Genomic DNA, 50,894 nt, shown 5'->3' on the forward strand with positions numbered 1-50,894 from the left:
TCACAAGTGCGTCACGTATTAAGTGTTGGTGAGCCATTAAATCCAGAAGTAATTCGCTGGGGTATGAGCGCATTTGGACTTCGTATTCATGATACGTGGTGGATGACAGAAACAGGTGGACAAGTTATTTGTAACTATCCTTGTATGGAAATCCGTCCAGGTTCAATGGGGAAACCAATTCCAGGTGTGAAAGCAGCGATTGTTGATAATGAAGGAAATGAAGTGCCTCCATACACAATGGGGAACTTAGCGATTGGTAAAGGTTGGCCAGCTATGATGCGTGGAATCTGGAATAACCCACAAAAATATGATTCTTACTTCATGCCGGGAGATTGGTACGTATCAGGTGATTCAGCTTATATGGATGAAGACGGATACTTCTGGTTCCAAGGGCGCATTGATGATGTAATTATGACGTCAGGTGAGCGCGTTGGTCCATTTGAAGTAGAAAGTAAATTAATCGAGCACGCTGCTGTAGCAGAAGCCGGTGTAATTGGTATTCCTGATCCAGTACGCGGGGAAATCATTAAAGCATTTATCGCGCTTCGCGTGGGATACGAACCATCTGATGAATTAAAAGAAGAGATTCGTCAATTTGTGAAAAAAGGCCTAGCAGCTCATGCAGCGCCAAGACAAATTGAATTTAGAGATAAATTACCGAAAACGAGAAGTGGTAAAATTATGCGCCGTGTATTAAAAGCGTGGGAATTAAACTTACCAACAGGTGACTTATCAACGATGGAAGATTAAGAAGGAAGGGTCTGAACAAGTAATATGTTCAGACCTTTCTTTTTTTATGGTATCATAAACTTATACATACGAGTTAAAGGGGAGAAGGAAATGAAAACAGAAAAAGAAAAGATGATACTTGGGGAAATGTACATACCAGCTGATCCTGTTTTGATTCAAGAGAGGGAGCAAGCTCGTATATTAACGAGAAAATTAAATGAAACACCAGAAGTAAAACTAGAAGAACGTAGTGCAATCGTAAAAGAACTATTCGGAACGACTGGAGATAACATTCATCTTGAATCTTCTTTTAGATGTGATTACGGTTATAACATTCACGTTGGTGAAAACTTTTACGCAAACTTTGACTGTACGATTTTAGACGTATGCCCAGTTACAATCGGAGTGAACTGTATGTTAGCTCCAGGTGTTCACATTTATACAGCAACGCACCCGCTTGATCCAGTAGAGCGCATAAGCGGATCAGAATACGGAAAACCAGTTACAATTGGCGATAACGTATGGATTGGCGGAAGAGCTATCATTAATCCGGGCGTAACAATTGGAGACAATGCAGTCATCGCATCTGGCGCTGTTGTAACGAAAGATGTGCCAGGTAATGTAGTAGTTGGCGGGAATCCTGCAAGAATCATAAAAAAAATAAAATAATATTTGAACGAAGCGCCTTCCTCGTCTGTATACATTTATGAAAGAATAGATGAGGGAGGCTTTTTTATGTCTAATAAATTGATGCTGACTTTTGCTTTAATTGGAATTATAGTTGTGTTTTCTTGTGGTATGTTATTACCTATGCCAATTGGATTTAAAATTTCAATGATTACATTTGGGATTATTATGATTGTTATTTTTTCAATCCTTATTCCGTTGGATAAGAAGTATATTGTACGAAAAAATGGAAATAAAATTGATTTTACAAAAACAAAAATATATTTTCGGTGGAATGTATTTGATACAATTTCGGTCTGTCTTGCAGTGTATGCATGTATATGTGTGCTGGCGTTAAATATTTTAGTTTCAACCGGCCATACGATTCAAAACCCATATGTTCAATTTTTTACGAATCAGTCACAAGCATGGGTCATTGTCGCAAGTGTATATTTAATTTCCCGTATTTCATTAACGTTAAAAGGAATAAAGGAGATCAAAAAAAATGGCGCAGATTGGGATTGAGGAGGAGCTCATGCTTGCGTACCAAAATGGAGATAAGCAAGCTGGAGAAAAACTATATGTTTTAATCAAACCAGCCCTATATACATTTTTGTATCGATTTAATCGTGATGAACAACTGAGTATAGATCTCGTTCAAGATACGTTTTTGACTCTAGAGCGTAAGAAACATATGTATGAAACCCGAAAAGGAAAAATTAAAACGTATTTATTTCAAATCGGTTACCGTCTTATGATTAATAAATTAAATAGAAGAAAAAAGTGGCGTTCGCTCTTACCGTTTTTAGTACCAATGCAAGAGGTAGAGTTTTCCCACGAAGACCGGCTTACGGTAAGAGAAGCAATTTTGAAAGTTCCTGAAGAACAGCGAGCGGTCCTGATTCTTTCTTATTATCATGATATGCAGCAAAAAGAAATTGCAGAGGTACTAGATATTCCTGTTGGAACAGTGAAGTCGAGACTTCATAACGGGATAAAGAAATTGAAACAATTGCTGGAGGTGGATGAAATTGAGCGAAAATCCTTTTAAGAATGAATATAAATTAAAGCAGCATTTAGATAGCGATCATGTAGAAATACCGGATTTTCCAAAAACGGTAAGCCGCTTCGAGCGATTACTTGGATTTCTTGCTTCTCCAGCGAAAGATCCTGTGGAAGCGACGATTGGGAATAATTTATCGGTTGTGTTTCATGTGTCGTTATTAGTTGGTGTTCCAGTTATTTCTCTTATTACGATATTCCTTGCGACTTTATAAAGGATTGGTGGGGAAAGAACTAATACCTCTATTTGACACGCCTATATAAATGATGGTATAAAGAAAAGTATATGAATAATTGAGCGTGGAAAGGGAGAAGTAGTGATCATTTCCCTGTTTTAGAGAGCTGATGGTCGGTGGAAATCAGCACATAGATGATCGCGAATTACGCCCCTAGAGCATCTTTTTTCGATTGAGTTATATTCAAAAGGGAAAAGACGGTGCTAAGCCGTTATGTAAATAAGGTGGTAGGCTTTTTTTGTCTGCAACTAGGGTGGTAACGCGATGATCAAAATCGTCCCTTATTTAAAGGGGCGATTTTTTTATGTTTTCAACCTTCACGCCAGTAATGAACTTAAAGGAGAGTATGTAGGATATGGGTATTTTACAAGATCTTGAATTTCGCGGTCTAATTAACCAGCAAACAGATGCTGAGGGCCTTGAGCAATTATTAGAAAAAGAAAGCGTTAAATTATACTGTGGTTTCGATCCGACAGCGGATAGCTTACACATCGGTCATATGTTACCAGTATTAATGTTACGTCGTTTCCAATTAGCTGGTCACCAACCAATCGCACTTGTTGGCGGTGGTACTGGTATGATCGGTGACCCAAGTGGTAAAAAAGCAGAGCGTACATTAAATACGAAAGATACAGTTGCTTACTACACAGAAAGCATTAAAAACCAACTTTCAAACTTCTTAGAGTTCGAAAACGTGGACAACCCAGCAACGATGGCTAACAACTATGACTGGCTTGGTAACTTAGATGTAATTTCATTCTTACGCGATATCGGTAAAAACTTCGGTTTAAACTATATGTTAGCAAAAGATACAGTAGCATCTCGTTTAGATACTGGTATTTCATTCACTGAGTTTAGTTATATGATTTTACAATCATACGACTTCTTAAACTTATACCAAAACCATAATTGCCGTCTACAAATCGGTGGTAGTGACCAATGGGGTAACATTACAGCGGGTCTTGAATTAATCCGTAAATCAGAAGAAGATGCGAAAGCATTCGGTTTAACAATTCCGCTAGTTACAAAATCTGATGGTACGAAGTTTGGTAAAACAGAGGGCGGCGCAATTTGGTTAGACCCAGAGAAAACAACTCCTTACGAGTTCTACCAATTCTGGATCAATACAGATGACCGCGATGTAGTTAAATACTTAAAATACTTCACATTCTTATCTCATGAAGAAATTCTTGAGCTTGAGAAGCAAGTAACTGAAGCACCAGAAAAACGTGCAGCACAAAAATCATTAGGATCTGAAATGACAAAACTTGTTCACGGCGAAGAAGCGTTAGAGCAAGCAATTAAAATTTCAGCTGCATTATTCAGTGGCTCTGTAGCAGAACTTACTGCAAGCGAAATCGAGCAAGGATTCAAAGACGTACCATCTGTAGAACGTACTGCAGAAGATACAGTATTAATCGACTTACTTGTAGAAAGCAAAATTTCACCATCTAAACGTCAAGCACGTGAAGATGTAACGAACGGTGCAATCTACGTAAACGGTGAGCGTACACAAGCGTTAGACTACGTTGTAACAGAAAACGACCGCATCGAAGGTAAATTCACAATCATTCGCCGCGGTAAAAAGAAATATTTCTTAATTCGTTACTAATCAGAAACGAATGTAAAACAAATATTACCCCGAATGGTAGGCTGAAAAGTCTATCGTTCGGGGTTTTTATGTATGCATTTAAATTGCCTCATGATTTCTTTTAAATAGAATATGAAGAATTAATATGAGCATGTAAAGTAAGCTAATTAGCATAACGACAAATGCTGTGGGATAAAATTTTGCCGCATATATAAAGAAATCGATTTGATAAATATCGTCATAATGTGAAACGTACCCTTTAAAATAATTCGTAAACTTAGCGCTATATTTCCATTCATCAGGATAATCTATTAAATTACTCCCTTGATACCAACTCATAAGTGCTGAAGTAATAAACAGCATAAATGCACTGCCTAACTGAACCATTTGGTCTATTGTCAAAATGAAACAATCTCCTATTTAATGGTTATTATAGCGTGCATTCGTATTCCTGTAACCTTTTTGTTGTAATCTCCTTTTCGAGTTCATACGGAAATCACATGTAAGCGGTATGATAAATGTATAACAAATAGAAAGGAGTGGTAAAACAAAATGTCACTAGAAGCGCTCATTATTTTTTCTTTGCTAAACGCTGGTCAGCTTGCAGAGCATTCGAAGGTTGATGTACATAAAGAGCAGAAAGATGCTTATGTATATGTTCAAAAAGAGGAAAAAAAATAATTTTAATATATAAATAAAAGCTACCAGAGAGAAAGTTTTAGTTTCTTTGGTAGCTTTTTCTATTGAGATATAATTTGGAAGTAATGAAAAAAGGAGTAGTCTGAAAACGAAATGATTATATGTTTAAGGGAATAAGTATAACAGCATGTAATGAAGATGGATTATAAAATTTTGCACAATAAACGGAGCTAGTATTAAAGAGAATCCAATCGTTGGAATGAATAAAAGAGAAGTAAGGACGATTATCCATAACTCATGAAAAAACTTCCTTGAAGTATCTTACTATACATACGACATTTATATAAATAAAAAAAGCCCAGGCCCCTTGATAAACAAGGTTCCTAAGGCTTTTAATAATACTCTTTGCAGAGTACCGAGATTAACGAGAGTAGAACTCTACGATTAATGCTTCGGTGATTTCAGCTGCTAACTCAGAACGCTCAGCGTGACGAGTGTAAGTAGCTTCTAACTTATCAGCATCGAAAGTTAAGTATTCTGGTACGAAGTTGTTAACTTCGATCGCTTCTTTAACAACAACAAGGCTGTTAGATTTTTCGCGAACGCTGATAGTTTGGTTAGGTTTAACGCGGTAAGATGGGATATCTACGCGAGCGCCATCAACCATGATGTGACCGTGGTTTACTAATTGGCGAGCTGCACGACGAGTGCGAGCTAAGCCCATACGGTAAACTAAGTTGTCAAGACGAGCTTCAAGAAGGATCATGAAGTTTTCGCCGTGCTTACCAGGCATTTTACCTGCTTGGTCAAATGTGCGACGGAATTGACGTTCAGTCATGCCGTACATGTGACGAAGTTTTTGTTTCTCTTGTAATTGTAAACCGTATTCTGAAAGTTTCTTACGTTGGTTAGGACCGTGAGGACCTGGTGCGTAAGGGCGTTTTTCTAATTCTTTTCCTGTGCCGCTTAGAGAGATTCCAAGACGACGAGACAGTTTCCATGCTGGACCTGTATAACGAGCCATAGTTGACTCCTCCTTTAAAAATGTTTTTATTTTCGTAAAATAAAAACAGACGTAATCGATATTTACGGGTATTTTGTTTTCATGTACCTTCGCTCCAGCAGCAGGGAGTTACGAGATACACCTCCGCAGAGGAACAAAATACAAACGATAAACTCACATTACAAGGCTGCCTTTTTATTTTACACAAACGCTATTATATCTTTTACTTACAGTTTCGTCAAGAGACTCCCTTTTTGTTTTATGCAGATAAATTTTGGAAATTAACAAGAAGGAATTTAAAACAATATAAAAGAAAAGATAGAAACACAAATAAAACGCTTACATAAAATGTAGTAAAGACGTTCATCAGATTTTTCCTGGTGGATATGTGGAAATAAAGACATAAGGGGGATGTTTTTATGAAAAAGAAACATATAGAGACAGCATTAATTCATCACGGATATGAATCAAATGAAAATAAAGGGAGTTTAACACCACCTTTATTTCAAACTTCTACATTTACGTTTGAGACAGCACAGCAAGGAGAAGCGAGTTTTGCGGGAGAAGATCCATCTTATATTTATTCAAGGCTTGGGAATCCAACTGTGAAATTATTTGAAGAACGTATGGCTGTTTTAGAAGGTGGAGAGGAAGCGCTGGCGTTCGGTTCAGGTATGGCAGCCATTTCAGCAACGTTAATCGGTTTTCTAAAGGCTGGAGATCATATTATTTGTTCAAATGGATTATATGGATGTACTTACGGTTTTTTAGAAGTATTAGAAGAGAAATTTATGATTACTCATTCGTTTTGTGATATGGAGACAGAGACTGATATTGAAAATAAAATTCGTCCAAATACAAAGCTCATTTTCGTTGAAACACCGATTAATCCAACGATGAAATTAATTGATTTAGAAAAGGTGATCGGGGTAGCGAAGCGAAATGACTTGCTTGTTATTGTCGATAATACGTTTTGTTCACCTTATTTACAAAGACCTCTTGAGCTTGGTTGTGACGCCGTCGTTCACAGTGCGACAAAATATATTGGTGGTCACGGGGATGTTGTAGCGGGTGTAACAATTTGTAGAACGAAAACGTTAGCTGACAAAATCCGTCCGATGCGAAAAGATATCGGAGGTATTATGGCACCGTTTGACGCGTGGTTATTGTTACGTGGATTAAAAACATTAGCAGTAAGAATGGATCGTCATTGTGATAATGCAGAAAAAATTGTATCGTTTTTGAAAAATCATGAAGCAGTAGAAGGTGTTTGGTATCCGGAGGGAGAACTAGCATCTCGGCAAATGAAACGAGGTGGGGGCGTTATTTCTTTTTCAATTAAAGGCGTGAAAGAGGAAACACAGTCGTTTATCAATGACCTGCATTTTATTACAATTGCCGTAAGTTTAGGTGATACAGAAACGTTAATTCAGCATCCGGCAACGATGACGCACGCTGCGATTCCAGCTGAGCTAAGACAAGAAATGGGTATTTACGATAATTTAATACGTTTATCTGTCGGTTTAGAATCATGGGAGGATATCGTTTCTGATTTAGAGCAGGCACTAAAGAAAATATCTACTGTTAGTAATCAATAAAAAAGAGTGAACTATCGGTTTCGTACGTGATGTACTCAATCGATAACTCGCTCTTTTCTTTTTTAAATATGTTTTAGGAGTGTTTCCACAAACTTTTCTAAATAGCGCTGATCTACTTCATCAAAACGATTTTTTTCAGGGCTATCAATATCAAGTACACCAATGACAGTTCCTTCTTTCACGATCGGTACAACGATTTCTGAATTCGAAGCACTATCGCAAGCGATATGTCCTGGGAATTGGTGAACGTCTGCTACAAGCTGCGTCGTTTTTGTTTCAGCTGCAACGCCGCAAACGCCTCGTCCGAACGGAATACGCACGCAAGCGGGCATTCCTTGGAAAGGTCCAAGAACAAGCTGATTTCCTTCTGTTACATAAAAGCCAACCCAATTAACGTGATCTAAAAATTGATTTAATAGTGCGGACGCATTTGATAAGTTTGCGACTAAGTTCGGTTCGCCAGTTAATAATGCATCCAGTTGTTTAATTACTGTCTCGTATTGCTGCACGCGAGAACCTGCATAACTTTCTTTTGTAAACATGGAAACAACTCCCTTTTTATCGAGATGTGTAAAATATTAGCAAAATACGATGTATTTCACATGACTTTGTCGATAGAAAATTAAAGGAATTTGTCTTAAAAGTCAAGAAATTTAGACTATAGCTGTTCATTGAGAGGAAGTGAGCGCATGAAACAGACGAAACAAAAAGTAATTGATGCGGCAATATCGTTGTTTAATACGAAAGGTTATGATGGAACGTCGGTGCGAGAAATTGCAAAGCGAGCGGATGTGAATGTAGCGAATATTTCATATTATTTTGCTGGAAAGCAAGGGTTATTAGAACAGCTTATTACTGATTTTTTAGAAGGATATATTCACGTAATTGAAACGTCATTTGAACAGAGAGAATATTTATCGGCTAAAGATGTGATGGTGCAAATGGTGCGCGGGATTTTACGATATCAATTTGATAATAGAGAACTGACACGTTTTTTTTATAGAGAGCTTTCGCTTGATACGACATTAATTCGTGAAGTGATGACCGTTTATTTTTCTAGAGAAAGATATTATATAGAGCAAATCATTAAACAAGGACAAATGAATCAAGAATTTAAAAAGGTATCTTTTACAATGTTTATGACACAATTAAAAGGCATGATGAATATGCCGTTTTTATATCCACAATATATATCTGAGGTGCTACACTCATTTCCGTCTGAGACGTTTTTCTTAGAAATGTATACGAAGGAAATTGAGCAATGGATGGAACGAACATTATATAAAGCGAGTATGTATTATGAACTACCAAGAGCTGTTCATATGTGAAAAATCCCCACCTAACGAACTGAGGTGGGGATTTTTATATGTTGTTTTCTTTGCCATAAATTGTTGCATACTAGCGCAATAATTGTTAATGAACAGCTAATTGTATACCTAGAAATATGTGATGTAAGGAAAATGATTATGAATGTGTTTCAATGTATGGGCGCGAAACCAATAATTGCGGTTGAAACATCTTATGCAGAACCGATGATTGCGATGGTAGGAGCTGGACTTGGTATAACCTTGCTTCCGGAAACCGCTTTACAGTAACCCGTAATGCAAGGTAACGTACGTGCGATTTCTGTAGAACCACCACTAATGCGAAAGATTTATTTCGTCTCTCATATGAAAGAGAGCTCGTTATCCTGCATTAACTGCCCGTAAAAGCCTTACCTTTATTGCATTCGTTTGAGGACGGATAATGGAAAAAGTGGAATATTAAGAAATATTACAATCACATGTAAAGAAACATGAAATTTTTAAAAAAACTAGGTCAAAAACACGTCATTACATGGTATGATTAGAACATTGTTAGTTGTTAAATATAGGGGAATTCCCTTTTTATACATAATGCCTTCCATTTCATAAACGGAACGGACAAAAAAAGAGATATAACTAGGAGGCTTTTTTGCATGGATTCTATCCTGACGATCGTTATCATTGTAGTAAGCTCTATTCTAGTGCTGCTCATGATAGAGCTTGTGATAAGAAATCGTTCATATAAAGATATTGAAGCACTGGAGCAGTGGAAGCAAGAGATAAAAGATAAACCTGTGGCAGATGAACTAAAGCGGGTAAAAGATTTAAATATGACAGGTCAAACAGAAGAGCTGTTTGGTAAATGGCGTGAAGAGTGGGATGAAATTGTATCAACAACTCTTCCGAAAGCTGAAAAAGATTTAGGGCAAGCGCGAAAATTCGCCTCGCAATTCTCCTTCCGCAAAGCAAAGCATGCGATGAAAGAATCCATAAGTGGTCTAGATGACGCTGATAATCGTATTACAGACATTTTAAATGAATTACAGCAACTGTTAGAAAGCCATGAGAAAAATAGCGCGGAAATTGAAGGGTTACGTGATACATATCGTAGTATGAAAAAGAGCGTTCTTGCTCATCGACACATGTATGGAGCAGCTGAGCAAAAAATTGAAGAGATGTTAGATGTTGAATCCGAGAAGTTCAAAACTTTTGAAGAGGCAACAGATAATGGTGATTATTTAAAAGCGAGAGAAATTGTTATTAGTTTAGAAGAAGGTTTAGCAAGTTTAGAAATCGTTATTCATCAAATTCCGGATTTATTGGTAGAGTGTCAAGCGACATTACCAGTTCAGCTGGAAGATTTATTACAAGGTCATGATGATATGATAAGACAAGGCTATGTATTAGAGTATTTGGAAATCCCTAAAGAAGTCCGCGATATGACGACACAACTACACACATGTTTAATGGATATACAGGAACTTCATATAACAGAAGCTGCAGAAAAAGTAGAGAACTTAAAAACTCGTTTAGACAGTTTTTATGATCAACTTGAACAAGAAGTGCATGCGAAACATTATGTGGAGCAAAAAACACTGTCTGTTTATGAAGATTTAGAAGAAATTCGTACAGAAACAATTGAAACGAAAATAGAAACACAACTTGTGAAACAAAGTTATCAATTACAAGACAAAGATATTGAGTCACAAAAAGTAATTGAAAAGCAAATGCATATTTTAATGAAACGTTTTGAAGTGTTACAAATACGCGTTGCTGAACAAGATATTGCATTCTCTATCATTCGTGAGGAACTAGAAGAGGTTTATGAGCAATGTGAAACTTTAAAAGTACTTCATGCAGAATATAAAGAAATGCTGCAAACGATGCGCAAAGAAGAATTTGAAGCACGTGAGAAGTTACAAGAAATGCGAAATACAATTTTTGAGACGAAACGTTTTATGCAAAAGTCGAATTTACCAGGTCTTCCAGAGAGTATTATGGAAGATTTACAAAAAGGGCAAATGGCGATGCAAGCTGTATATGAGCAATTAGAAGTAAAGCCGTTAAATATGAATACTGTAAATAGCAGTTTAGAAGAAGCATACACAGTTGTGAATGGTGTATCTGAAATGACAGAAGAATTAATTGGACAAGCTTATTTAGTTGAAAAACTAATTCAATACGGTAACCGATACCGCAGTCATGATGAGAATCTTGCAGAAAGCTTAAATTATGCGGAGAAATTATTCCGTGAATATCAATACGATGCAGCTTTAGAACAAGCGGCTTCTATATTAGAGCAACTTGAACCTGGTGTTGTTCAAAAAATAGCTGAATATGTAGACAATGAGCAAACCCTTTAATAAAGGGTTTGTTTTTTTGTGTAATTTTGAAGTCGATGTTGCTATAATGAATAGCGGAATACAGTAAGGTTGTTCGTTTCAAAATAAAGTGAAACCATAAGTGATGGGGTTTCATCCACCACTGATTATTAATCTTCACCACTCAGTATGCCTGCAAATGGCCGGGGAAAATGTACACTTTTATATAAAAACGGAACCTTTGAGTAGTCTTAGCGTAATTACACGTATTTGTGATATGATTATATGATGTGATAGCGCTGAAAGGGGAAGAACGATGATCTATTTTGATAATAGTGCGACGACGAAGCCATATCCAGAAGCGCTTCAATCGTACGTAACGGTTGCAGGGAAATATTTTGGTAATCCTTCTTCTATTCATTCGCTTGGAGGAGAGGCAGAGCGTCTATTAACACAATCGAGAACGATTGTGGCACAGCTCCTTCACGTTAAACCTGCTGAAATTATTTTCACATCAGGTGGAACGGAAGGGAATAACCTTGCGATTAAAGGGATAGCGATGAGGAATCGTTCGCGCGGCAAACATATCATTACAACAAATATTGAACACGCGTCTGTGTTTGAAGCATATAAACAATTAGAAGATCTCGGTTTTGATGTAACGTATTTACCGGTTAACGAGCACGGTGTTGGATCGGTAGAAGATGTAAAACGAGCACTTCGTGAAGATACGATTCTTGTGTCAATTATTCACGTGAACAACGAGACTGGAGCGATTCAGCCCGTTGCTGAAATTGGAACATTATTAACGAACTATCCGAAAATAAGATTCCACGTGGACCATGTACAAGGGATAGGAAAAGTACCACTTGATTTATACGCTTCTCATATTGACCTTTGTTCAATATCTGGACATAAATTTCATAGCGTAAAGGGGACAGGTCTTCTTTACGTACGTGATGGTGTAAGATTAGATCCAATCTTATCAGGTGGTCAACAAGAGCTCAAGTATCGTTCAGGTACAGAAAATTTACCTGGTATTGTAGCGATGGTGAAAGCACTTCGTATGACGATGGAACAAGTGAAAGAAAAGATAGTTCATTTGCAAAATTTACAAACAGAGCTGGTCCGTTTCTTTAAAGAGATGGAAACTGTAACGATTAATACATCACTTGAATATGCGGCACCGCACATTTTAAATGTATCATTTGTCGGTTTAAAACCAGAAGTAGTCGTTCATGCTTTAGAAGAGCATGGTGTATATGTATCGACGAAGTCTGCTTGTTCTTCAAAAGCAAATGAAGTGAGCAGAGTACTAGTGGCAATGGGAGTACCGCACGCCGCAGCTACAAGTGCGATTCGCATTAGTCTAGCACCAGACAACACGATGGAAGAAGTAAAACAATTTGAAGGTATTGTTAAAGAGACGATGCCAAAATTATATGAAGTGATGAGGTAAAGAAATATGATGACATATGAATATATTTTAGTTCGTTATGGAGAAATGACGACAAAAGGAAAGAACCGTTCTAAGTTTGTAAGTACGTTAAAAGATAATGTGAAATTCAAATTAAAAAAATTCCCAAACATTAAAATTGATGCAACACATGATCGTATGTACATTCAGTTAAATGGTGAAGACCATGAAGCAATTTCTGAAAGATTGAAAGATGTATTTGGTATTCATAAGTTTAACTTAGCAATGAAAGTACCATCAGAATTAGAAGATATTAAAAAAGGTGCATTAGCAGCTTTCTTACAAGTAAAAGGTGATGTGAAAACATTTAAAATTACAGTGCACCGCTCTGATAAGCGCTTCCCAATGAAGACGATGGAGTTACTTCCAGAAATCGGTGGGCACATTTTAGAAAATACAGAGGATATCACAGTAGATGTTCATAATCCAGATGTGAATGTACGTATAGAAATTCGCAGTGGTTACAGCTATATTATGTGTGGTGAGCACATGGGAGCTGGCGGTTTACCAGTTGGCGTTGGCGGAAAAGTAATGGTACTTCTTTCTGGTGGTATCGATAGCCCGGTAGCAACGTACTTAACGATGAAACGCGGCGTATCTGTGGAAGTAGTTCACTTCCATAGTCCACCTTTTACAAGCGAGCGCGCGAAACAAAAAGTAATCGATTTAGCACAAGAGTTAACGCAATACTGTAAACGTGTAACACTTCATCTTGTTCCATTTACTGAAGTGCAAAAAACGATTAATAAAGAAATTCCATCTAGCTATTCTATGACAGTTATGCGTCGTATGATGATGCGTATTACAGAGCGTATTGCAGAGGAGCGTAATGCACTTGCAATTACGACTGGTGAAAGTCTTGGACAAGTAGCGAGCCAAACGTTAGATAGTATGCATACGATTAACGAAGTGACAAACTATCCTGTTATTCGTCCGCTTATTACGATGGATAAATTAGAAATTATTAAAATTGCAAAAGAAATTGGAACGTATGATATTTCAATTCGTCCATATGAAGACTGCTGTACAGTGTTTACACCAGCAAGTCCATCGACGAAACCGAAGCGTGAGAAAGCAAATCGTTTTGAAGCGAAGTACGATTTCGCGCCGTTAATTGAAGAGGCTGTAGCGAACAAAGAAACAATGGTATTACAAACAGTAGAAGTAGTGGCTGAAGAAGAAAAATTCGAAGAACTTTTCTAAACCCATAAATTACCACATTCAAATGTGCATGAAGTCATGTTGTTTATCACACTCTATACTCACAAGGAGGTGATACAACATGGCAAGCACAAATAAATTAGCAGTATCTGGTGCTCAAGCAGCATTAGATCAAATGAAATACGAAATCGCTCAAGAGTTTGGTGTTCAACTTGGAGCTGATGCAACATCTCGCGCTAACGGATCTGTTGGTGGCGAAATTACTAAACGTCTAGTTTCACTAGCTGAGCAACAATTAGGCGGTTACCAAAAATAATCCCATATACGATGGCTTAGAAAGAGCGGGTTCTCCCGCTCTTTCTTTTTGTCGTTTTCGTCGTTATTTGCCGATGAATTGTTATGTTAAAAACATCGTCGCTATACATTCATACATCAATTCGACATAAATATAAAAAAATTGTCAAAAGAAGAGGGTTCAAAATTTACTGAAAATTCTTTATTATATAAGGGAGGCATAGAAATAAAGGAGGATGTTATATGAAGAGAGAGGAATTGTTAGCGCCGCCGTCTTATAATTTAGTTTCGGAAATAGAGAAATATACGAGTGATAAAGAGAAGCTTGCTTTAATTTGGCAAGATGATAAAGGGAATAGACGAGAGATTACATATTTTGAATTAATGCAAGGTGCGAATAGAATTGGAAACGCTTTTATAAAAAGTGGCTTACAAAAAGGGGACAAGCTCCTTATTATGATGCCGCGCTTAATTGAAGCTTACATGACGTATATTGCTGCGATTAAAGCAGGATTTGTCGTTATTCCAAGCTCAGAAATGTTGCGTAAAAAAGATATCGAGTATCGTATTGGGCACGGAGAAGTAAAGGCTATCGTAAGTTACGAACCGTATATTGGACAATTTGACGGCGTAGAAGCGGTGGAATCTCTTCAAAAATTCGTCCTGAGCGAGCGATCAGTAGATGGATGGACGAATTTAAAAACAGCATTAGAAACGGAAAGTGATACGTTAGAAATGGCGAAGACGGATAAAGAAGATATGGTCTTTTTATCTTATACGTCAGGGACGACAGGAAATCCAAAAGGAGTTGTTCATACGCATGCCTGGGCATACGCTCATTTACGTACAAGCGCCCCGAACTGGCTCGGAATCGAAGAAGAAGATGTTGTATGGGCAACGGCTAGTCCAGGTTGGCAAAAATGGATTTGGAGCCCGTTTGTAGCGACTCTCGGTTCAGGTGCAACAGGATTTGTATATAACGGCAAATTTGAACCAAAAACATATTTAAATTTATTAGGTGATAATAAGGTGAATGTACTTTGTTGTACACCGACTGAGTATAGATTAATGGCAAAGGTAGAAAACTTAAGTGAGTACAATTTAGAAGCGTTACATAGCGCTGTATCGGCAGGTGAGCCGTTAAACAGGGAAGTCATTGAAACGTTCCAAAGGTATTTCGATATTACAGTAAGAGACGGCTATGGGCAAACGGAAAACACATTACTCGTTGGGATAATGAAAGGGATGGACATTAGACCAGGATCAATGGGAAAACCGACGCCAGGCAACCATGTTGATATCGTAAATGAAGAAGGAACTCCTGTACAGGTAGGAGAAGTTGGTGATATTGCAGTTCACATTGAAACACCAGCACTCTTTAAACAATATTATAAAGACGATGAGCGCACAGCGATGCAATTCCGCGGTGATTATTATATTACCGGTGATAAAGCGAAAAAAGATGAAGAAGGCTATTTCTGGTTTGAAGGGCGCGGTGATGATATTATTATTAGCTCTGGCTATACAATCGGCCCGTTTGAAGTAGAAGATGCGCTTGTAAAACATCCTTACGTAAGAGAATGTGCGGTTGTTGCAAGCCCTGATGAAATTCGTGGAAGTGTCGTGAAGGCATTTATCGTATTAAGAGAGAATATAGACAAGAACGAAAAAACATTAATTCCAGTGCTCCAACAACACGTCAAAGAATTGACTGCACCATATAAATACCCTCGCAAAATTGAATTTGTAGATGAACTACCAAAAACGATTTCCGGAAAAATTCGCCGTATTGAACTTAGAAAACAAGAAATGGAGCTTCCTTCAAAATAATTTTGAAAATAGGGAAGTAAATAGTTGAATGAAATGTAAAACGATGATATTATAAAAACGAACACAAGTTCGATTTTATAAATTAAAAAAAGAGGTGTCCGTATGATTTTAGGTATTAATCCGTACTTAGTTTTAGATGGTAGTGGGCAAGAAGCTGTACAGTTTTACAAAGAGGCGTTAGACGCAAAAGTAGAAGTAATGCAAACTTTTGGTGACATGCCTGAAAATCCAGAATACCCAATTCTTTACTAAGTCAATCATATCAATAATTCCTGTGTTGATGGTAACGATTTGGTATCTATAATTTAAAATCTTCTTCCATAAATGCAACCGCTTCTACTTGTTTAGATGGATACAAATGACTATATGTATTAAGTGTTGTTGATACATCCGAATGACCTAGGCGTTGGGCGACTACAAGTGGACTAACGCCTTTGTTTATTAAGTAAGATGCATGAGAATGCCTAAATTCATGAATTAAGATGCGTTTAACTCCAGATATAGATACATACTCATTGTAGTTTTTATAAAGAGTTGACTTAATACTTTTGTAAAATTCTCCGAATACAACATAATCATTTTTTAAAGGCGCTTTTACTGTAGCATGATTTTTTAATTCTTTCAATAAATCGATGGCATACGTAGGTAATAAGATAATTCGATTAGAAGATTTAGTTTTTGGTTTTGTAATTTGTCTTTCATATTCGGTTTTGTTAATGCTCATCGTATTTTCCTCAAAATTAATATCTTCCCAAGTTAGGGCTAATAGTTCACCTTTCCTAGCTCCGCTATAATAAAGTACAGAGAAAAATGCTTTATATATCGGATCATTCACTACTTCAATAAACTTCTTAAACTCACCAAATTCCCAAAAATTTAACCGTTTATTCGATTCTTTTTCAAAGTTGCCAACAATTCTCGCAGGATTACTTGTGAGACCATAAAATTTTATTGCGAAATTAAAAATGGAGGATAGTACAGTGTGTATTTTTTTTAAATGTTTGGCGGAATACGTACTAATAATTTTATTTTGATAAAGCATTATATGCTTAGTTGTAATAGAATCAACCTTTATCTTTTCAAACTCTGGTATTAAGTGATTGTAGATAACATTTTTAATTGTATCAATCGAAGACTGTTTCCTCCGCTGACAATACCAATCAAAATAGCTATCAGCAACTTGAGCAAATGTTAAACTGGAATTTGTTTCTTTTTCAACTAACATTTTGGCTTCGGCTTCACGTGCTTCCTTTTTAGTTTTAAATCCACGGCGTTTTACTTGCTTCTGTGTACCGTCAAACTGACGAACTCTGATAACGAAGAAATATGTTCCGCGTTCTTTATCTTTGTAGACCACCATAGGAATCCCTCCAGTATATATAAAGATTGATAATTCAATTTATTGAGTAGATTATAACTGGTTTGTTACCAAAAGAAAAGACTCTCAAAATAAATTGAGAGCCTCTCTTTGACTTTAACCACTTTAATTTTAATAACATATTACCTACATGAAAATAAAATTCCCCACTAGGATTAATGGGGAGATTGGTTAGGGACACCAATCAGGATGGAACAAGTAAGGATAAAATCATATTACCATAATAATGTTGTGACGCATGTTGAGAAAGTTAGACATTTGTTTCTTATAATATTGTAATGTGTTTTCAAATTGGTTGGGTGTAATCCTTGGGGATTGGCTGGTTTCTACATTGATTTGAGTGGAATATAATGAAAAATGAACCAATGTTCATTACGAATATAAAATATGTGAAACTGTATTCAAATATTTTCAACATTTTTCTCGGAAATTATATTGAGAAATAAGTTTTAGGGTGGAATAGAATGTGAGCCCGTGCTAAGATTGGCTCTGTATACAGTATGTGGGTTTCTGTCAGGTTAATAGACAGAATAATCGTAAAAAACAAAATAAATAAAAACATAAAAACTCGCAGAGCGTGTGTAAGAGGTGCCTCCAACAAAACCCCTCACACCGTTCATCCTAGCTACCTTAGGACAAACACTTGCATCATACGAGTTCCTCCTTAGTTTAACAGACATTCATCATTCGTAGTGCAGTTTAGAGGCTGAGAAAATGGGATGATGAATTTTTATGTTTTAGGGAGGGGGAAATATTTTTATGCGCTTTAATCAAAGAATATGTGATTTGATTGAAGATAGAGAGGATTTAACATTAACAACTGTAGCTGAAAAAATTGATGTTCCTCTACATTATATGTCAAAATTCAAAAAACAAGGAACAATTAGTTTTTGCAATTTACTTAAATTATCACATGTTATGTCATTAGATACAGTTGAATCAAAAGATTTGATGTATAACTGGTGTCTAGAATTAAATTCTACAGAATTAATTAAGCAGAGCTTCGAATATGCAGCTATTATCAGAGATACCGAATTATTAAATGAACTTATTAATAAGTACTTAATTGAAGAAACATCTATAAGAGAATATGTAGGTGTATATAAAATTTTGTACGATTATATGAAAGATACGTTGCCAGGGAATGATATTGAGGTAGAATTAGATAGATATGGAAAAATCCAAGATCCAGTTTTACGTGTTTTATCGGAAATTATGAAATGTTATAATTATTATTTTGATAAAAATTTCGAACGTATGCTTACAATTGGAAATGAAATTGAAAATTCTATTTTAGCTGTGAGTGAAAATAGAAAATTGTTTATAAGGAATTGTTATATTCACAGAGTTGCAGAGCTATTTTGCACCGTATGTTTGCAACTTAATGATTTAAAGGCTACTAGGCATTACGCGCGTATTATAATTAATGCAAACATCTGTAACAAAACTGTTGCTGATGCATATTATCGACTAGGTATGTCTTATTTAACAGAGGAGAAAAGACTGTGTTTACAGTATCTTGAACAAAGTCATGAAGTTGCTAAAAAATCGGGGATATTTGAATTAGAACAAGAGACAAAACATAATCTAATATTGGCAAAAATATATTACGAAGATAGAGTATTAAGTTTTGAAGAGATTGATCGAATAAAGAAGGCTTTTTATCAGAAAGACGATGATGATTTTATTATCTTCTTTAAAGCTATTGCAAGTAAGGATTATGGAATTATGCATGAAGTTCTTGAACACTTTTTTACGCAATCCAATTATTTTTTTGCTGGTTTAATTGCAAGGAAGTTATATAATGAAGGTGATAATCATCCAACATTAAAATGGATTATGGGGTACAAAAAAGAGAAAAGAGGGATTAATTTTGAAGAAAATTGTATTAGTAATTTGTGCAATGACATTCATTATACCAATAACAGACAAGGTAATCGAAACAAAGAGTTATCAAATTAATAAAATACAAAAAATGGAACAAGGTACAAAACCTGGAGGCTGAAACTTAAAAAAGACAACTGCAAAAGTTGTCTTTTTTAATTGTATTAGATTTTATTTGGAATATTTAGTAGCTAAAAATTTATTTTTAAAAGTTTTGCGAGTAGGATATTTAATAAATTACAAGATGATAGAATGTATGTGAGAGATGGAAATGAAAAAACATAGGAGGAATGGAAATGACGAAAGAAGAGATTGTAGAATTATTTTTGAACACAGTAGATGAAACTAAACCTGAGTTAGTTGAAGAGTACATAGAAGAAAGTTTTAGAATTTAAAAATAGCCATCTCCAATTTGAGGGGCTATTTTTTTTCGTTATTATGATACTCTTCCAATGTTTTGGTTATTGCGAGCATTTGTTGTAGTACAATTTCCTGTTTGTCTTCAGGAAGCGTATCTAATCGTTCCATAATTTCCTTGAATTTTGTGTGTTTCTTTATATCTAATTCGTTACCACGTCCTAGTAGGAAATCAGTTGTTACTTCTAATGTATCAGATAATTTTGCAATGGTATCTGGTGAAGGAAAACGTTCTTCGGATTCATAATAACCAATTACACGAGACGAAGCGCCTACCTTTTTCCCTAGCATTTCTTGCGTCCAGTTACGTTGTTTTCTTAGTTTTTTTATTCTAGCTCCTATGCCTGTCACTTTAATCACCTCATAAAGTTGATTGTTTGAACAACTTGTTCTCTTTGGGATTAATCATAGCACATTATGTTCGAAAAGTCATTGACAATGTATAAAATGTTCGATATGATTGTAATCGAACAAAACGTTCTTGTGGGAGGTAGACATGAAACAATCAATAATTTATCATAAAATTGCAAAACATTGTGGTGTTACTGAAAGATATATAAGAATGCTGGATAAAAAAGAGCGTAGCCCATCCATGGAAGTCGCTAAAAAAATAGCTGAATTTTTAGATGAATCAATAGAGGAGATTTTTTTTAACTCTGATACGAACGAAACGTTCGTTTTTGAACGATTTTATCCAAAGCTAATTGAAGGGAATACTTCAATCAGGAGTTGATGTAAATTATACAGGGAGTGATATCTATGCACAAAAACTTATACATCGCCAGAAAAGAACGACGCATGACACAAGAGAAGGCGGCAAATTTGATTCACATTTCACCCAGAACATATTTTGCTAAGGAACACGGTAAAAGTGATTTCACCCTAAAAGAAGCTCAGAAACTAGCAAAATACTTCAAAACAACAGTGGACGAGCTGTTTGAGAAATAGAGGGAGAGAAAACAAGTGAAAAACGGTAAACGACCAACGAAGCGAGAGAAGATACATATTAACCCGTATAAGTTAGATCCAAAAAATTGGCTGATCTATAAGAAGGGGGATGGACGACTACATTTGATTCAACGTCGTACGAACTCAATACGGGTCATTCCGACTGCGTATAGGATGTGTAAATGTGAAAAAGCCCTATAAAGGGCTCTCTGACACTAAATGGGTGTTGTAGGTAATAAGAATTTGGTGCCAATTCAATAAAATATAAGTTGAATGAGTGTCAAAGTATTCTATTTATTCTTAAAATATCATGAATCAATCTTAAAAAATACTGGTAAATGTGTCCAAATGAGCGCTATTGCATGTAAAGAAGAGAGGGAATTCAACATGACCAAATCAGTTCTAACAAAAGACTTACAAAAGAAACAAATACTCGATGAATTCTTAAACCATTGTGAACAAAAACAAGTAGAAGCACTCAAGAAGAATGATCCCTATCAGTTTTGCATCTGGATTAAAGAAGCTCGATTAGCCCGAAGGGAATTGGCGGCACTCTATCGTGCGAAAGAGAAGTATGATGAAGAATGTACACATATTAAAGGAATTGTTCACCGCTTGAAAAGTATTGGTGTGAATGCGGATGTTGTGAAGAGGGTGCATTATATTACGCTTTCTGAGGAGGGTAGCTGAATGCTAGAAAACCCAAACACCATAGGCAATCTACACGATTCCCCAAGACAAGATTTTGAACATTACTGTAGTGATTGTGACGGCGAATTGTATTTCGGCATGACGTATTACGAATTTGAAGGAAACCTCATTTGCGAGGAATGCAATGAGAGGTTTCTAGAGCGACATGGCACACGTTTTGTGGCAGGAGAATAAAAAAAGAACCCACGGGAATGAGTTCTCAATAAAATTTAAGGTGAAGCCAGTATAACACAGAAGGCGAGTGAAAGGAATATGCAGGCGAAAGTATTGGCAAATACATTACATATGGATCGTAAAACATGGCTAGAGGCGCGTAAACAAGGGTTAGGCGGTTCAGATGTGGCAGCTATTGCTGGCTTAAGTAAATGGAAGTCGCAAGTACAAGTTTTTCTTGAGAAAACACAAGCTATCGAGCAAGAGGATGTACAAAGTGAAGCTGCATACTTCGGAAATGTATTGGAAGAAGTAGTTGCCCAGGAGTTTGCTAAACGCACGGGCTTAAAAGTACAGCGTAGAAATGCCATCCTACAACACCCCGAGTATCCCTGGATGCTGGCAAACGTGGACAGGCTCATTGTGGGAGAAAGACTTGGATTAGAATGCAAATCAGCTTCAGAATATTTGAAAAAGGACTGGGAAGGTGAAGAGATACCAGTTGCTTACTTACTTCAGTGTCAGCACTATATGGCTGTGACAGGCTATGAAGCATGGTGGATTGCCGTATTAATTGGTGGCAACAAATTCGTGTACAAAAAGATCAAACGGGATGAGGATATAATCCAGTATCTTATCAATATGGAACGGGACTTTTGGCTGAATCACGTCGAAAAGGACGAGCCACCTATGTTTGACGGTTCTGAGGCATCTACGCAGCTACTAAAGCAAATGTATCCAGAATCTATTGAAGACAGTTCTATCAGCTTAGGAAAGCAAGAAGAGCTACTTATTGAAGCGCGAGACCAAGTAGAGAGAGAAATGAAGGTACTACAAGAACAAAAGGCAGAGTATGAGAACAAGCTGAAAGCGAAACTAGGCTCTCATGAGAAAGGGACAACGGAGAATTACACTATTTATTGGAAGTCCTATACAAGTAATCGTCTTGATAGCAAACGATTCAAAACAGAACATCCTGATTTACATAAAGAATATACAAACGAAACTATATCAAGAAAGTTTTCAGTGAAATAAAAAATAGGGAGTGGATTAGATATGGCTACAAATGAAAAGTTGAAAAACCAGTTAACAAATCGAAAAGAAAGTGTGCCAGTTACACCGGAACAAACAGTAGAAGCATACATGAAGAAAATGGCGCCAAGAATGGCAGAAGTATTACCGAAGCATATGGATATGAACCGTATGAGTCGCATTGCCTTAACAACAATTCGGACAAATCCAAAGCTTCTCGAATGCGCGGTTCCTTCTCTTATGGGGGCTGTGATGCAAGCCGTACAGCTAGGATTGGAACCAGGATTATTAGGACACTGTTATATCTTACCGTATAAGCGTGAAGCGACATTTATCATAGGGTATAAGGGGATGATTGACCTCGCAAGACGGTCTGGTCATATTCAAAGTATTTATGCCCATGCAGTACATGAAAATGACGAATTCGAATATGAGTTGGGATTACATCCAAAATTGGAGCATAAGCCGTCACATGGAGATCGTGGCGCATTTATTGGAGCGTATGCAGTTGCTCATTTTAAAGACGGTGGGTATCAAATGGAGTTTATGCCGAAAAGTGAAATTGAGAAGCGTCGTAAACGTTCTGCATCCGCTAATTCTAGCTATAGTCCTTGGAGTAGCGACTATGAAGAAATGGCGAAGAAAACAGTGGTCCGTTACATGTTTAAATACTTACCGATTAGCATTGAAGTTCAGTCGCAAGCGCAGCAAGACGAAGTGGTACGAAAAGATATTACGGAAGAGCCGGAGTTTATTGAAGTGGATCCAATCGAAGGAGAACAGGTAATAACAGGAGATGCTGGACAACAAGAATTCCCGATTGAAGGATGAGTAAATCAAAGGTGCTCCTCTCCCGTAAATTATGGGAGAGAGCGCAATCCAAAGAAGAACTAAAGCGTTCTATTGCAAGATATATACAGACTGGGTATCCAAACTATCGAATTGAAAAAAGTTATTGTGGAAAACCAATCATGCATCGCAATTTATAGAAGGGGATGAACCTTGTGGATTTTCAAAGTGAAGTGTTTGACATCATTCATACGTTTAGTGGACAAGCAAATAAAATCGTTGTCAATACAGTGTTTATTGATTTTGTAGAGGATTTAGAAACAGGTTTGTTTTTATCACAACTGGTATATTGGTCAGATCGTACAACAAGAGAAGACGGTTATTTTTATAAAACGGATAGTGAGTGGCATGAAGAAATCCGAATTAGTAAATACGGTGTTCGAAAAGCAAGAAAAAAACTAGAGGAAATGAGCGTTCTGAAAACGTATGTGAAAAAAGCAAATGGTGTTCCCACTGTACACTACAAACTAGATAAAAACCGTTTTTCCGAAATGATCATTTCCTTTTTGCGAAATCGAAAAAAGGAAAGTTCGAAATCGAAAGATGGAAATTGCGAAAACGAACTTTCTTTAACAGATATTACTACAGATATTACTACAAATATAGATGATGATGTAGATAAGCACCCCTTGATTGATGAAGCATTTCAGAAAAGTTATCAGTATTTACTGCAGAACAATATTCCGCTAAGTGAAACAGCTTTGCAAGATTTGGGAGAGTTTTGTGATGTGCTAGGAAGTGAAATGGTGGTAGAAGCTGTGGATCGAGCAATTGACCAAAATGCAAAACGCTGGAAGTATATTAGCAGTATTTTATCTAATTGGCAGAAGAGCCATGTCAAAACAATGGCGGATGTCATGCAACTGGATGAAACGTATAAAAATCAAAAAGGTGGTGAAGAACATGCAACACGTTGGAGACGCAATGGTGGAAATTATCAAGCGGGCAGAAGCTATGAGGAAGAAGTTGCAAGTCGAGAACGAAACATGCCAAGTTACATTAAACGCGTATAAGTGCGCAACATGCCAGGATACAGAAGTGCTGTTTTACGAGGAAGTGAATGAATTTGGAATGAAAGTATCTGTGCAGAAGGATTGTTCGTGTAAAGTGCAACGAGTAATCGAACGAAGGTTGAAGAATGCAATGATTCCAGAAGAGTTTGCACAAGCGAGATTTGATTCGTACCAACAAGAGACAGAAAAACAAAAGTTATTGTATGGCACGATCGTAAAATATTTGCGTGATTTTGAAGAAATCAAGGGGACAAAACAAAATAGCTTAGGCTTTATCGCAACGTTTGGTGAGCTCCGTATTAAACAGTTAGAACCATCCAAACGAGCACAGGCAAAGCGAGAACATAACAGTTTTGGTCTTGGGAAAACACATTTACAAGTGGCGGCAGCAAAATATCTCATGAAACAAGGATATAGTGTATTGCTGATTTCGGACGGGACGTTTATGGATGACCTCATTGCAGCAAAGATGATGAACGATGATAAAAAAGAGTTTAATCGCTTACTACAATCTGCAAAGCAAGTAGAAGTTCTAGTGTGGGATGATTTAGGGAAATCGAAATGGTCGGAAGCAAAAGAAAATTTGTACTACCAAATCATTGATTATCGATATCGTCATAATTTACCGATTTTGTATAGTTCCAACGAAGATGATGAGACATTAGGGGAGAAGATTGGGTTTGCAGCAAATAGCCGGTTAAAGGGTATGAGTAAAGATTATATGGTTGCTGTTGAAGGCGAAGATTATCGGGAGAAAGTGTGAGCGGAATTGAGTAAATACAAAAACAAAAAAGTTGATTTGGACGGTCATGTTTTCGATTCAAAAGCGGAAGCAAATTATTACGAAAGTTTGAAAATTCGTAATGCAAGAGGCGAAATACAAGGATTTGAACGGCAGCCCGTATTTAAGTTACAACCAGCATTCAAGAAACATAACAAGAGCTTTCAAGCGATTACATACATAGCGGATTTCTTGGTCTATTTGCCCAATGGGGAGGTAGAGGTTATAGACATAAAAGGTATGATTACCGAAACATTCAACGTAAAAAGAAAGTTATTTGAATATAAATACCCGCACTTACAGCTGATTTTGCTGAAGTATGTGAAGAAATACGGCGGATTTATCACATTGGATGAATACAACAAGTTGCAACGAGCGGAGAAGAAAGTGAAAAAACGAAACCAAGTAAAATAAAGGGAGCGGATTGTAATGTCATATATCGAATTCAAACCAGTGTTAAAGAAAGTGAACTTAAAACCAGACGGGAAGAAGGAAATCGTGCTAGAAGTAACAGATTCTTCGCTACAGGGGAAGTTGGATTCTCTGTCTGAAATGATTGATGCGAAAGTGTTTGTTTCGCTAGAGTCTATGCAAGTCAACTTTAATGTCACAATTAATGCGAAAACAAATGAGCCGGTTACGCAGTACGAAGTCGATGAGAAAGGAATTGTACAAGAGGTAAAACCAACATTCGAGCAAATAGAAGCAGATTTAGATATGCCAGCAGAAAAGATGCAGACTCGTGAAGAAAAAGAACAAGCGGACCGTGAGGTAATCGATGCTTTTATCATCAGTGGTTTGGCACCAAACTTTGAGGGGATGCCGAATAAACTTCCGGAGATTGTGAAACGCCGTCTGGAAGGAGAATCCTACTTGAAATTGGCAAATGAGCTGAACATGTCTTCGGGGCAAATTATCGAAACTATTGATGAATACCGTAAGCGTGTAGCACCATTAGCGATAAAGTGGCAGGAGTGGAAAGAACAACAGCCAGAACGAACAGAGGAGACAAAGGGGGAAGAGAAACCGGAGGAAGCCCTTGAAGTGCAACAAGAAGGGAATCAGGAAACTGAAAATCAAGTCTCGGAAGAGTTCGAAATAGCGGATGAGGACAAGCTTTTCGATGAAGCTTGATAAGAAATCCATCCGGATTCAAATATTAGATCTACAAGATGAGCATTGCACGGGTTGTAAAAAGATACAAGCATACAGGAAGTCAGGGAATTGTAAGACTTCCTGGTGCGCGGATAACTGTAGGGTTGGGAAGCAAATCAAACAATTAGGCGACAACTTACTGGAAGGGAGAAATGAGACGATGGCAGAGCAGATGGCGGAAGAGAGAAATTGGGATGTATTATGTGAGAAGGCGGAGAAATTACGGGAACAGAAATTATCTTGGGCAAAAATTGCAGAGCGTCTAGGTGTGAGTGAAAGTACGCTGTATCATAACGTCGCAAAACGACGAGAGAAAAAAGAGGGCGTTAGGAAGCGCGCTAAGAGATTAGGAACGAAAAAGAGTATAAAACCATTGGTTGAGGGTACAAAAGTAGTCGGAAAGAAAAATGAACGTTCTGAAGAGGAAGATAATGGAATGCGTCAAACGGAATTAAAAGCAGAACTTGAAAAGTTAAAAAAACAATCTCAAAATCGTGAGGAAGAATATACAACGTTGCTTAATGAACGCAACCAGTTAAGCGAAAAGAAATGGGAACTGGAAGCTGAATTACGTAAAGTACAAATCAGAATCGGTGCGGCGGAAGAAACGGCCGATATGGAACGGAAGCATCGCCTAGAGTGTCAAGCAAGAGCACAAGCATTAGGCATCGCATTGAAAGCCATATTGTAGGTGAGAAATATGAAACTCACCAGAGAAGAACGCATCCAGCTTACCTATCAGATTGGCGATATCATCGAACAGAAATGTAGGCGGTGTTATTACAATCGTTCAGATGATGCGAGTTTCAGTATCAGCATTTGTGCGAATTGCCCGACTGGTCAGGAGTTACGCCAGTTGGGTAGGTATTTTGATACGGAGCCGAGACAGCGCGCAGGGAAACCTGGAAATATTCCGGATGGATTGACACCGGCGTGTGTACGGGAACTGAATGAGCAAGGGATATCCGATCAAAAAATCAGTATTCTGTTCCAACGAAGTCCGTCTTATGTTTACAAATTGAAAATTAAGTGGAGAAAGCAAGGGTTGTGGGAAGGGCCGAACAAAGTGCTTATAAAGTCAAGAAAACGGAAAAGGGGAAGCGGGCAGAATGAAAGTAATTGAAGATGTGAGGGCGATGTCAGACGAGGAGTTTATGGAAAGGTATAAAAAGTTAGTATATCACTGTGTTTGGAAAAGATATGGAAGTAAAATTAAAGGTATAGAACGTGATACGGGTTTAGGTATCGAAGACTTGAAGCAACAAGGGATGGTTGGGTTAATTAAAGCAAAAAGAAGATTTGACGTTTCGCATGGTTGTCAGTTTTCAACGTATGGGGTACCGATGATCATAGGAGAAGTATCCAGATATATAAGAGATCGACAAAAGGTAAAGATAACGCGTGATATTTATGCTCTAAAAGGGAAAATTTCAAGGGAAAAGTTAGCAGAGAAGGCTCCAGAGGAGATTGTAAATGTGTTAGGAGAACCAATCCATTTGGTTGAAACGGCATTGAAATATCAGCCAAGTACGATTTCTTTTCAGACGGTTGTCTATGACTCGAATCAAAATGGGGATGCTACGCTAGAGCAGGTGATAGCAGATAAGGAAACGGAAAGTGTGGAAGAAGAAGTGATAAACCGGGCCATTTTGGATACGTTTATCAGCACCTTGGTACACAAGGAATCTATCGTATTGGATAAGCATCTGCAGAATAAGACGCAACAGCGTATCGCAAATGAGATTGGAATAAGTCAAGTACAGGTAAGTCGGATATTAAAACGCATTCAGCAAAGGGCGACGGAGTTTGGGAAAGAGCAAGGGCTTGCCAAATAGTGCGAAATCAAAAATTGCAAAGGAAGGATGTTGTGAAATGGGGTACGCAAAAATGCTTATAAAAACGTTGGCTATTGCAACATCCATCCCGCTAGGATACGTAGTATATGCTTATTTTACAAATTACGTACCCAAGCAAGGGATGGTAGACAATATCGTATGCGGATTACTTATTATATTCCTATTATTGGTACCAATTTTGATGTGGAAAAATGCGGATAAGTTGTAGTCAAATTTGAATTTTATAAGAAATGGGGAGTGGAAAATGAAAAAGAAAATAATTGCAGGTTTAATGTCTATTATGGCAATAACGGGTTTAGCAGGTTGTAGTACTGAAGCAGATACAGTTTCACAAAATTTATCTAAATCAGCTGATTCATTTGAGGTTCAACGAAGAGTAGTGTTCTTCAATGGTATAACGGATAAATACCTTTTAAGTATTGAGGGATTATGCGCTTTAGACGCTGGTGATGGGAAGAAGATAACTGTAACTTGCAAGACTGGTGATGGTAAATATAAGAAACATTACCTTGGATTAAGTGATAATGTAAGTTACTTCATTGAGCAAACAGATGCTAAGTACGAAGATGCATACCATTACAAAGTACTGTTTAGACCGGAAGAAATTATTCCAGATATTAAGTTGCAGACAAGCAATAAATAAACTACTTTTATGTGTTTGTATGATGAAGTTTTGAAGAGTCAAACTAAACAAAAGTGTTATTTGCATAGAAAATGGCAGGTAATTGACCAAATTACCTGCCGTGTCCTTAAACAGTCCGGAGGGGTAAAACTCCGTTTTGAAAGAGTGTAGCTGACTCGTAGATAGTATGTGTAACGTGAAAAAAGAATATTCGTAAAGACGAGGAGAATGAAAAATGACGCAGTTGCAAACATTCGCGCATAATATGTTCGGAAATTTAGAGATTCTTATCAAAGATAGAAAAGAGTATTTTCCAGCGACAGAGGTTGCGAAGGTACTTGGATATGCGAATCCGCACAAAGCGATTAGAGACCATTGTAAACAAGAAGGGGTGAACGAAACGGTAGTCCCTACTAATAGTGGTAAGCAGGTAAAGAAATTTATCAATGAACCCAATCTTTACCGTCTCATTGTCAAATCCAAACTCCCGCAAGCGGAACAATTTGAAAAATGGGTATTTGAAGAAGTACTTCCAACGATTCGAAAACATGGGGCATACATGACGCCACCTACGATTAACGCCTTACTACAAGACCCGGATTTATTGATTGGTCTTGCATCTCAACTCAAGCACGAACAACAAGCAAGACAAGTGGCCGAACAAAAGAATCTCATGTTAACCCAACAAGTCGCAGAAAACGCATCTAAGATTACATACCTCGATCAAATTCTTCAGTCAAAAGATACAGTAACCGTTTCACAAATTGCAGCCGATTATGGGTTGTCTGCTGTTCGGTTGAATAAAATTCTAAAAGATGAAAAAGTACAGTACAAAGTAAACAACCAATGGTTACTGTATGCGAAACATCAAAATAAAGGGTATACGAAATCTCAAACAATTGATGTAACGCATTCGGATGGAAGTAAATCTGTAAAGATGAATACGCGCTGGACACAAAAAGGAAGGCTGTTTATCCATGATATGTTAACGAAACGAGGCATTATTCCGGAAATGGATAAGGAAGCGGTTTGAAACTTGTGTTAGAAAAAAACGATCCCATAAAACAGGGTGAATTCGCGTTTGAATCTTTTTAGAATGTCTTAGGTATCGAATGAGTAGTAATACGTTTAAAGGGGTCTTAGGGTGTTTAAATTAGAAATAGAGATTTTAAACAAAAAATAACAAAGCAGCTAGCAAAAGCTAACTGCTCATTCGATGAAAGATATGCCGATAAGTCCAGTTTCACCTTCCGACATTGCAGGCTATATATCAAGCCTATAAATAGTATGAATCAACTTCTTCATTTTATACGCAAAAAAAATAAAACGAGCACTTGTGTCAGAGTGCTCGTTTTGAATCCCTACAAGTATTGTTATGTGTGTCCCAAACAAGTAATGATATTACAGGATATGTATGCGAAGTAAATTGGAGACAACGAAAAAACGGCTAGAAGACTAACCGCTTTTTTGCCTGAAAAAACACAAGTAAAAGGAAAATCACATTGTAAGAGAAAAGCCCATGTCAGAAGCTTAGTAATAGTATGAACGAAAATAAATATTTTATGCAGGAGGGTAGCACATGAATCAATTATCTTTTTTTACATATGTAGATGAGAAAGAACTCCGCCCTTTTGTGATAGAAGAATTGAAGAAATATAAGGTATTACGTGTACGGTTTCAGAATCAGCGAGAACGGATGGAAATAGGAGCAGATATCTTATTCCCGGAATTGCGAAAGATAGATGTTCATGAACTGAAGTACAGACAATTACATCGCGCGTTTGAATATGCGTTAGATCAAGAAGAACAACACATACTCGAAATGAAGTATATGCATGCGAAGGAACTAAATGATGATTACATTTATACAGTGCTAGGGATGAAGCGAGGCAAGTTTTACCGGAAAAGAAAGTCAGGCATTCTTAACTTTGCGACAGCATTAGAAATGATTTGAAAAAATAATGGAACTTTTGGGGTACTGTTTCGGGCACTAAATCGGGTACCTTTTTAAGTTGGAATCGGAGGTACGATATTCCTACAGTTACTGTTTGGAAGACAGGAGGCTGTGGGGATAGCGTATCCGCCATCATGTGAAGTGATGTGAGTGGGCCCCATTATCAAAACGTTACCGAAGAACGGGCATGGGCGGTAGGAACCCGCGACAGGACGAACAGACCAATTTATATTCATATACCAAGCTGGCTGTGATTCTGTGTAGAAGAGCGGTCAGCTTGTTACTGTATAAAATACCACCTTCTGCTGAAAAGTATAGGTAGGAGGTGGGAGCATTTGAAGTTTATTTGCACGTTCATAATAACATTCAGTATAGTATGGAGTTCTATCCAGCCAGTACAAGCAGCGCCCCATACAGGACGTTATATTCTTATCAAACGATCCGAACAAACATTATATTATGTGAAAGGTAAGCTGTTGCTTAAATCATTTCCAGTTGTAGCCGGTCGAGATGCAAGTCCGACGCCTACAGGGAGAGTTACTGTTATATATAAAGAAGAGAATCGTCTTTTCTACAAAGGGAATATTGCAGGTGGTGCATCGAATAATCCGCTAGGAACAAGATGGCGGGGCTTAAATATACATGAAACAGAAGGAAATACATATGGGATACATGGAACAAATCAAGTTGGAAGCATTGGAATGAAGGTAAGCGCGGGAGGTATTCGTATGAAGAATACAGATGTGGAGTGGCTGTACGATCATGTAGCAATAGGAACACCTGTTATTATTCAGTAGCGAAGGTGATAATCGAGAAGGAGCGCCCATAGCGGGTGCTTTTCCTATTTTATGAGGAGGCGAAAAGATATGTTTTTCAAAAGAAAGAAAAAGAAGGAACAGAATAAGAAATTGAAGCAAGAACATGTAAAAAGAAACAGTGAGGGTACAACAAATGATTGGTTGATTCACCATACGACAACATCAAGTGCAATCCACTCCAGTTCGGATTATGGTGGCTATGATAGTGGTAGCCATTCATCTTCTTGTTCATCCCATTCATTGTATGATGCAGGGAATTCATTTGATAGTTCGTCAAGTTGCGATTAAGTAGCCGAAGGGCTATTTTTTATTTTGGAGGAGGATGATTTATATGACGGAATACCATAGGCCGGTTTTGGCAGGAAAAGTGGATACACATACAGGAGTTTGGGTGAAAGGGTATTCTATTGACAATCCGACTGTAGGAACTGAAGCAAAAAGTCAGCTCAATCTCGAACTGACTTTTATGAGTAATGATTATTCGCCAAATAAGTACAAGGTGTTTTTAGAAGAATTTGAACGGTTTCTAAGTGAACATGGGTACTTAAATGGTGAACATCGTTAAGGTAATCCTATAAAACCAGTTGTAACTTTTACAGCTGTTGCTGAGATTACACTTAAAGGAACACTAGACAACTTTTTAGTAAGTTCTTTTGTTTTAGCCCAAACTTTGGAGTCTCTAATAGTATCTAGGAGTTCATGTCCTGAAAAAGTAATCGATCCTATTCCTAGAGCATAAATTTCATCTCCATCAAACTGGTGAGATCCGTTTATGTATCCAGCTTCTATAAGTTTTAAAATGGCGTATATAGATTCGTTTTCGCCGTATTTGTTAAAAGTATTAAATTCTTTTAATTGATGAAGATGAATGTGTTGACCTAGGTTTAATTTTTCTTCAAGTTCTAAAAGAACAGAACGAATACAATCTTGATTTAATTTCATGTTATCACCTTCTTATATTCTATAAATTCGACAAAAAAGAAGGTAGTCCTACAAATTAAATCACAGGAAAAAAATGGTAATGAAAGCATTTAAATAGAAGTTTTTATTTTGGAGGAGGATGAAGGATGGAAGATATAGATGTTATAAAGCATAGACTTGAAACCTTAGAATCAACAACAAAACAAATGTATACGGAGAAAATGGTAATGAAAGGAGCAATTAATCATTTGAGTGAAACTGTAGATACATTAAGGAAATATGTTAGCGATTTAGAAAAAAAGTTATCCAAGAAAGTGGATGTAACTGAAATTAAACAAGTAGTTAAACGATCTGAATTAATTACAAAGATTAATGATAGAAAATCAATTGGAATGGATTGTAAAGTTGGGGTTTCATTAGACGGGAAAGTTATAGCGAAATCTGTAGTTGAACATAAAACGGATGGTATCAAGATGACTGTAACTGATATCAAAGGAGCCAGAATAAATGAAACTAACTAAACAAGAACAAGCGGTTGTAATTGCTACATTCTTTTCAATGTTAGGACAAGACCTTGTAAATGAGCGTATCGATAAACAGAAATTAGAAAGTGCTATTCCATTATTTAATGAGATGGAAGATAACACCACACCAAAGCAAAAAAGAGAAGCGATGGTTAGTTTGCTCGATAAAACAATGGATGAATTTCTGAAGGCTTAGACATAAAAAAACGGAAGAAACTTGTTGGCTTTCAAGTTTCTTCCGGTGGAAATGTACTTTCATTATAACAACTTGTATTTATTTGTGAATAGATAATCAGAATATTCTTTCGAAAGGAATGAGGATAGATGGAGAACAATTTGCAAAAGAAGATTGATGCGCTGGGTCTTCTTACCGTGGATGAAACATCATATAACAAATACCTAAAACCTCATGAAGAAGCATACAAACAAGCTAAGTTAGATATCAATCACTTCAAGTATTATAAACTGTATGGTCAGGAACACATGCTTTATTCTGTAGGATATCTTGAACGGACTTCAATGGAAGAGTTATTAGAAAACGATAAATACAATCATTGTTTATTCAAGAAAGAATAGGAGTGAGAATAATGCAAGTCTACTGTTCTAACTGCAATAAAGAATACGATATGCAACCACAAGTCGTAAAGATTCCTAATCGTATTGAGAAGTGTTACTTCACATGCCCTCATTGCAATCATGAACATGTTGCTGCATATGTGAACGATAAAATTCGTAAGCATCAAACTGATATAGCGAAGTGTCATGAACGGATTAATAAAAAGAATCTTGCTATTGAGGATGAAATGAAACGGGTAAGGAAGAGGATGGGAGTAACTAAGTAAAGGAGTGCGACGGTAATGTATAAGAAACGTATTGAAGATAAAGAAGAATTGTTACGTGTTATGGGTGCGTTAGATGAACTTGGGAAGGATTATACGATAATTAAAACCACTAAGCATGTTCCTTTACCACCAGTTACTTATCCAAAACGAACTTGGGTTATTGAAGAGTCGAATAAGGATAGCGATTCCGATGCCAAGTAAACCATTCAAACCCTGTAAGTCGTTAGGTTGCAACGAACTAACAAGAGATAAGTATTGTGCTAAACATTTAGAAAAAGAAAAAGAAATCGTAAGATATTACGACAAACATATTCGAAACAAAAGCTCACGTTCATTCTACAACTCAAGACTGTGGAAGGGTATGCGTGGACTTATTTATCGTAGAGATCATGGCTTATGTGTTCAGTGTAGAAGCAAAGACATCATTCAGATAGGTGATGTAGTCGATCATATCATTCCTATTCGTGTTGATTGGTCGAAACGATTAGAAGCATCTAATTTACAAACGCTTTGCCATGCTTGCCATAACAAGAAAACAAAAGAAGATGAGAAGGTCTACAAGCGTTGATGTGGAGAAGAGATACGGAAGGATACCCCACCTTCGAGGGGTGGTCAGGGCACCTCTTGAGACCGGTGACAAGCTTTCTGCGTAAAAAATTCGTTTTATTTGGTAAAACAGAATGAAAGGAGGAGATGGGGAAAATGGGACGGAAAGCGAAGCCGATTCATCTGCATATTTTAGAAGGGAATACGAATCGATTAACAAGAGAAGAAATCAAGAAACGCTTAGAATCTGAAAAGCGATGGAAAGCCAAAAGCGACAAGGTTAAATCACCAACATGGTTAGATGCAGTTGCGAAGAAAGAATTTAGACGAATTGCAGGGGAGTTACTAGAATTAGAAGTGATGACAAATATAGATGTGAATGCATTAGCACTGTATTGTGATGCGTATGCGGACTATATGGCATGTACGAAGATTATCCAAGAAGAGGGATTACTTGTGGAATACACCAACAAAGCAGCGGAAACAAATAAAGTCCCTCATCCACTCTTAACCAAGAAAAAGCAACTCCATGAACAAATGAAGGCGATAGGTGTAGATTTCGGATTTACTCCAAGCGCAAGGGCGAGAATTGTGATGCCGCGTGCGAAAAAAGGGGCGCAAACAACTGTAGAAAAGGAGTTTGGCGTATAACATGATCAGACAATGGATGTTGGACTACTGTGAGGATGTACGAAATGATGAAGTCGTTGCTTGTCAGAAGCATAAACAAGCTTGTAAACGATTTGTAAGAGATATTGAGCGTGAAGGATCTGAAGATTTTCCATATGTTTTTAAGGAAGAAAAAGCACTTCGTTTCCTAAAGTGGATGTCTCTTTTTAAACATACAAAAGGAAAGTTAGCAGGTCAGAGAATGGAACCACATTCGATACAAATTTTTGTGTTTAGCAATATTTATGGATGGGTTCATAGAAATACGGGATTACGTCGATTTAAAAAAGCTTATTGGCAAGTAGGTCGCAAAAATGCAAAGTCACAATCTTTAGCGTGCGTCGGTTCATATGAAGCAATGGCCTTTGGTGAGAATATGTCTGAAGTATATGTTGGTGCCACAAAAACAGAGCAAAGTAAAATTGTTTGGAATGAGATTAAGGCCCAAATGAATGGGTGTGACGATCTAAAAGATAAATTTAATATTGCTTATGGGAAAATTGAACACTTAAAGACAAATTCTTTTATTTCCGCACTTTCAAAAGATGCTGGTAAATCTGGTGATGGATTGAATGTTCAGTGCGGTATTATTGATGAATACCATGCCCATCCTACTTCTGAAATTTATGATGTTCTGGTGTCAGGTTCAGGTGCTCGTCCGAATCCACTCATGATGATTATTACAACAGCTGGTTTCAACTTGAGCCAACCTTGTTACCGTGTGGAATATCAATATGTTTCTAAGATTTTAGACCCGAATATTGATATTGAAAATGAAGAATATTTTGTGATGGTCAATGAATTAGATAAGGATGATGAAATTACGAATCCTGAAGTCTGGGAGAAAGCGAATCCCATTTTATGTAGTTATGAAGAAGGGCAATCTTTCTTAAAAGGAGAATTGCAATCAGCATTAGATGTTCCAGAAAAAATGCGGAATTTCCTGACGAAAAACATGAATCGTTGGGTGGATAGGAAAGAAAATGGGTACATGGACATGCAAAAATGGAAAGATTGCAAGGAAACGGTGGAATTATCCGAATTAAAAGGGTTGGAATGTACTGTAGGTGTCGATTTATCAGCCAAAATTGATTTAACCAGTATTTCATTCGAGTTTAAAAAGGATGATAAATATATCGTGTTAAGTCATAGTTTTATGCCGGAAGATACGTTAGCTGAAAAGAGACAAACGGATAAAGTGCCATATGATTTGTGGGTACAACAAAAATGGATTACGACAACACCTGGTGCGGTAGTTGATTATGAATTTATCAAAACACATATTAGAAATATGGAAAAAGATCATAAGTTTAAGATTAAAGAAATATGTGCGGATCCTTGGAATGCAACGCAATTCATGCAAGACATGGAAGCGGAAGGGTATACGATGATAGAAATACGCCAAGGGATGGCAACTCTATCAGGTCCTACAAAAGATTTTAGAGAACAAGTGTATCTAAAGAAAGTCATCCACAATAACAATCCTGTATTAAATTGGGCCACTAGTAACGCGATAACAAAACAGGATGCGAACGAAAACATCATGTTGGACAAGTCAAAGGCAACCGAAAGGATTGATCCAATTGCGGCTGTCATCAACTCACACGTTCGCTGTATGCTCAATTCTGGTGAAGTGGACTTAAATTCCTATATTTTAAGTCAAGATTTCTCGTTTTAGGAGGAATGACATGCGCTTTTTATTATTTTTCATCAGTATTTTAGAAGATATTCTATTGATTTCGGGGTTGTCCATTATTGTTGGGACGACTTTTTTTATTCATCCAATTTACGGATGGTATCTGCTGGGAATCATTCTTATACTGATCGGGGTGGTGATCGCGAGGAAATAGAGGGGAGGTGAAAATATGATATTCCGGAATTTGTTTCGCAATCAGGATACGACCGATCTAAGAAATCCAGCACCTTGGTTTCGGAGTTTATTTAGTTATGAAGCAACGAGCGGAGAACGGGTTACCGTAGAATCTTCGTTAGGTGTACCAACGGTATACCGGTGCGTGAACATTTTAGCGAATAGTGTTGCGATGCTTCCGTTTCAAACGTTTAAAAAGACAGCGAAGGGAAGAGAACGGGATAAGGCGCATCAAGTCTCATTTGTGCTGGAAAGGCGTCCGAATCCGTACCAAAGTCCGTTTAAATTTAAACATTTAATTGAAACGCATCGGAACACGTGGGGCAATGCGTATATCAACATCCACTGGGGAGTGGATGGAAGACCAAAAGAATTGTGGGTGTTGAATCCAGCTGTCACAAACCCCGTTATCGATGTGAAAACAAATCAACTGTGGTATTTCACGAGTTTACCAGATGGGACACCTGTGAAACTAGCAGCTGATGATGTCATTCATCTCACGACATTATCGACTGATGGTCTGAAGGGGAAACCACCGATTCAAGTCGCAAGAGAATCGATTGGAAGCTCACAGGCAGCGCAAAAGTTCAAGGGGAAATTCTATAGGAAAGGTGCGACCCATAGTGGGTTGCTAAAAACAGCGCAACCCCTGAATAAAGAGGCAAAAGACAAGCTTCGTGATGCGTGGGAAGAAGCCAATACAGGTCTGAGTAATGCGCAGCGTATTGCGATATTAGATGCAGGTCTCGAATTTGAAAAAGTGGGTATGCCGTTAAAAGATGCCCAGTTTATTGAAGGTATGAAATTTGATAAAGGTGAAATCGCAAATATTTTTAACATTCCCTTGCACATGATTAATGAATTAGATCGTGCGACATTCTCCAATATTGAACAACAAGCACTGGATTTTATTCAAAATACACTCAGCCCGATTCTCATTCAGTATGAAGAGGAATTTTCTTATAAAGTCTTTTCTTTTGGTGAACAAAAACGATATTATCTCAAGTTTAACTTAACCAGTCTTTTACGAGCGGACCAGAAATCTAGAGCGGAGTTCTATAACATTATGTTAGATAGAGGTGTATTTTCTATTAATAAAGTTTTAGAACTTGAAGATATGGATGGTATTGGTGAATTAGGTGATAAGAGCCGAGTCGATTTAAATCATGTATCTATTGAAATTGCAGATGAATACCAATTAGCGAAAGCTAGTGGAGGTTCGTCGCTGAAAAGAGGTGAGGGCAATTAAAGACGTGTTTACTATTAAAAATCAAACGGATTCTTCAACGGACCTATTTATCTATGGTGACATCATAAATAATACAGGTTGGAAATGGGATGACTCTGACATTATGCCCGATGATGTAAAAAACATTTTGGGGCAATTGGATGATAAAAGTAACCTGAACATCTATGTAAATAGCGGTGGGGGTTCAGTATTCGCTGGCTTAGCTATTTATAATATGTTAAAGCGCAATAAAGCCCAAAAAACTGTTTATGTGGATGGTGTTGCAGCTTCCATCGCTTCTGTAATCGCCCTAGCTGGTGATCGTGTTGTTGTCCCTTCTAACGCATTTTTAATGATTCATAGGCCTTGGACCTATGCAGCTGGAAATGCAATTGATTTCCGAAAGGCAGCAGAAGATTTGGATAACATTGAGTCTGGAATCATGAATGTATACAAGGAAAACTTAAAAGAAGGCATTGGAATTGAAGAAATTCAACAATTAGTAGATGCTGAGACCTGGTTAAGTGGTGAACAAGCTGAAAAATACTTCAACATCGAAGTTGTGGAAGCAAAAGAAGTCGCAGCATGTATGAGTGATTATTTTGATAAATATCAAAAAACACCTAATAAAGTAGTAGCAAAGGCTCCTTCTATTCCAAAGAAGGATAATAATGAACAATTAAAAATACAAAATGCACTAGACCTTTTAGAAATATAGGTCTATTTTTTGTGCCAAAACAAGGAGGAAATACCGAATGGATAAACAGGAACAAGAATTACGTCAGAGGGTTGCTGATTTAAAAGCTAAGGCTGAAGAGTTAAACAATAGCGGGAAAGTAGAAGATGCAAGAGCTAAAATTGAAGAATTAAAAGATGCAAAAAATGAATTCGATAATTATTTGGCTATGAAGGGCATTGAAGTTCCTGAACCTGTAAATTCACAAACAGGGGCTTTACCTCCAGCACCAGTTAAAAATGAAGATTCATCGTACAAAGAAGTATTTATGAAAGCTATTCGTGGTCAAAGTTTAAGCTCTGAAGAAGCAATCATCATGCAAGAATATAAGGCAGCACTATCTGAGAATAAAGGTGAAGATGGTGGATACATTGTTCCAGAAGATATCACAACTACAATTAATCAGTTAAAACAAACAACAGATAGCTTAGAACAATATGTAAATGTACAACCTGTTTCAACAAACAAAGGATCTCGTACATTAGAAAAACGTGCAGCATCTACACCATTTGCACCACTATCTGAGTATGGAAATCCAAATGCAATGCAAGAGATTACTTCTCCGAAATTTGACCGTATACCTTACGCAATTGATGATTATGCAGGTTTCTTACCAGTACCAAATGATTTATTAAGTGATACAGATCAAGCTTTAGAAAATTATTTACGTAGTTGGATTGCGAAGAAATCAATTGCGACTCGAAATTATTTGATTTTACAAGAGATTAATAAGCTTACAAAAGTTGATTTAAAGGACTATAACGGACTAAAGAAAACATTGAATGTAACTTTAGATCCAGCTTTTGCAGTAGTAGCAAATATTATCACAAACCAAGATGGATTTAACTACTTAGATCAATTAGAGGATAAAAATGGTCGTCCGCTACTTCAACCAGACCCAACAAATCCAACGCGAAAACTTTTCGCTGGTAAGCCAGTAATTGTCTTATCAAACAAAACAATTGCTACAGATAAAGATGGTAAAGCACCATTTATCGTTGGTGATTTGAAAGAAGCAGTTGTGTTATGGGATAGACAACAATTATCTATCGATATGACGAAAGAAGGCGGAAACGCTTGGAGAAGCAATACAACTGAATTCCGAGCAATTGAACGTGAAGACGTTACATTATGGGATGCAGAAGCGGTTGTGTATGGGCAAATTACAGTTGTGGCGAAAACAGGAGCTTAATGATATAGGAGGTGTCCTTCTTGGTACTGAAATTAGAGGAAGCTAAAGAGTATCTTCGTGTGGATGGCGATGAGGAGGACTCCCTCATTTCATCCTTTATAACAGCAGCTGAAATATATATTAAGAATGCAACAGGTAAAACTGTAGATGTAAAGAGTGAGCTTGCTAAACTAGCGGCTCGTATCTTAATTTCTCATTGGTATGAAAACCGTGAAGTGGTTGGAAAAGCTGAACAATTAGCATTCAGTTTGCAGTCAATATTAGTTCAATTGCAATATTGCGGTGGTGATTCAAATGAATCCGGGTGATTTAGATAAACGTCTTGTATTTCAAATAAAAGATGAAGATGCAAAGAGCCCGGATGGTGAGCCAATAGATGGTTATAAAGATTCTTTCGCTGTATGGGGTTCTTTCATTTTTTTAAAGGGAAGAAAGTACTTTGAAGCAGCCTCAGCCAACAGTGAAGTACAGGGTGAAACAGAAATCCGATTCCGTGCTGATGTGAATGCTGATATGAAAATTAAGTATAAGAACACGATTTATGACATTGTTTCAGTGATTCCAACTGAAAGACACATGTTATCAATTATGTGGAAGCGTGGTGGTATGAATGGGTAATGGTGTTGATTTTTTAGGATTTGACCGTCTCATTTCTGAATTAGAGCAAATGGGTCTACGTGGAGAAAAGATTGAAGATAAAGCCCTTGCAGCGGGTGGGGAACTGATTCGAAAAGCTATTTCAGAAATAGCTCCAAGGAGTGATAGCCCTAAAAAATCAACGAAAAGCGAATCGTGGCGTACAGGACAACATTTGGCTGATAATATACGAGTTACAAAAGCGAAAATGGAAGGCGGCATAAAAACTATTAAGATTGGAATAGACAAAGCGGATCGTTCTCCATATTTCTATGGGAAGTTCGTAGAATGGGGAACATCTAAAATGCCAGCTCAACCATTTATAGAACCAGGATTTAATTCTTCAAAAGAAGCTGCGGTTCGTGCTATGACAGACATTTTGAAGAACGAAATGAGGCTGAATTTATGATAAATCTACGCCCTGAAATTTTGCAAGCTCTTGAAAATAATCAGGAGCTTGTTTCTTTGTTAGGGGGAAAGCGAGTCTATTATCGTAAAGCCAAGCATGCAGAAGAATTTCCACGTATTACATTCTTCGAATTAGACAATAGGCCAAGTGGATTTGCGGATAATGAGGAAGGTGAAAGTGAAATCACATTTCAAATCGATATTTGGTCAAAGGTCAGTACAACAGCAATTCATCAAAAAGTGAATGCAATTATGAAAAGTATTGGTTTCTCGCGTTATGCGGTTGCTGATCTATATGAAGAGGATACACAAATTTTTCATTACGCGATGCGATTCGCGAAAGGAGTGGAGTTATAGATGGCTGGAGAGGTTATTACAATTAGTTCGACTGTTGGTGTCGATAGTCTTGTTTATGCAAAATTAACAAAAGATGATATAACAGGTGTTGCGTATGCAACGGTAAAGAAATTGGAAGGTGCAGTAAAGGTTAAAACATCTAAAAAGGTAGCTTCTGAGATTATGTGGAGCGATAACAAGAAATCAGAAATCGCTGAGTCTGACGGTGAAGTCGAGGTTGAAATTGAAGTTCGAGGACTTTCACTATCCACGAAAGCAGATATTGAAGGATATCCAGAAGTTAAGGATGGTGTATTAGACGAGAAACGAGAGGGGGAAAAACCATATGTAGCGATTGGATACCGTTTTTTAAAGGCTAACGGTAAGTATCGTTATGTTTGGTTACTTAAAGGAAAACTTTCACAAGAGGAAGAAGAAGCTGAAACGAAAAAAGACAAACCGAACTTCCAAACAACAAAACTGAAAGGATCATTCATTGAGCGTGATTTTGATGATAGACCAAAATTTACAGCTGATGCCGATGAACCTACGTTTACAAAAGTTGTAGGAGATAATTGGTTTAGTAAGGTATATGAAAAAGCCGTAACACCACCAACAGGCAAGTAGGAGGAATAAACTATGAAACTAACATTACGAATCAATAAGGAAAAGAAAACTTTTCATTTACCGGGGTTCATTCCAGCTCGTTTAATCCGTCAAGCACCTGAGCTTGCTGATATTCCAAATAATCCTGGTCCAGAGGATATGGATAAAATGGTTCAATTTGTAGTGAATGTTTTCGATGAACAATTTACATTAGATCAATATTGGGACGGTGTGGATGCTCGTAAGTTTTTATCGACAACTTCAGAGGTAATTAACACTGTTATCAATGAAACTGTGGAAGCGGCTAGTGGTACACCTGGAACTGGAGAAGAAGAAAACCCAAACGCGTAGAGGGGGGAGGGATACCGTTCAGTGAGTTTATGGACGAGCTCTACCTCTCTTTATTACGTCAAGGATATAAACATCATCATATCGATAACGAAATGGATATTTGGCATTATTTAAGGATAAATCGAAAGCATCGTGAACAAGGTAATTCAAATAGTGAAAATCAAAATTCAAATGAAATAGAAGTTCCAGCTGAAAACATTATCTAACGAGGGGGTGAGACATTGGCAAATGAAATGAATCATTTAGTAGTTAAGCTTTCCCTTGATAATGTGAATTTCCGTCAAGGTATAGCAAATTCAGGACGTGCGGTAAGGACATTACAGAATGAATTGAAATCTGTAAGTACAGGTATGGGTGGTTTCGCTAGTGCTAGTCAACAAACACAAGCGAAAATGGATACTCTAAGTAGGCTCATTGACGCGCAAAAAGAGAAAGTTAAAGCGTTACGGCAAGCATATGATCAAAATAAGGCTAAATTAGGTGAGAATGATGCAGCAACTCAGCGATACGCTTCACAAGTTAATAAAGCTGTTGCTGATTTAAATAGATTTGAAAATGAATTAAAGCAAGTAAATAAGCAAGCTGAACAAAAAGGGATGGATAAATTAAATCATTCTTTACAATCCCTACAGGCTGAATTTCAGTCTATTACAACAGGCATGGGCGGTTTTTCTCATGCAACTGAACAGACACGAGCGAAAATTGATGTTCTCACTCGTACGGTAGATAAGCAAAAAGAAAAAATTAGGGAACTTCAACAAGCCTATAATCGTGCAAAAACAGAAGAAGGTGAAGCGAGTCAGTCAGCGCAACGATATGCTGAACAAATTCATCGAGCCACAAGTGAGTTAAATCGATTCGAATCACAATTACAACAGGCAAATCATGAATTGGATCAGCAAGGAAATCGTCTATTGAACTTTGGGAATCGTATGGAGGCAATGGGAAACCACCTACAAAATGCTGGCATGCAAATCGGTATGGTATTTGGTGGTATGACGTATGCGATAGGTAGAGGTCTAAAATCAGCTGTGGAAGAATCAATGAATTTTGAACAACAGATGGCAAACATAAAAGCGGTATCTGGTGCAACTGGACAAGAAATGAGTAAACTCTCCGAATTAGCTGTTAAATATGGGGAAGACACGAAATATTCTTCTGTAGAAGCTGGAAAAGGGATTGAAGAATTAATAAAAGCCGGTGTTGGTTTAACAGACATCATCAATGGTGGATTAGAAGGGGCTTTAAACCTAGCGGCCGCTGGTGAACTAGAACTAGGAGAAGCGGCAGAAATCGCTTCAACCGCTTTGAATGCATTTAAAAGAGATGGTTTAAGTGTTACAGATGCCGCCAACTTACTTGCAGGAGCTGCTAATGCTTCAGCTACTGATGTACATGAACTGAAATATGGTTTATCAGCAACCGCAGCAGTTGCAGCAGGAGCTGGTATGACATTTAAAGATACAGCAACAGCTTTAGCGGTATTTGCACAGAATGGATTAAAAGGTTCTGATGCAGGTACTTCACTAAAAACAATGCTTATGAGGTTGAATCCTTCAACTAAAGAAGCGTATAACAAGATGGCAGATTTGGGTCTTATCACTTATAATGCGCAGGCTGGATTTGATTTCTTGGTTAAAAACGGAATCACACCAGCATCTAGAAGTGTGGGAGATATTGAAGTTGCATTAGAAAAATATGTAATGAAAACTGAAGGTGTAAAGAAATGGAATGATAAGTGTGATACTACATTCCGTGAGTTAGCAACTAGCTCCGCTTTCTTATCATCGAAATTCTATGATCAAGAGGGTCATATTCAAAGTTTAGAAAACATATCCGGAATTCTTCATGAATCCATGAAAGATTTAACAGACCAACAACGAAGTATGGCTTTAGAGACGTTATTTGGTTCAGACGCAGTTCGTGGTGCAACGATTTTGTTTAATGAAGGCTCACAAGGTGTAAATAAAATGTATACCGAGATGTCTAAAGTCACAGCTTTAGAAACAGCTGAAACGAAAATGAACACTTTGAAAGGTCGTATTGAACAGTTAAGTGGAGCATTTGACACAATGAAAAAGACAATTGGTGATGCGCTTGCCCCTGTGGTTCGTGCTTTTGTTGCTGGGTTGCAAAAGCTTGTGGATGGATTTAATGCATTGCCAGGTCCTGTACAAAAAGCTATTGCAATTACAGCAGGTATTGTTCTTGCTTTAACGGCTATTGCAACAGGTATTGGAGTGGTTCTAGCAGCAGTTGGAATGGTGGTTTCTGGGATTGGTTCTTTGGCAGTAGCAATGGGTGTAGCTACTGCAGCTACTAGTGTAACGGGCGCAGTTTTAGGGATAGTAGCCGCAGCGTTAGGACCAGTAGCAATTGCTTTAGGCGTGGTAGCAGCGGCAGTTGGTGTTGGCGTTCTAGCATACAAGGGATATCAAAAAGCAACTGAAGACAGTATTGCTTCAGTAGATCGTTTTACTACGAATACAGAAGGTAAAGTAAGTTCTTCCACAAAGAAAGTTCTTGGTGAGTATTTCAAGTTATCGGATGGTATTAGACAAAAGTTAACTGACATTAGACTAAACCATGAAGTAATAACAGAAGAACAGTCGCAAAAGCTCATTGGACAGTATGACAAATTAGCTAACACGATTATAGAAAAAACAAACGCAAGACAACAAAAAGAAATGGAAGGACTTAAAAAGTTCTTTTCTGATTCATATGTTTTAACTTCTGAAGAAGAAAACAAGAGGATGGAACAACTGAATCAACGTTACGAGCAAGAAAAACTAAAAACACAAGAAAAAGAAAATAAAATCAAAGAAATCCTACAAACAGCAGCTAGAGAAAATAGAGAGTTAACAACATCAGAACGAATTTCCTTACAGGCTTTACAAGATGAAATGGACAGAGTTGCTGTTGAACATATGTCTAAAAATCAGATGGAACAGAAAGTTATCCTGGAAAATATGCGAGTACAAGCAAGTGAAATATCGGCTAGACAAGCAGCTGAAGTTGTCCAACACAGTGCGGAGACTAGAGATAAAGTAATAGCTGATGCAAAGAAAACTCGTGATGATAAAATTGCAGAGGCTATTCGACAACGAGATGAAAATAAAACGATTAATACTGAAGAGGCAAATGCAATTATTGCTGAAGCAAAACGTCAGTATGATAGCGCAGTTTCCACAGCGAAAGATAAGCATAATGAAATTATAAGTGAAGCTAAATCCCAAGCAGGTGAACATGCGAATCAAGTTGATTGGGAAACTGGACAAGTAAAGTCGAAATATCAGGCTATGAAAGATGATGTAGTTCGAAAGATGAAAGAAACATGTTCAGATGTAACAAATTGGTGGGAAGAAACAAAAAAATCTACAAGTAGTACAGTTGAAGAAGTTAAAAATATAGTTTCAAGGAAATTTGAAGAAAAGAAAAAATCTGTTACTGATAAAATGAAAGAAATCCAAAGTGGAATTGAAGAAAAATGGGGACAAGTTGAAAAGTTTTTCAGTACTATAAATTTACGTTCCATTGGTAAATCAATTATAGAGGGGCTTGAAAATGGATTAGATGATGCAACAGGTGGCTTATATCGTAAGGCGAAAAGCATTGCAAACGATATTAAAAAAACTATTTCTGGAGCGCTTGAAATAAACAGTCCATCAAAAGTAATGATTCCAGTCGGTAGTGCGGTTCCAGAAGGTGTTGGAGTTGGTATGGATCGAGGGAAACGTTTTGTTGTGGATGCAGCAAAAAATGTAGTTGGAACCGTTAAGAAGCAAATGAGTAATATGCCATCTGTTTTTGATTTTGGATTCCAAACTTCTCATTATAGTGTTCCGAATGATGTGGTAAGTGGTTTAACGAATTATATGCAGCCTAATATTCCTAATAACTCGGCTACTAGTAAAAAGGTATTCCCAAATAGACGACCTGAAGAAAAAGAACTAAATTTTACATTGAATATGACAAACGTTTTAGATGGGAAAGAGTTAGCAGGTGGAACTTATAGGTATACCACAGAACTTCAAGATCGTGATCGACAACGAAAAGAGCAATTTTAAGGACGGTGATATTTTTGGATAAACTAAGCTTTATATTTAATAATATTCGCAAAGATTATATTCAAATGCTTGTAGGTAGGAAACGTCCTTCATGGGCTCCAATTAAAAGAAATCTTGTCAGAGTTCCTCATCGTCCAGGAGCTTTTTTTATTCATACAGAAACGGAGGAGCGTCGTATTGACGTTCCTCTTGTTATTAAAGCAAAAAAAGACATGGCGGATTTACAAAAGATAAAAGAAGATTTAGCAGACTGGTTATTCACGGAACAACCAGCTGAACTTATTTTTGATGATGAGTTAGATCGAACATATCTTGCTTTTATTGATGGTTCACTAGATTTGGATGAACTAGTGAATAGGGGGAAGGGTGTTATTACTTTCGTTTGCCCTATGCCTTATAAATTAGGAAAAGTACAGACTCAAACATTCACGCAAAATTGGTCCACAGAAATCACGTCTCATTTCACGAATAAAGGTAGTGTAGAAACACCAGCATTAATTGAAATGACTGCAAAAAAGCCAAGCGCTTTTTTAGATGTATGGTTTGGAGAATATCCACATAATCGTGATTATTTTAGAATTGGCTATCCTCTCACTGTGGAAGAAACAACAGTACAAGAACGAGAAAGAGTCATGTGGGATGAAATGACTACAGCTGTAGGATGGACTCCTGTTACTGGAGTTTTTGATGACATGAAAGGTACAGGTAGTTTTAAATCAAGGGATGGTTACGCATTGTATTGTCAAGATTACGGACAAGAGAAAGGATTCCACGGTGCAATTGCTAAGAAAAATATTCCAGGTGGACCGTTACAAGATTTTGAAATGGAGACTTGGGTGCGTTTGAAGTCCAAAAGTATTGGGGAAATGGGCCGTGTAGAGGTACTTCTTTTAGATGATACAAGTAATATCGTTACGCGAATTAACATGAATGATTTATATTGGGATGCTGAAATGACGAAAGCATACATGCGTATTGGACATGCAGGAACGCCTAACAGTATACGAAAATTAGTAGATACAAGTGGGGCACATCCTAATACATTTAATCAATTTTACGGTAGGTTACGTATTGCAAGACGTGGGAAAGAATGGTCTGTTTATGTAGCCCGTTTTAGAGATGGTACAGAAATAGATGACGCTTCACTTGTTGAACGTTGGATTGATGAAACCGGAAATCCAATGACAGAACGAAAAATTGCACAAGTAATGATTTCAATCATGAGTTGGGATGTAAATAAACCTGTTGATGTCATGCAGATTGATGACTTAAAGATTTGGAAAGTAAACAAAGTACCTTCCAATACAAAGCCTTATATTTTCGATACCGGAGACAAAATTGTTGTTGATACAGAACGAAGTCTCGTCACAATCAATGGGAAGAATGCAATCAATATAAAAGATATATTCAGTAACTTTCCAAAAGTAATACGGAGTGACAATCGAATCGATATTATGCCGCCTGATGTAAACGCAACAGTTAGTTATAGGGAGAGATATAGATGAGAACGCCTAGCGGAATTCTTCATGTGGTTGATTTTAAAACTGATCAAATTGTCTCAGCTATTCCACCGCAGGACTATTGGGGCGATAAACGTCATTGGGAAATCAAAAACAATATAGATATGCTAGATTTCACAACTTTTGATGGAACAGAACACGCAATTACATTACAACAACAAAATCTAGTTTTAAAAGAAGTCCGTGACGGAAGAATTGTACCATATGTTATCACAGAGGCCGAGAAGGATTCTGATAAACGATCTATTACCACATATGCTTCAGGTGCTTGGGTTCAAATTGCTAAGTCCGGAATTATAAATCCACAACGGATAGAGAGCAAAACGGTTAATGAATTCATTGATATGGCACTCTTGGGAATGAAGTGGAAACGTGGAAAGACTGAATACGCTGGATTCCATACCATGACCATTGATGAGTTTATCGATCCGCTTACGTTTTTAAAGAAAATCGCTTCTTTATTTGATTTAGAAATTCAATATCGTGTAGAAGTAATAGGCTCTCAAATTACCGGTTGGTATGTAGATATGGTTAAAAAGCGTGGGCATGATACAGGCAAAGAAATAGAATTAGGAAAAGATTTAATCGGTGTAACTCGTGTTGAGCACAGCCGTAATATTTGTACTGCTTTAGTTGGATTTGTAAAAGGTGAAGGCGATAAAGTAATCACTATTGAAAGCATGAATAAGGGGCTACCTTATATCGTAGATGCAGATGCGTTTCAAAGATGGAATGAACACGGACAACATAAATTCGGTTTTTATACACCAGAAACAGAAGAATTAGATATGACTCCAAAACGTTTACTGACGCTTATGGAAATAGAATTACAAAAGCGTGTCAATTCCTCCATCTCTTATGAGGTGGAAGCACAATCAATTGGTCGAATTTTCGGTTTAGAACATGAATTCATTTATGAGGGCGACACGATAAAAATTAAAGATACAGGATTCACGCCAAAATTATATCTTGAAGCGCGAGTAATAGCTGGAGACGAATCTTTTACAGACCCAACGCAGGATAAATATGAATTCGGGGATTACCGAGAGATAGTGAATCAAAATGAAGAACTACGGAAAATGTACCATCGTATCCTTAGTTCATTAGGTAATAAACAAGAAATGATCGATCAGTTAGATACATTAGTGAAAGATGCGAATGAAACCGCTAGTCATGCAAAGAAGGAGTCAGAAGCAGCAAAAACACTAGCTGAAAAAGTACAAGAGAATATAAAAAACAATACGGTTGAAATTATAGAATCCAAGAATCCACCGAAAACAGGGCTTATAGACAGAAAAACAGTATGGTTAGATATTTCTAACGGTAAGCCTGGTATGTTAAAACTTTGGAAAGATGGTATTTGGGATCCTGTTGTACCTGATATCGAATCAGTAAAAAAAGAGGTTGCTGGTCAATATAACGAAGTGAAAGAAACGCTGCAAGGCTTCTCGCGTAATATGGTTGATTTAAAACACGATCAGGGTACGATTGATAAAAAAGTTACAGCAATCGAACAAACAGCAAGCGGATTATCTGCCACAGTGGGTAATTTAAACAATATAGTAGATGCGCAAGGTAAAAAACTTACGGAAGCAAATTCTAAAGTGGAACAACAGGCAACCGCAATCGGAGCAAAAGTTGAGCTGAAACAAGTAGAAGACTATGTTGCTGGATTTCAGATACCTGAATTGAAACAAACAGTTGATACAAATAAACAAGATTTATTGGGCGAATTAGCTAATAAACTTGCAACCGCGCAATTTAATCAACAAATGACTCACATTGATAATCGCTTTATGATTACTGAAAAAGGTATTGATGCCGCAGCAAAAACAACGGAAGTATATACGAAGACGCAAGCAGATGGGCAATTTGCAAAAGATTCCTATGTAAGAGATATGGAGTCACGACTTCAGCTAACAGAAAAAGGCATTAGCATATCTGTAAAAGAAAATGATGTCATTGCAGCCTTTAATATGAGTAAAGAAAATATTAAGCTAAATGCGGCAAGAATAGATTTAGTCGGAAAAGTGAAAGCAGAGTGGTTAATGGCAGGTTTGTTAAGTGGTTGCAAAATTAGAACATCAAATACCAATAACTATGTAAGCTTAGATGACCAGTTTTTACGTCTATATGAAAGTGGTGTTCCTAGAGCGTTTCTTGGATATTATCGAAGACGAGACGGTGCAGTACAACCAACTTTCATCTTAGGAACAGATGAAAAAACTAGCGCTCCTGAAGGTGCTTTATTTATATCTCAAATGGGGACCGGATGGCCTCAAGCTAGTGCGAACATTGGTATTACTGATGACATAGTTGATAGTGAGATAAGAAAATCTGTGTTTTGGGAGCTTAACAGAAACGGAATTAGTGTTTTACACGCAAACGACTATCATGCTCTTTATGCCGGAAATGGAAACTGGCATTTCAGACGAGGAAAAAGTGGTCTATATCAATCTACATTAGCAATCGAAGATAATAGCTCAGATGCAGATGTAAGATTACCTACTATCACATTACGTAATAGCCGTGTAGCAGGATATACCGGAGTTCTCCAAGTTAAGTCGCCTGTTACTCAAAATGGATGGGGAGCTGTTCAAGGTAACTTTATGAGTCCTTCGCTACGTGAGTACAAATCTAACATCCGAGATGTATCCTTTTCTGCTTTAGAAAAAATTAGAAATGTTAGAGTAAGAGAATTTAACTATAAGAACGCGGTAAATGAGCTTTACAAAATGAGAGAAGAGAAAGATCCCAATGATCCACCAGTAACAACGCAAGATATAAAAAAGTATTATGGAGCAATTGTAGATGAATCTGATGAAGCATTTGTGGATGAAAGTGGGAAAGGGATTCACTTGTATTCATACGCATCACTTACTATAAAAGCTTTACAAGAACTTGAAGAAGTTCAAAATGAGAAAATACAAGAAAACGAGAGGAAGCATAAGGCAGAAATT

63 protein-coding genes, 2 pseudogenes and 1 other annotated feature (1 of these 66 cut by a window edge) are annotated in these 50,894 nt (G+C 37.2%); of the genes and pseudogenes, 59 read left to right on the forward strand and 6 right to left on the reverse strand.

Annotated elements, in window-relative coordinates; all coding sequences use genetic code 11:
• The 6 genes from acsA to tyrS form a co-directional block, all read left to right on the forward strand.
• Positions 1-750, forward strand: the end of a protein-coding gene (acsA, locus tag I6L50_RS09960) for an acetate--CoA ligase (protein WP_002067621.1). Its footprint begins 969 nt before the window's first position; the window shows 750 of its 1,719 coding nt (coding positions 970-1,719); its start codon lies beyond the left edge, outside the window; its stop codon occupies positions 748-750.
• A 90-nt stretch (positions 751-840) separates the two neighbouring features.
• The gene (locus I6L50_RS09965) at positions 841-1,398 is read left to right on the forward strand and encodes a maltose acetyltransferase domain-containing protein (RefSeq protein ID WP_219301242.1); all 558 of its coding nucleotides are present in this window, start codon (positions 841-843) and stop codon (positions 1,396-1,398) included.
• Positions 1,399-1,464: 66 nt separating this feature from the next.
• Entirely contained in the window at positions 1,465-1,920 is a 456-nt protein-coding gene (locus I6L50_RS09970) for a hypothetical protein (RefSeq protein WP_098635269.1), read from the forward strand.
• Positions 1,901-2,446, forward strand: coding sequence for an RNA polymerase sigma factor (locus I6L50_RS09975; RefSeq protein ID WP_016120899.1), 546 nt, complete (start codon positions 1,901-1,903; stop codon positions 2,444-2,446). The genes I6L50_RS09970 and I6L50_RS09975 overlap by 20 nt, the downstream gene beginning before the upstream one ends.
• A complete protein-coding gene (locus I6L50_RS09980; protein WP_002138639.1) occupies positions 2,427-2,672 on the forward strand; it encodes a hypothetical protein in 246 nt (81 codons plus the stop codon). The genes I6L50_RS09975 and I6L50_RS09980 overlap by 20 nt, the downstream gene beginning before the upstream one ends.
• Before the next feature lie 77 nt (positions 2,673-2,749).
• Positions 2,750-2,978, forward strand: a binding site (T-box leader).
• A 70-nt stretch (positions 2,979-3,048) separates the two neighbouring features.
• Complete coding sequence (gene tyrS, locus I6L50_RS09985) at positions 3,049-4,305, forward strand: tyrosine--tRNA ligase (protein ID WP_002015575.1); 1,257 nt, start codon at positions 3,049-3,051, stop codon at positions 4,303-4,305.
• Positions 4,306-4,383: 78 nt separating this feature from the next.
• Here the strand turns inward: tyrS and I6L50_RS09990 are convergent, their stop codons facing one another.
• Complete coding sequence (locus I6L50_RS09990; protein ID WP_219301243.1) at positions 4,384-4,686, reverse strand: YjdJ family protein; 303 nt, start codon at positions 4,684-4,686, stop codon at positions 4,384-4,386.
• Positions 4,687-4,836: 150 nt separating this feature from the next.
• Here I6L50_RS09990 and I6L50_RS09995 point away from each other — a divergent pair, with 150 nt between their 5' ends.
• Positions 4,837-4,965 (forward strand): transporter, encoded by a 129-nt coding sequence (locus tag I6L50_RS09995; RefSeq protein ID WP_219301244.1) that lies wholly within the window; start codon positions 4,837-4,839, stop codon positions 4,963-4,965.
• A 379-nt stretch (positions 4,966-5,344) separates the two neighbouring features.
• Here the strand turns inward: I6L50_RS09995 and rpsD are convergent, their stop codons facing one another.
• Complete coding sequence (gene rpsD / locus I6L50_RS10000) at positions 5,345-5,947, reverse strand: 30S ribosomal protein S4 (protein ID WP_219301245.1); 603 nt, start codon at positions 5,945-5,947, stop codon at positions 5,345-5,347.
• 398 nt (positions 5,948-6,345) lie between these two features.
• On the opposite strand from rpsD, the gene megL reads away from it, so the two are divergent.
• Complete coding sequence (gene megL, locus I6L50_RS10005; RefSeq protein ID WP_219301246.1) at positions 6,346-7,524, forward strand: methionine gamma-lyase; 1,179 nt, start codon at positions 6,346-6,348, stop codon at positions 7,522-7,524.
• 62 nt (positions 7,525-7,586) lie between these two features.
• Here megL and I6L50_RS10010 read toward each other — a convergent pair whose 3' ends face one another.
• Entirely contained in the window at positions 7,587-8,066 is a 480-nt protein-coding gene (locus I6L50_RS10010; RefSeq protein WP_113935740.1) for a GAF domain-containing protein, read from the reverse strand.
• A 147-nt stretch (positions 8,067-8,213) separates the two neighbouring features.
• Between I6L50_RS10010 and refZ the strand changes: the two genes are divergently transcribed.
• The 8 genes and pseudogenes from refZ to I6L50_RS10050 all read left to right on the forward strand — a co-directional run.
• Positions 8,214-8,852 carry a forespore capture DNA-binding protein RefZ gene (gene refZ, locus I6L50_RS10015; protein ID WP_002164973.1) on the forward strand — a complete coding sequence of 213 codons (639 nt, stop codon included), beginning with the start codon at positions 8,214-8,216 and terminating at the stop codon, positions 8,850-8,852.
• A gap of 87 nt (positions 8,853-8,939) precedes the next feature.
• A pseudogene (locus tag I6L50_RS10020) lies at positions 8,940-9,233 on the forward strand (LysR family transcriptional regulator substrate-binding protein); the annotation flags it as partial.
• A gap of 248 nt (positions 9,234-9,481) precedes the next feature.
• Positions 9,482-11,191: a septation ring formation regulator EzrA gene (gene ezrA, locus I6L50_RS10025; protein ID WP_002129414.1), complete on the forward strand. Its 1,710-nt coding sequence runs from the start codon at positions 9,482-9,484 to the stop codon at positions 11,189-11,191.
• 274 nt (positions 11,192-11,465) lie between these two features.
• Positions 11,466-12,608, forward strand: coding sequence for a cysteine desulfurase family protein (locus I6L50_RS10030; protein ID WP_219301247.1), 1,143 nt, complete (start codon positions 11,466-11,468; stop codon positions 12,606-12,608).
• Between the two features lie 6 nt (positions 12,609-12,614).
• Complete coding sequence (gene thiI / locus I6L50_RS10035; RefSeq protein WP_219301248.1) at positions 12,615-13,829, forward strand: tRNA uracil 4-sulfurtransferase ThiI; 1,215 nt, start codon at positions 12,615-12,617, stop codon at positions 13,827-13,829.
• 79 nt (positions 13,830-13,908) lie between these two features.
• The gene (locus I6L50_RS10040) at positions 13,909-14,103 is read left to right on the forward strand and encodes an alpha/beta-type small acid-soluble spore protein (protein ID WP_000168891.1); all 195 of its coding nucleotides are present in this window, start codon (positions 13,909-13,911) and stop codon (positions 14,101-14,103) included.
• A 221-nt stretch (positions 14,104-14,324) separates the two neighbouring features.
• Positions 14,325-15,911 (forward strand): acyl-CoA synthetase MbcS, encoded by a 1,587-nt coding sequence (gene mbcS, locus I6L50_RS10045; protein WP_219301249.1) that lies wholly within the window; start codon positions 14,325-14,327, stop codon positions 15,909-15,911.
• Positions 15,912-16,013: 102 nt separating this feature from the next.
• Positions 16,014-16,154, forward strand: a pseudogene (locus tag I6L50_RS10050) (VOC family protein); the annotation flags it as partial.
• A 55-nt stretch (positions 16,155-16,209) separates the two neighbouring features.
• Here the strand turns inward: I6L50_RS10050 and I6L50_RS10055 are convergent.
• Positions 16,210-17,271, reverse strand: a complete 1,062-nt coding sequence (locus I6L50_RS10055; protein WP_219301250.1) for a tyrosine-type recombinase/integrase — start codon at positions 17,269-17,271, stop codon at positions 16,210-16,212.
• A gap of 777 nt (positions 17,272-18,048) precedes the next feature.
• Here I6L50_RS10055 and I6L50_RS10060 point away from each other — a divergent pair.
• On the forward strand, positions 18,049-19,251 hold the full coding sequence (locus I6L50_RS10060) for an AimR family lysis-lysogeny pheromone receptor (RefSeq protein ID WP_219301251.1): 1,203 nt from the start codon (positions 18,049-18,051) through the stop codon (positions 19,249-19,251).
• A 342-nt stretch (positions 19,252-19,593) separates the two neighbouring features.
• On the opposite strand, the gene I6L50_RS10065 is transcribed toward I6L50_RS10060, so the two are convergent.
• On the reverse strand, positions 19,594-19,941 hold the full coding sequence (locus tag I6L50_RS10065) for a helix-turn-helix domain-containing protein (protein WP_106103868.1): 348 nt from the start codon (positions 19,939-19,941) through the stop codon (positions 19,594-19,596).
• Positions 19,942-20,086: 145 nt separating this feature from the next.
• On the opposite strand from I6L50_RS10065, the gene I6L50_RS10070 reads away from it, so the two are divergent.
• From I6L50_RS10070 to I6L50_RS10170, 21 genes are all read left to right on the forward strand, one after another.
• Positions 20,087-20,323 carry a helix-turn-helix transcriptional regulator gene (locus I6L50_RS10070; protein ID WP_219301252.1) on the forward strand — a complete coding sequence of 79 codons (237 nt, stop codon included), beginning with the start codon at positions 20,087-20,089 and terminating at the stop codon, positions 20,321-20,323.
• A gap of 26 nt (positions 20,324-20,349) precedes the next feature.
• Positions 20,350-20,538: a helix-turn-helix transcriptional regulator gene (locus I6L50_RS10075; RefSeq protein ID WP_088069350.1), complete on the forward strand. Its 189-nt coding sequence runs from the start codon at positions 20,350-20,352 to the stop codon at positions 20,536-20,538.
• Positions 20,539-20,553: 15 nt separating this feature from the next.
• Positions 20,554-20,739: a DUF6906 family protein gene (locus I6L50_RS10080; RefSeq protein WP_219301253.1), complete on the forward strand. Its 186-nt coding sequence runs from the start codon at positions 20,554-20,556 to the stop codon at positions 20,737-20,739.
• 186 nt (positions 20,740-20,925) lie between these two features.
• Positions 20,926-21,228, forward strand: a complete 303-nt coding sequence (locus I6L50_RS10085; RefSeq protein ID WP_219301254.1) for a hypothetical protein — start codon at positions 20,926-20,928, stop codon at positions 21,226-21,228.
• Positions 21,229-21,423: a hypothetical protein gene (locus I6L50_RS10090; protein ID WP_219301255.1), complete on the forward strand. Its 195-nt coding sequence runs from the start codon at positions 21,229-21,231 to the stop codon at positions 21,421-21,423.
• Between the two features lie 78 nt (positions 21,424-21,501).
• A complete protein-coding gene (locus I6L50_RS10095; protein WP_219301256.1) occupies positions 21,502-22,437 on the forward strand; it encodes a YqaJ viral recombinase family nuclease in 936 nt (311 codons plus the stop codon).
• A 21-nt stretch (positions 22,438-22,458) separates the two neighbouring features.
• Positions 22,459-23,265, forward strand: a complete 807-nt coding sequence (gene recT / locus I6L50_RS10100) for a recombination protein RecT (RefSeq protein WP_219301257.1) — start codon at positions 22,459-22,461, stop codon at positions 23,263-23,265.
• A 173-nt stretch (positions 23,266-23,438) separates the two neighbouring features.
• Entirely contained in the window at positions 23,439-24,296 is an 858-nt protein-coding gene (locus tag I6L50_RS10105) for a DnaD domain-containing protein (protein WP_219301258.1), read from the forward strand.
• Complete coding sequence (locus I6L50_RS10110; protein ID WP_257475376.1) at positions 24,250-25,059, forward strand: ATP-binding protein; 810 nt, start codon at positions 24,250-24,252, stop codon at positions 25,057-25,059. Before I6L50_RS10105 ends, I6L50_RS10110 begins: the two co-directional genes overlap by 47 nt.
• 6 nt (positions 25,060-25,065) lie before the next feature.
• Positions 25,066-25,491: a DUF1064 domain-containing protein gene (locus I6L50_RS10115; protein ID WP_219301259.1), complete on the forward strand. Its 426-nt coding sequence runs from the start codon at positions 25,066-25,068 to the stop codon at positions 25,489-25,491.
• Positions 25,492-25,506: 15 nt separating this feature from the next.
• Positions 25,507-26,211, forward strand: coding sequence for a 2-methylcitrate dehydratase (locus I6L50_RS10120; RefSeq protein ID WP_219301260.1), 705 nt, complete (start codon positions 25,507-25,509; stop codon positions 26,209-26,211).
• Positions 26,201-26,923: a zinc-finger domain-containing protein gene (locus I6L50_RS10125; protein WP_219301261.1), complete on the forward strand. Its 723-nt coding sequence runs from the start codon at positions 26,201-26,203 to the stop codon at positions 26,921-26,923. Before I6L50_RS10120 ends, I6L50_RS10125 begins: the two co-directional genes overlap by 11 nt.
• A 9-nt stretch (positions 26,924-26,932) precedes the next feature.
• Complete coding sequence (locus I6L50_RS10130; RefSeq protein WP_219301262.1) at positions 26,933-27,355, forward strand: hypothetical protein; 423 nt, start codon at positions 26,933-26,935, stop codon at positions 27,353-27,355.
• Positions 27,342-28,067: a sigma-70 family RNA polymerase sigma factor gene (locus I6L50_RS10135; RefSeq protein WP_257475366.1), complete on the forward strand. Its 726-nt coding sequence runs from the start codon at positions 27,342-27,344 to the stop codon at positions 28,065-28,067. The genes I6L50_RS10130 and I6L50_RS10135 overlap by 14 nt, the downstream gene beginning before the upstream one ends.
• A 37-nt stretch (positions 28,068-28,104) precedes the next feature.
• A complete protein-coding gene (locus tag I6L50_RS10140; protein ID WP_219301263.1) occupies positions 28,105-28,296 on the forward strand; it encodes a hypothetical protein in 192 nt (63 codons plus the stop codon).
• Between the two features lie 36 nt (positions 28,297-28,332).
• Entirely contained in the window at positions 28,333-28,731 is a 399-nt protein-coding gene (locus I6L50_RS10145) for a beta-sandwich lipoprotein (RefSeq protein ID WP_000726817.1), read from the forward strand.
• Positions 28,732-28,945: 214 nt separating this feature from the next.
• The gene (locus I6L50_RS10150) at positions 28,946-29,743 is read left to right on the forward strand and encodes a phage antirepressor KilAC domain-containing protein (RefSeq protein WP_219301264.1); all 798 of its coding nucleotides are present in this window, start codon (positions 28,946-28,948) and stop codon (positions 29,741-29,743) included.
• Positions 29,744-30,289: 546 nt separating this feature from the next.
• The gene (locus I6L50_RS10155; RefSeq protein ID WP_219301265.1) at positions 30,290-30,664 is read left to right on the forward strand and encodes an ArpU family phage packaging/lysis transcriptional regulator; all 375 of its coding nucleotides are present in this window, start codon (positions 30,290-30,292) and stop codon (positions 30,662-30,664) included.
• A 335-nt stretch (positions 30,665-30,999) separates the two neighbouring features.
• The gene (locus I6L50_RS10160; protein WP_219301266.1) at positions 31,000-31,461 is read left to right on the forward strand and encodes a L,D-transpeptidase; all 462 of its coding nucleotides are present in this window, start codon (positions 31,000-31,002) and stop codon (positions 31,459-31,461) included.
• Between the two features lie 69 nt (positions 31,462-31,530).
• Positions 31,531-31,770, forward strand: a complete 240-nt coding sequence (locus tag I6L50_RS10165) for a hypothetical protein (protein ID WP_219301267.1) — start codon at positions 31,531-31,533, stop codon at positions 31,768-31,770.
• A gap of 43 nt (positions 31,771-31,813) precedes the next feature.
• Positions 31,814-32,047 (forward strand): hypothetical protein, encoded by a 234-nt coding sequence (locus tag I6L50_RS10170; protein WP_219301268.1) that lies wholly within the window; start codon positions 31,814-31,816, stop codon positions 32,045-32,047.
• Here the strand turns inward: I6L50_RS10170 and I6L50_RS10175 are convergent.
• The gene (locus tag I6L50_RS10175; protein WP_219299849.1) at positions 32,044-32,424 is read right to left on the reverse strand and encodes a DUF2513 domain-containing protein; all 381 of its coding nucleotides are present in this window, start codon (positions 32,422-32,424) and stop codon (positions 32,044-32,046) included. The two genes, I6L50_RS10170 and I6L50_RS10175, sit on opposite strands and share 4 nt — an antisense overlap.
• A gap of 125 nt (positions 32,425-32,549) precedes the next feature.
• Here I6L50_RS10175 and I6L50_RS10180 point away from each other — a divergent pair, with 125 nt between their 5' ends.
• From I6L50_RS10180 to I6L50_RS10280, 21 genes are all read left to right on the forward strand, one after another.
• The gene (locus I6L50_RS10180; protein ID WP_257475341.1) at positions 32,550-32,924 is read left to right on the forward strand and encodes a hypothetical protein; all 375 of its coding nucleotides are present in this window, start codon (positions 32,550-32,552) and stop codon (positions 32,922-32,924) included.
• Entirely contained in the window at positions 32,911-33,123 is a 213-nt protein-coding gene (locus tag I6L50_RS10185) for a hypothetical protein (RefSeq protein WP_219299847.1), read from the forward strand. The genes I6L50_RS10180 and I6L50_RS10185 overlap by 14 nt, the downstream gene beginning before the upstream one ends.
• A 128-nt stretch (positions 33,124-33,251) precedes the next feature.
• On the forward strand, positions 33,252-33,503 hold the full coding sequence (locus tag I6L50_RS10190) for a hydrolase (protein WP_219299845.1): 252 nt from the start codon (positions 33,252-33,254) through the stop codon (positions 33,501-33,503).
• 11 nt (positions 33,504-33,514) lie between these two features.
• Entirely contained in the window at positions 33,515-33,769 is a 255-nt protein-coding gene (locus tag I6L50_RS10195) for a hypothetical protein (protein ID WP_219299843.1), read from the forward strand.
• Between the two features lie 15 nt (positions 33,770-33,784).
• Positions 33,785-33,970 (forward strand): hypothetical protein, encoded by a 186-nt coding sequence (locus I6L50_RS10200; RefSeq protein ID WP_085308802.1) that lies wholly within the window; start codon positions 33,785-33,787, stop codon positions 33,968-33,970.
• Positions 33,960-34,337: an HNH endonuclease gene (locus I6L50_RS10205; RefSeq protein ID WP_219299841.1), complete on the forward strand. Its 378-nt coding sequence runs from the start codon at positions 33,960-33,962 to the stop codon at positions 34,335-34,337. Before I6L50_RS10200 ends, I6L50_RS10205 begins: the two co-directional genes overlap by 11 nt.
• 125 nt (positions 34,338-34,462) lie before the next feature.
• Complete coding sequence (locus I6L50_RS10210) at positions 34,463-34,966, forward strand: phage terminase small subunit P27 family (protein WP_219299839.1); 504 nt, start codon at positions 34,463-34,465, stop codon at positions 34,964-34,966.
• A 1-nt stretch (position 34,967) separates the two neighbouring features.
• A complete protein-coding gene (locus I6L50_RS10215) occupies positions 34,968-36,662 on the forward strand; it encodes a terminase large subunit (RefSeq protein ID WP_219299837.1) in 1,695 nt (564 codons plus the stop codon).
• 187 nt (positions 36,663-36,849) lie between these two features.
• The gene (locus I6L50_RS10220; RefSeq protein WP_219299835.1) at positions 36,850-38,103 is read left to right on the forward strand and encodes a phage portal protein; all 1,254 of its coding nucleotides are present in this window, start codon (positions 36,850-36,852) and stop codon (positions 38,101-38,103) included.
• Positions 38,090-38,800 (forward strand): head maturation protease, ClpP-related, encoded by a 711-nt coding sequence (locus I6L50_RS10225; RefSeq protein WP_219299833.1) that lies wholly within the window; start codon positions 38,090-38,092, stop codon positions 38,798-38,800. The genes I6L50_RS10220 and I6L50_RS10225 overlap by 14 nt, the downstream gene beginning before the upstream one ends.
• Before the next feature lie 37 nt (positions 38,801-38,837).
• The gene (locus tag I6L50_RS10230; protein ID WP_219299831.1) at positions 38,838-40,010 is read left to right on the forward strand and encodes a phage major capsid protein; all 1,173 of its coding nucleotides are present in this window, start codon (positions 38,838-38,840) and stop codon (positions 40,008-40,010) included.
• A gap of 20 nt (positions 40,011-40,030) precedes the next feature.
• On the forward strand, positions 40,031-40,318 hold the full coding sequence (locus tag I6L50_RS10235; protein WP_219299829.1) for a head-tail connector protein: 288 nt from the start codon (positions 40,031-40,033) through the stop codon (positions 40,316-40,318).
• Positions 40,305-40,628 (forward strand): phage head closure protein, encoded by a 324-nt coding sequence (locus tag I6L50_RS10240; RefSeq protein ID WP_219301269.1) that lies wholly within the window; start codon positions 40,305-40,307, stop codon positions 40,626-40,628. The genes I6L50_RS10235 and I6L50_RS10240 overlap by 14 nt, the downstream gene beginning before the upstream one ends.
• Positions 40,621-41,055: an HK97-gp10 family putative phage morphogenesis protein gene (locus I6L50_RS10245; protein ID WP_219299825.1), complete on the forward strand. Its 435-nt coding sequence runs from the start codon at positions 40,621-40,623 to the stop codon at positions 41,053-41,055. The genes I6L50_RS10240 and I6L50_RS10245 overlap by 8 nt, the downstream gene beginning before the upstream one ends.
• On the forward strand, positions 41,052-41,411 hold the full coding sequence (gene gp17 / locus I6L50_RS10250) for a tail completion protein gp17 (protein WP_219299823.1): 360 nt from the start codon (positions 41,052-41,054) through the stop codon (positions 41,409-41,411). The genes I6L50_RS10245 and gp17 overlap by 4 nt, the downstream gene beginning before the upstream one ends.
• Positions 41,412-42,017: a major tail protein gene (locus tag I6L50_RS10255; protein ID WP_219299821.1), complete on the forward strand. Its 606-nt coding sequence runs from the start codon at positions 41,412-41,414 to the stop codon at positions 42,015-42,017.
• A 12-nt stretch (positions 42,018-42,029) separates the two neighbouring features.
• Complete coding sequence (gene gpG, locus I6L50_RS10260) at positions 42,030-42,347, forward strand: phage tail assembly chaperone G (protein WP_219299819.1); 318 nt, start codon at positions 42,030-42,032, stop codon at positions 42,345-42,347.
• A 29-nt stretch (positions 42,348-42,376) separates the two neighbouring features.
• On the forward strand, positions 42,377-42,553 hold the full coding sequence (locus I6L50_RS10265) for a hypothetical protein (RefSeq protein WP_219299817.1): 177 nt from the start codon (positions 42,377-42,379) through the stop codon (positions 42,551-42,553).
• A 15-nt stretch (positions 42,554-42,568) separates the two neighbouring features.
• Positions 42,569-46,414 (forward strand): phage tail tape measure protein, encoded by a 3,846-nt coding sequence (locus I6L50_RS10270; RefSeq protein ID WP_219301270.1) that lies wholly within the window; start codon positions 42,569-42,571, stop codon positions 46,412-46,414.
• 14 nt (positions 46,415-46,428) lie between these two features.
• Positions 46,429-47,919 (forward strand): distal tail protein Dit, encoded by a 1,491-nt coding sequence (locus I6L50_RS10275; protein WP_219301271.1) that lies wholly within the window; start codon positions 46,429-46,431, stop codon positions 47,917-47,919.
• Positions 47,916-50,894 (forward strand): phage tail spike protein (locus I6L50_RS10280; RefSeq protein WP_219301272.1); only part of this gene is annotated, 2,979 nt, incomplete at its 3' end. The genes I6L50_RS10275 and I6L50_RS10280, both read left to right, overlap by 4 nt.

Origin of the sequence: Bacillus sp. FDAARGOS_1420, from assembly GCF_019344915.1 — a bacterium.
GTDB classification, from domain to species: Bacteria; Bacillota; Bacilli; order Bacillales; family Bacillaceae_G; genus Bacillus_A; species Bacillus_A mycoides.

What these genes read in the sequence shown, in the direction of transcription:
- I6L50_RS10210 (WP_219299839.1), top strand. Translation starts at nt 34,463, where the DNA reads ATGGGGAAAATGGGACGGAAAGCGAAGCCGATTCATCTGCATATTTTA.
- I6L50_RS10120 (WP_219301260.1), top strand. Translation starts at nt 25,507, where the DNA reads ATGTCATATATCGAATTCAAACCAGTGTTAAAGAAAGTGAACTTAAAA.
- megL (WP_219301246.1), top strand. Translation starts at nt 6,346, where the DNA reads ATGAAAAAGAAACATATAGAGACAGCATTAATTCATCACGGATATGAA.
- tyrS (WP_002015575.1), top strand. Translation starts at nt 3,049, where the DNA reads ATGGGTATTTTACAAGATCTTGAATTTCGCGGTCTAATTAACCAGCAA.
- I6L50_RS10180 (WP_257475341.1), top strand. Translation starts at nt 32,550, where the DNA reads ATGGAAGATATAGATGTTATAAAGCATAGACTTGAAACCTTAGAATCA.
- I6L50_RS10030 (WP_219301247.1), top strand. Translation starts at nt 11,466, where the DNA reads ATGATCTATTTTGATAATAGTGCGACGACGAAGCCATATCCAGAAGCG.
- I6L50_RS10165 (WP_219301267.1), top strand. Translation starts at nt 31,531, where the DNA reads ATGTTTTTCAAAAGAAAGAAAAAGAAGGAACAGAATAAGAAATTGAAG.
- ezrA (WP_002129414.1), top strand. Translation starts at nt 9,482, where the DNA reads ATGGATTCTATCCTGACGATCGTTATCATTGTAGTAAGCTCTATTCTA.
- I6L50_RS10245 (WP_219299825.1), top strand. Translation starts at nt 40,621, where the DNA reads ATGGGTAATGGTGTTGATTTTTTAGGATTTGACCGTCTCATTTCTGAA.
- mbcS (WP_219301249.1), top strand. Translation starts at nt 14,325, where the DNA reads ATGAAGAGAGAGGAATTGTTAGCGCCGCCGTCTTATAATTTAGTTTCG.
- rpsD (WP_219301245.1), bottom strand. Translation starts at nt 5,947, where the DNA reads ATGGCTCGTTATACAGGTCCAGCATGGAAACTGTCTCGTCGTCTTGGA.
- I6L50_RS10125 (WP_219301261.1), top strand. Translation starts at nt 26,201, where the DNA reads ATGAAGCTTGATAAGAAATCCATCCGGATTCAAATATTAGATCTACAA.
- I6L50_RS10195 (WP_219299843.1), top strand. Translation starts at nt 33,515, where the DNA reads ATGCAAGTCTACTGTTCTAACTGCAATAAAGAATACGATATGCAACCA.
- I6L50_RS10255 (WP_219299821.1), top strand. Translation starts at nt 41,412, where the DNA reads ATGGCTGGAGAGGTTATTACAATTAGTTCGACTGTTGGTGTCGATAGT.
- I6L50_RS10055 (WP_219301250.1), bottom strand. Translation starts at nt 17,271, where the DNA reads ATGGTGGTCTACAAAGATAAAGAACGCGGAACATATTTCTTCGTTATC.
- gpG (WP_219299819.1), top strand. Translation starts at nt 42,030, where the DNA reads ATGAAACTAACATTACGAATCAATAAGGAAAAGAAAACTTTTCATTTA.
- I6L50_RS10220 (WP_219299835.1), top strand. Translation starts at nt 36,850, where the DNA reads ATGATATTCCGGAATTTGTTTCGCAATCAGGATACGACCGATCTAAGA.
- I6L50_RS10265 (WP_219299817.1), top strand. Translation starts at nt 42,377, where the DNA reads ATGGACGAGCTCTACCTCTCTTTATTACGTCAAGGATATAAACATCAT.
- I6L50_RS10135 (WP_257475366.1), top strand. Translation starts at nt 27,342, where the DNA reads ATGAAAGTAATTGAAGATGTGAGGGCGATGTCAGACGAGGAGTTTATG.
- gp17 (WP_219299823.1), top strand. Translation starts at nt 41,052, where the DNA reads ATGATAAATCTACGCCCTGAAATTTTGCAAGCTCTTGAAAATAATCAG.
- I6L50_RS10075 (WP_088069350.1), top strand. Translation starts at nt 20,350, where the DNA reads ATGCACAAAAACTTATACATCGCCAGAAAAGAACGACGCATGACACAA.
- I6L50_RS10175 (WP_219299849.1), bottom strand. Translation starts at nt 32,424, where the DNA reads ATGAAATTAAATCAAGATTGTATTCGTTCTGTTCTTTTAGAACTTGAA.
- I6L50_RS10170 (WP_219301268.1), top strand. Translation starts at nt 31,814, where the DNA reads ATGACGGAATACCATAGGCCGGTTTTGGCAGGAAAAGTGGATACACAT.
- I6L50_RS10155 (WP_219301265.1), top strand. Translation starts at nt 30,290, where the DNA reads ATGAATCAATTATCTTTTTTTACATATGTAGATGAGAAAGAACTCCGC.
- I6L50_RS10240 (WP_219301269.1), top strand. Translation starts at nt 40,305, where the DNA reads ATGAATCCGGGTGATTTAGATAAACGTCTTGTATTTCAAATAAAAGAT.
- I6L50_RS10070 (WP_219301252.1), top strand. Translation starts at nt 20,087, where the DNA reads ATGAAACAATCAATAATTTATCATAAAATTGCAAAACATTGTGGTGTT.
- I6L50_RS09975 (WP_016120899.1), top strand. Translation starts at nt 1,901, where the DNA reads ATGGCGCAGATTGGGATTGAGGAGGAGCTCATGCTTGCGTACCAAAAT.
- I6L50_RS10040 (WP_000168891.1), top strand. Translation starts at nt 13,909, where the DNA reads ATGGCAAGCACAAATAAATTAGCAGTATCTGGTGCTCAAGCAGCATTA.
- I6L50_RS09995 (WP_219301244.1), top strand. Translation starts at nt 4,837, where the DNA reads ATGTCACTAGAAGCGCTCATTATTTTTTCTTTGCTAAACGCTGGTCAG.
- I6L50_RS10185 (WP_219299847.1), top strand. Translation starts at nt 32,911, where the DNA reads ATGAAACTAACTAAACAAGAACAAGCGGTTGTAATTGCTACATTCTTT.
- thiI (WP_219301248.1), top strand. Translation starts at nt 12,615, where the DNA reads ATGATGACATATGAATATATTTTAGTTCGTTATGGAGAAATGACGACA.
- I6L50_RS10190 (WP_219299845.1), top strand. Translation starts at nt 33,252, where the DNA reads ATGGAGAACAATTTGCAAAAGAAGATTGATGCGCTGGGTCTTCTTACC.
- I6L50_RS10060 (WP_219301251.1), top strand. Translation starts at nt 18,049, where the DNA reads ATGCGCTTTAATCAAAGAATATGTGATTTGATTGAAGATAGAGAGGAT.
- I6L50_RS10215 (WP_219299837.1), top strand. Translation starts at nt 34,968, where the DNA reads ATGATCAGACAATGGATGTTGGACTACTGTGAGGATGTACGAAATGAT.
- I6L50_RS10010 (WP_113935740.1), bottom strand. Translation starts at nt 8,066, where the DNA reads ATGTTTACAAAAGAAAGTTATGCAGGTTCTCGCGTGCAGCAATACGAG.
- I6L50_RS10140 (WP_219301263.1), top strand. Translation starts at nt 28,105, where the DNA reads ATGGGGTACGCAAAAATGCTTATAAAAACGTTGGCTATTGCAACATCC.
- I6L50_RS09970 (WP_098635269.1), top strand. Translation starts at nt 1,465, where the DNA reads ATGTCTAATAAATTGATGCTGACTTTTGCTTTAATTGGAATTATAGTT.
- I6L50_RS10200 (WP_085308802.1), top strand. Translation starts at nt 33,785, where the DNA reads ATGTATAAGAAACGTATTGAAGATAAAGAAGAATTGTTACGTGTTATG.
- I6L50_RS10230 (WP_219299831.1), top strand. Translation starts at nt 38,838, where the DNA reads ATGGATAAACAGGAACAAGAATTACGTCAGAGGGTTGCTGATTTAAAA.
- I6L50_RS10205 (WP_219299841.1), top strand. Translation starts at nt 33,960, where the DNA reads ATGCCAAGTAAACCATTCAAACCCTGTAAGTCGTTAGGTTGCAACGAA.
- refZ (WP_002164973.1), top strand. Translation starts at nt 8,214, where the DNA reads ATGAAACAGACGAAACAAAAAGTAATTGATGCGGCAATATCGTTGTTT.
- I6L50_RS10090 (WP_219301255.1), top strand. Translation starts at nt 21,229, where the DNA reads ATGCTAGAAAACCCAAACACCATAGGCAATCTACACGATTCCCCAAGA.
- I6L50_RS10130 (WP_219301262.1), top strand. Translation starts at nt 26,933, where the DNA reads ATGAAACTCACCAGAGAAGAACGCATCCAGCTTACCTATCAGATTGGC.
- I6L50_RS10095 (WP_219301256.1), top strand. Translation starts at nt 21,502, where the DNA reads ATGCAGGCGAAAGTATTGGCAAATACATTACATATGGATCGTAAAACA.
- recT (WP_219301257.1), top strand. Translation starts at nt 22,459, where the DNA reads ATGGCTACAAATGAAAAGTTGAAAAACCAGTTAACAAATCGAAAAGAA.
- I6L50_RS10150 (WP_219301264.1), top strand. Translation starts at nt 28,946, where the DNA reads ATGACGCAGTTGCAAACATTCGCGCATAATATGTTCGGAAATTTAGAG.
- I6L50_RS10145 (WP_000726817.1), top strand. Translation starts at nt 28,333, where the DNA reads ATGAAAAAGAAAATAATTGCAGGTTTAATGTCTATTATGGCAATAACG.
- I6L50_RS10085 (WP_219301254.1), top strand. Translation starts at nt 20,926, where the DNA reads ATGACCAAATCAGTTCTAACAAAAGACTTACAAAAGAAACAAATACTC.
- I6L50_RS09965 (WP_219301242.1), top strand. Translation starts at nt 841, where the DNA reads ATGAAAACAGAAAAAGAAAAGATGATACTTGGGGAAATGTACATACCA.